Genomic DNA, 53,934 nt, shown 5'->3' with positions numbered 1-53,934 from the left:
GCGATGCCCATGCCGACCATGCCGTAGAGATTGCCCTGGCGGGACGTCGTCGGGTGCGACAGGCCCCGCAGGGCCATGATGAAGAGGACGCCGGCGACGACGTAGAGAAGGGCGGAGAGGTTCGCGGCCATCGGCGCTCAGCCCTTCTTCTTGTACATGGACAACATCCGCTCGGTGACGAGGAAGCCGCCGAAGATGTTGACCGAGGCGAGGACCAGCGCGAGGAAGCCGAAGATCTTGGCCCAGACCGGGCCGTCGCCCAGCGCAGGCGCCGCCTCGACGCCGACCGCGAGCAGCGCGCCGACGACGATGACCGAGGAGATCGCGTTGGTGACCGACATCAGCGGGGTGTGCAGCGCCGGGGTCACCGACCAGACGACGTAGTAGCCGACGAAGACGGCGAGCACGAAGATCGCCAGGCGGAACACCGTGGGATCGACGAAGCCGCCCGTCGCGGCGCTGGCGCCGGCCGCGAGGCTGTCGGCATGCTGGGCGGCGAGATCGGCGGCCTGCCTAGCCGCCGCGGCGACGGAGCGGGCCTGCTCGAGGGCCTGTTCGGGTGTCGGATTAGCCATTGGTGACGCTCCCCTCGACGGCCGGCACGGGCTCTGGTTCTGGCTTGGGCGCGGGCTTGGCCGCGAAATTCGGGTGGATCACGGCGCCGTCGCGGGTCAGGGCGGTGGCCTTGACCAGCTCGTCGTCCCAGTTCACCGCGACCTTCTTCTCGGCCTTGTCGATCAGCGTCTCGACGAAGGCGAGCAGGTTCTTGGCGTAGAGCTGCGAGGCGGTGGCCGGCAGGCGGCCGGGCACGTTGAGGTGGCCGACGATCTTGACGCCGTTGGGCGTCACCACGACCTCGCCCGGCTTGGCGAGTTCGCAGTTGCCGCCGCGCTCGACCGCGAGATCGACGATCACGGAGCCGGCCTTCATGCTCCCGACCATGGCGGCCGAGATCAGCTTCGGCGCGGGGCGGCCGGGGATCAGCGCGGTGGTGATGACGATGTCCTGCTTGGCGATGTGGCTCGCCGTCAGCTCGGCCTGCTTGGCCTGATATTCCTTGGACATTTCCTTGGCGTAGCCGCCGGCCGTCTGCGCCTGCTTGAACTCCTCGTCCTCGACGGCGAGGAACTTGGCGCCGAGCGATTCGACCTGTTCCTTGGTGGCGGGGCGCACGTCGGTGGCGGTGACGATGGCGCCGAGGCGCCGCGCGGTCGCGATCGCCTGCAGGCCGGCGACGCCGACGCCCATGATGAAGATGCGCGCGGCCGGCACGGTGCCCGCCGCCGTCATCATCATCGGCAGGGCGCGGCCATATTCGGCGGCGCCGTCGATGACGGCGCGGTAGCCGGCGAGGTTGGCCTGCGAGGACAGCACGTCCATCACCTGCGCGCGGGTGATGCGGGGCATGAATTCCATCGCGAAGGCGGAAACCTTGGCCTTGGCGAGCGCCGCGAGCGCGGCCTCGTTGCCATAGGGATCCATCGTCGCGACGACCAGCGCACCGGCGGGCAGGCCCTTGATCTCGCTCTCGGCGGGGCGACGGACCTTCAGCACGATGGCGGCGCCTGCCAGCGCGGCGGCGGCCGTGGCGGCGATCGACGCGCCCGCGGCCTCATAATCGGCGTCCGAGATGCCCGATGCGAGGCCGGCTCCGGTCTCGACGACGACCTCGGCCCCGAGGCCCTTGAACTTGCGGACGGTCTCCGGCGTCACGGCGACGCGGGTCTCGGCCCCTTGCGTTTCGGCAGGCACGGCGATGCGCATGGCGGCGGAACCTCTCGGGCGCGGGTGCGGGGGGTCAGTGCGAGGCGGGCAGGAGCAGCAGCGCCAGCATCAGCAGCCCGAAGGGAACCGCCGGCGCGCGCCAGCCGATCGACTTCGAGGCGATGCCCACGGCCGTGCCGACCAGCGTCAGCAGCGTGCCGATGATGGCGAAGCCCCAGGCGTGCTTGGTGCCGCCGACCGCGAGGGCCGCGACGATGGCGAGGCAGGCGACCGTCCCGACCTCGGCGAAATGCACGAAGCCCTGATAGGTCCGCTCATGCTCGCGGTAGTCCATCTGCGGGATGTCGGAGGCGGGGTGTCCGTGATCGGCCATGGTCTGATCCCAAGAAAACGCTCGTCGCATGCCTGTAGCGCACCTGCGGGAGGTCGGCAACGGAGGGCCGATCGAGCCCTGCCGCAGCGACAGGGCTCCTGTCGGCGCGGCCCGGCTCTAATGGGACGGAGCGGGCATGTAAATCGATTTAAATCGATTGACGGGCGCTTGCCGAGCGGCTCAGGCGATGATGTCGGGGGTCAGCGCGTCCTCGATCTGCGAGATCCGGTCCTTCAGGTAGAGCTTGCGCTTCTTCAGCCGCTGGACCTGGACCTGGTTGATCGCGCCGACGCGCTCCAGCGCATCGATCGCGCTGTCGAGGTCGCGATGCTCCTCGCGCAGGCGGGCCAGTTCGGTGGTGAAGGCCTCGACCTCTTCCGGGCTCAGTTCAAATCCCATGGCCGTCCCATCATCGCCGCGATTGGCGGCGACTATGGTCAGACGCCGGGCGCCCCGCAAGAGCGAGGGCGGCCGGCGCCTTCGCGGCCTGTGGCATTCATGACGTAGCGGAAAGGCGTTGGTGACGATCACAGAATGTCATGCGTGCCCAGCACGAAACCGCCGCAGACGCGAAGCCGGCTCTATGTCACACTGATTCTGTCAACCGCTCATCAGGAGGATCCAGATGTCGCTGCAGACCCATCTCGTCGAACTCGAACGCAAGCATCGTCAGCTCGAGGAAGCCATCGCCCAGGCCGTGGCCCGCCCCTCTTCCGACGCTCTCACCGTGGTCGAGATGAAGCGAAAGAAGCTGCTGCTGAAGGAGGAGATCGAGCGCGTGCGGCAGACCATGCCGGACCGAACGCTGCATTGAGCGCCGGTCGAGCCCGCGGGCTCGGTCGAGGTTGTGTCGAGATCGTCGCCGGCCCTCGCGGGCCGGCTTTTTTTGTGGCCGCGCCCGGCGGGCGTCATCGGGCCGGAACTTCTGCCGGCCGCCCTTGTTGGGGCTGTACCACAGGCAGGATGACGAGACGATGCGGCCAAACCCCGATGCGCAGTCGCCCGGGCCCTGCGAAGCCGCTCCGGCGCGGAAGGGTGGCGAACGACCGTCGCGCCGGCTGCTGCTCGGGCTCCTGGGCTCGACGGGCATGCTGGCGGCGCTGCCGGCCGCGGGACAGGCGCCGACCAGCGCCCCCAAGGCGAGCTTCGGCTATGCCGATGTGGTGGAGCGCGCGCGCCAGCTCGGCGAGAGGCCCTTCGACGCGGATGCGGCCAGGATCCCCGAATCACTGTCGCAACTGAGCTATGACAGCTACCGCGAGATCCGCTTGCGTCGCGACAAGGCCTTCTGGCGCGACGGTGGATCGGATTTCCGGCTGCTGCCCTTCCATCTCGGCTTCCTGCACGACAAGCCGGTGCAGCTCCACAGCGTCGCCAATGGCGTGGCGCTGCCGATCCCCTTCACCACGGCGCTGTTCGAATACGGCAAGGTGCCGGTGCCGAAGGGGCTCTCGCCCTCGCTGGGCTTCGCCGGCTTCGCCGTCACGACGACCCTCAACCATCCGACGGTGCAGGACGAGGTGATCTCCTTCCTCGGAGCGAGCTATTTCCGGCTGATCGGTCGCGGCCAGCGCTACGGCCTGTCGGCCCGCTCGCTCGCCCTCGACATCGGCGGTGCGTATCCGGAGGAATTTCCGTTCATGCGGGCGCTCTGGCTCGAGGAGCCCGCGCCCGATGCGACCGAACTGGTGATCTACGCGCTGCTCGATTCGCCCTCCGTCGCCGGCGCCTATCGCTATGTCGTCCGCCCCGGGCCAACGACGCATGTCGACGTCACCGCCACGATCGTTCCGCGCAAGGTGATCGAGCGGATCGGCATCGCGCCGCTGACCTCGATGTTCCAGGCGGGGGAGGGCGACCTCGCCCAGCGCAGCGACTTCCGGCCCGAGATCCATGATTCCGACGGGCTGATGATGCAGGCCGGCAGCGGCGAATGGATCTGGCGCCCGCTGCGCAACCCGAGATCGCTGCGCATCGCGAGCTTCGTCGACGAGAATCCGCGCGGCTTCGGCCTGATGCAGCGGGACCGGGACTTCGGCAACTACCAGGACCTCGAAGCGCATTACCATGCCCGGCCGGGCTACTGGGTCGAGCCGCAGGGCGAGTGGGGCAAGGGCCGGATCGAGCTCATCGAGATCCCGACCGACAACGAGGCCTTCGACAACATCGGCGCCTGCTGGACGCCGGAGGCGCCACTTCCCGTCGGCGAGGCCTCGGAATTCCGCTACAGCCTCTCGGCGCTTTCGACGACGGGGCCTCTGCACCCTTATGCGCAGACGCAGCACAGCTTCGCCGGCTCCGACCTCGAGGACGGGCATGCGCAGGGGCAGGGCAGCAAGCGTTTCATCGTCGATTTCGCCGGTGGCGACCTCGCCTATCATCTCGGCGACCCGGCCCGCGTCGAACTCGCCGTCTCCGTCACGGCAGGCTCGGTCATGACGCGGATCCTGCAGCCCAATCCGGCTGCGGGCGGGTTCCGCGCCATCGTCGACGCCAGCCTGCCCGACGGGCAGACGGGAGAAATGCGGATCTTCCTGCGGGCGCGGGGCCGGACGCTGTCCGAAACCTGGACGAGCAGCTGGACCGCGCCCGCCGCGGCTGCCCCGCCTCAGCCGAGCGAGTGAGACCGAAGGCCAGCGCTCAGAGCGCCTTCGCCATCTCGCGCAGGCGGAACTTCTGGATCTTGCCGGTCGAGGTCTTCGGGACCTCGGTGAAGACCACCGTCTTCGGGCATTTGAATGCGGCGAGGTGCTGGCGGCACCAGGCGATGATCTCGGCTTCCGTCGCGGTCTTCCCCGGCTTCAGCTCGACGAAGGCGCAAGGCGTCTCGCCCCATTTCTCGTCGGGCCGCGCGACGACGGCGGCGGCCTGGATCGCCGGGTGCTTGTAGAGCGCGTCCTCGACCTCGATCGAGGAGATGTTCTCGCCGCCGGAGATGATGATGTCCTTCGAGCGATCCTTGAGCTGGATGTAGCCGTCGGGGTAGCGCACGCCGAGATCGCCGGTGTGGAACCAGCCGCCCGCGAAGGCGGCCTGCGTCGACTTCGCGTTCTTGAGATAGCCCTTCATCACGACATTGCCGCGCATCATCACCTCGCCCATCGTCGCGCCGTCGCGCGGGACGGGCTGCATCGTCTCGGGGTCGAGCACGTCGAGCCCTTCCAGCGCGGGATAGCGCACGCCCTGGCGCGCCTTCAGCGCCGCCTGCTCGGGCGCCGGCAGCGCGTCCCAGGCGTGGTTCCAGTCGTTGACGACGGCCGGGCCATAAACTTCCGTCAGCCCGTAGAGATGCGTCACCTCGAAGCCGGCCTGCTTCATGCCGGCGAGCACGGCCTCCGGCGGCGGGGCGGCGGCGGTGAAGAAGGAGACCGTCTGCGGGAAGTCGCGGCGCTCCTCGGCGGGCGCGTTGAGCAGGGCCGACATCACGATCGGCGCGCCGCAGAGATGAGTCACGCCATGGTCGGCGAGCGCGTCGTACATCGCCTTGGCGCGGACCTGGCGCAGGCAGACATGGGTGCCGGCGACGAGCGAGATCGACCAGGGGAAGCACCAGCCGTTGCAGTGAAACATCGGCAGTGTCCAGAGATAGACCGGATGGCGGCCCATCTGCCCGGTGAGGATGTTCGAGGTCGCCAGCAGATTGGCGCCGCGATGGTGGTAGACCACGCCCTTGGGGTCCCCGGTGGTGCCGGAGGTGTAGTTCAGCGCGATCGCGTCCCATTCGTCGGCGGGCATCGCCCAGTCGAAATCGGGGTCGCCGGCGGCGATGAAATCCTCGTAGTCGACCGTTCCGAGCCGCTCGCCGGGGCCGTCATAGACCGGGTCGTCATAGTCGATGACCAGGGGCTTGGCCTTGCACAGCGTCAGCGCTTCCTTGATCGTCTTCGCGAACTCCCGGTCGGTGATCAGGACCTTGGCCTCGCCATGATCCAGCGAAAACGCGATGATTGCGGCGTCCAGGCGGGTGTTGAGCGTATTGAGCACAGCGCCGCACATCGGCACGCCGTAATGGCATTCCAGCATGGCGGGCGTGTTGGGCAGCATGGCGGCCACCGTGTCGTTCTTGCCGATGCCGTGGCGGGCCAGCGCCGAGGCGAGGCGGCGCGAGCGGGCGTAGAATTCGGCGTAACAGCGCCGCAGCGGGCCGTGGATGATCGCGATGTGGTCGGGGAAGACCGAGGCCGCGCGCTCGAGGAATGGCAGGGGCGTCAGCGGCTGGTGGTTGGCCGGGTTGCGGTCGAGATCGGTGTCGTAGGCGGATGTCGTCATGCGGTGTCCCCTCCCGTTCGGCTTAGCCTCTGCGGGCCTTGTCCGTAATCCATCCCTTCGGCCGAGATCGCGCAAGGGGGCACGGGCGCATCACGTCAGAGCCAGTGCAGCCCCTTCAGCCCGTCATAGGTCAGCTTCAGGCCGACCAGCAGGAGCAGGCTGTAGATGATCCGGTAGAAGCGCTTCACCGGCACCTTCCGGACCAGCCAGACGCCCGCCACCGTCGAGACGATGGCGACCGGCAGCAGCGCCAGCGACGCCGTGAGGTTGGCGGTCGTGAACTGGCCGAGCGCGATGTAGGGGAAGACCTTGATGACGTTGATCAGCGCGAAGAAGATCGCGCCGGTGCCGACGAAGACGGCCGGCGGCAGCCGCAGCGGCATGGTGTAGATCTGGTAGGGCGGCCCGCCGGCATGGGCGATCATGCTGGTGAAGCCCGAGAGCGCGCCCCAGAACGTGCCCTGCGGATAATTCGACCGTGTCGGCGGCCGCTCCGCCTGGCCGCCGGAGACGAGATTGCGCAGCGCGAAGACGACCGAGATCAGCCCGACCGCAAGAACGACGGCGCCGTCCGCCACCCGCGCGGCCAGGAGATAGCCCGCGAAGATGCCGAGTGCGGCACCGGGCAGCAGCGTCGCCAGCGTGCGGCGGTCGAAATCGCGCCGGTAGGACCAGACGGTGACGACATCCTGAGACATCAGCACCGGCAGCATGATCGCGGCGGCCGTCACCGGCGAGACGACCTGCGCCATCAGCGGCAGCGACAGCAGGCCGAGCCCCGAGAAGCCGCCCTTCGACAGTCCCATCAGGATGACCGCCGGCACCATGGCGGCGAAGAAGGCGGGGTCGAGCAGCATGATCGGGAGGGGTCCGAAAGGCGAAGGGCGGCGCTTGCGCCAGATCAACCGTGGCATCTCCCGAAGCGCGGTAGAAGATCAAGGGCGCAGGGGCGCCATGTGCGAAAGTCGCTCTCGACGGCGCGCCGCGCCTCTGTGAAGGGATGGCGACAACAAAAAGCAAGGGAGGGTGCCATGACGGAGCAGGGCCGCTACGGCGAGGTCTATGGGCGCTGGCAGGCTGATCCGGAGGGGTTCTGGGCGGAGGCCGCCCGGGCGATCGACTGGATCTCGCCGCCGCAGCGCATCTTCGACGCCGCCCAGGGTGCTTATGGCCGCTGGTTCCCCGACGCGACCTGCAACACCTGCTTCAACGCGCTCGACCGGCATGTGCGCGACGGGCGCGGCGAGCAGCCGGCGCTGATCCATGACAGCCCGGTCACCGGCACCAAGAGCGTCTTCACCTATGCGCAGATGCTCGACGAGGTCGGGGCGCTCGCGGCGGTGCTGCAGGATCTCGGCGTCGGCAAGGGCGACCGTGTCGTTCTCTACATGCCGATGGTGCCGGAGGCGGCCTTCGCCATGCTCGCCTGCGCCCGCATCGGCGCGGTGCATTCGGTCGTGTTCGGCGGCTTCGCGGCCAAGGAACTGGCGACGCGCATCGAGGATGCGACGCCCAAGGTCATCCTGGCCGCGACCTGCGGCATCGAGCCCAGCCGCGTCGTCGAATACAAGCCGCTGCTCGACCAGGCGATCGAGCTCTCCGCGCACAAGCCGCAGACCTGCCTGATCCTGCAGCGGCCGCAGGTCGAGGCGTCGATGCACGCCACCCGCGACAAGAACTGGCGCATGCTGGTGGCTGCCGCCAAGGCGCAGGGGCGACGGGCCGAATGTGTCCCCGTCGCGGCGACCGACCCGCTCTACATCCTCTACACCTCCGGCACCACGGGTAAGCCCAAGGGCGTGGTGCGCGACAATGGCGGCCACATGGTCGCGCTGAAGTGGACGATGGACAATCTCTACGGCGTGAAGCCGGGCGAGGTGATGATCACGGCGTCGGATGTCGGCTGGGTCGTCGGCCACAGCTACATCGTCTACGCGCCGCTGATCCAGGGCGCGACCTCGGTGCTCTACGAGGGCAAGCCGGTGGGCACGCCCGATGCCGGCGCCTTCTGGCGGCTGATCGCCGAGCACAAGGCGGTCGTGCTGTTCACGGCGCCCACCGCCTTCCGCGCGATCCGCAAGGAGGATCCGCAGGCGACGCTGCTGCCGGCCTATGACCTTTCGCGGTTCCGGGCGCTATTCCTGGCCGGCGAGCGGGCCGACCCCGACACGCTGGTCTGGGCGCAGGACATCCTGAAGGTGCCGGTGATCGACCATTGGTGGCAGACCGAGACCGGCTCGCCGATCGTCGGCAATCCGATCGGGCTGGAACTGCTGCCGGTGAAGCCGGGTTCCCCCACGGTGCCGATGCCGGGCTACGACGTGCAATGCGTCGACGAGGGCGGGCGGCCGGTGCCGGCGGGCACGATGGGCGCGATCGTGATCAAGCTGCCGCTGCCGCCCTGCGCGCTGCCGACGCTGTGGCAGGCCGAGGAGCGCTTCGTCGAATCCTATCTCGCGGCCTTCCCGGGCTTCTACAACACCTCGGATGCCGGCTTCATCGACGCCGACGGCTACGTCTTCATCATGGGGCGCACCGACGACATCATCAACGTCGCCGGCCATCGCCTCTCGACGGGCGGCATGGAGGAGGTGCTGGCCTCGCATCCGGCGGTGGCGGAATGCGCCGTCGTCGGCATCCGCGACACGATCAAGGGCGAGCAGCCCTGCGGCTTCGTGGTGCTGAAATCCGGCATCACCCAGAGCCCCGACGCGGTCGAGCGTGAACTGGTGGCGCTGGTGCGCGAGAAGATCGGCCCGGTTGCCGCCTTCCGGCTGGCGCTGACGGTCGGGCGGCTGCCCAAGACGCGCTCCGGCAAGATCCTGCGCGCGACGATGAAGAAGATCGCCGATGGCGAGGACTACGCCATGCCGGCGACGATCGAGGACCCCGCCGTGCTGGACGAGATCGGGCTGGCGCTGAAGGCGAAGGGGCTGGGGTAGGGCGCGGGCGCGGATCGCCGGGCTAGAAGCCGATGGTCGCGCCGTTCCACCGGAGCAGGCGCTGCGGCCACTCCAGCCGCATCAGATCCTCGCCGATGATCAGCGGCCCGGCATAGCCGCTCGCCCGAATCTCTTCAGCGACCAGCGCCGTATCGGCCGCGGGCGGCACGATGTGCGTGATCGCCAGGGCCCTGGCACCGCTCCTGCGCGCCAGGTCGCCCACCACCTGCGGCGTCATATGGTAGCTCTTCACGGCTGCGACGGTGGCGGCCGTGCGGATGCCGGCGACGACGGGCATCTGGCTCTCGACATAGACCTCGCTGACGAGCAGATCGCAATGCTCGGCGGCCTGCTCGAGGGTCGGGGTGAGGCGGGTGTCCCCGGAGAAAACGATCCGGCTCGTGCCGTCGCTCAACGTCAGCCCGAAGGCCGGCTCCACCGGCTTGTGGTCCACCAGGAATGCCGTCACGGAGAGGCCCTGGAGGCCGGCGACCGGCCCCTCCTGCAGTTCCTCGAAGACGACGTCGAGGCCGCTGGCATCGGGACGCTGCTCGAAGGCGATGCGCAGGCGGCGCTCGCGCGCGAAGGCCTCGTACTGGTCCCGCAGATTGGCCAGTGCGGGGGCGGGCGCCAGCACGCGCCAGGGGCGGTTTCGGCCCTGGTGCCAGGAGGAGATGACGAGCTGATAGAAATCGACCAGATGGTCGGAATGCTCGTGGGTGACGATGAGCAGGTCGATGTCGGCGCCGCGATGGCCGGCCGCGACAAGCCGCTGGCTGACACCCGAGCCGCAATCGATCAGCAGCTTGCAGCCGCCGGCCTCGACGAGATGAGAGGGACCGGCACGCCGCAGGCTGACAGGCGGCGCGCCGGTTCCCAGAAAGGTGAAGGCTAGTCCGGCACTCATTCCGGCACGGTGTCAGGGCGAGCCGTCATCGGCAAGCCGCCTCAGGCCTCGTCGTCCTCGTCGACCGGACGCTTCATCTGCTTGAGCTTGGCGAAGACGGAGTCGACGTCGATGGCCGCCTCTTCCTCGCGCTTGGGCTTGCCCATGTCGGCGAAGGTCTGGCTCAGCGGCGCGGGCTCCGGCGCCGTGGTCTCCTCGGCCGGTAGCAGGGTCGAGCCGATCTCGGCGACCATGGCCGGGCGGTCCTTGGCGGCGCGGCCGACTTCGAAGTCGAGGTCGATCTGCGAGCACAGGCCGAGGCTGACCGGATCGATCGGCGAGAGCGTCTGGGCGTTCCAGTGGGTGCGGTCGCGGATCTGCGCGATCGTCGACTTGGTCGTGCCGATCAGGCGGATGACCTGCGCGTCCTTGAGCTCGGGGTGGTTGCGCAGCAGCCAGAGGATGGCGTTGGGCCGGTCCTGCCGCTTCGAGACGGGGGTGTAGCGCGGGCCCTTCGTCTTCTTCATCTCGGGCACCTTCACCTTGCGCTCGGCGAGCTTGAGGTGATGGGCGGGGTTGGCGGCAGCGCGCTCGAGCTCCTCGCGGGTCAGCTGCCCGGAGTTGATCGGGTCCATCCCCTTGATGCCGGCCGCGACCTCGCCATCGGCGATGCCGCGCACCTCGAGCGGGTGGAGTTTGCAGAACTCGGCGATCTGCTCGAAGGTCAGGGACGTGTTCTCGACCAGCCAGACCGCGGTGGCCTTCGGCATCAGCGGGGGTAACGACACGGGCTGTCTCCTGGAATCTCGGAATCCGGCGCTCGGCCGGGGCAACGTCGCGGACAATAGCTCTCGGGCGCCGACCGGCCTCTTCGGCCGGCCATCCAAATCATCGACGATGAACAGGATGGCCGGCTTATAGGGGAGGCGGGGGCTTCTGTCCAAGAAAAAGAGCCGGCGAGACGCCTCGCCGCGGCGGTGGCGCGGGTCGCCCGCGGGGCGTAATCTGCCGTGATCGCCACGCGGGCGATCGTGGAGAGGAGGCGCCGATGTCGCTGTTTTCCGATGATGATCGGCCCAAGCCGAAGCCCGTTCACGAAATCGGGCAGGATCTGTCGATGCTGTCCCTGGCCGAGATCGACCTGCGGGTGGCGGCGCTCCAGGCCGAGATCGAGCGGCTGGCGGAGGCGCGGGTGAAGAAGGCCGCCTCGCGCAGCGCCGCCGACGCCTTCTTCCGGAAAACCGATTGAAAACGCGGCAGCCGGCCGCGCCGTTAAGGGGCTCTTAACGATTCCAAAGTATGAATCGCATCATCCAGTTTGTCTGGATGCGAGTGGCTCCTGCCCGCTCTGTTTGACGCCTCCCTGTTGACCTTCGAGCCGCCTCCGGGCGGCTCTTTTTTATGGTCTGTACCCGCGTTAAGGTTAACCACACCTTACCGGCGCGGCGCCTGCCCATCGGCGCTATCCTTGCGACATCGGCGGCATGAGCCGTGACGCGTGCCAAGCGGACACGGTGTTGTGCCGATGGGAGACAAGGCCATGAACGACCTGCTGATCCGCGAGCCCGCCAACGCAGACGGCGCGATCTCCTTCGCGCGGGGCTTCGTGAAGTCCGATGCCTTCATGGTGCTGTTCCGCGAGGGGATGGGGCTGGTCGAGAACACCGCCGCCTATCTCGACGGCGAGGGCCGCACCCAGTCCGCGGCGCTGCCGCGCGAGGTCGCGCTCAGCTATGCGACCGAGAGCATGCGCCTGACGACGCGGCTGATGCAGATCGCCTCCTGGCTGCTGGTCCAGCGCGCCGTCGCCGAGGGCGAGATGACCGCCGAGCAGGCGCGCGCCGAGAACGCCAAGGTCCGCATTCCCGAGACCGGCGTGTCGGGCACGCCCGCCGAGCTGGAGCGCCTGCCGCAGGGCCTGAGCGACCTCATCGCCCATTCCTTCCGGCTGCAGGCCCGCATCCGCCATCTCGAGGGCCAGATGAACGCGCCCGCTCCCGCCGAGAAGGCCAATCCGGTCCAGGACCAGCTCGCCAGCCTGCACGCCCGCCTCGGCCTCGCGCTCTGATTTCGCCGCGCGGCTGATCGCCGCGCCGGGACGCGCTCCAAAACGAAACGGCCCGGTCGAAAGACCGGGCCGTTCTTGATTCAGATCAGCGCGGGCGGGCGCACCCGCCGGCAGATCACTTCTTGCCGAGCGAGCCGATCGCGGAGAAGCGCGAGTTGAAGCGCGAAACGCGGCCGCCACGGTCGAGCATCTGCTGCGAGCCGCCGGTCCAGGCCGGGTGCGTCGTCGGGTCGATGTCGAGGTTCAGCGTGTCGCCCTCCTTGCCGAGCGTCGAACGCGTGAAGTATTCCGTGCCATTGGTCATGACGACCTTGATGGTGTGGTAGTCGGGGTGGATGCCGGTCTTGGCCATGGCTAAATCCTCAAACGTCGAAAACGGGCGTGGTCGACAAGCAGGCAAGCCTGCCCGGCCCGTCGAAAAATTCGTATGAGCCTGTCGTGAAGTCGCGTGCACATATCTCAGCCGGGCCGACAGCGCAAGCAGAACAGGACAAAGACGCGTGCCCGCAGCCGAAAAAGACAACACCAAAGCACGGCCCGACTTCCGCTCCCTGGCGTCCTTCTGGCCCTATGCGCTGAGATATCGCAAGCGGATCGCGCTCGCGCTGCTGGCCCTCGTCATCGCCTCGGCGGCGACGCTGGCGCTGCCGGTGGCGGTGCGGCGGGTGATCGATGTCGGCTTCTCCGGCGGCGAGCAGCAGCTCGCCAACAGCTATTTCGTCCTGCTGATCGGCGTGGTCGCGGTGCTGGCGCTGGCGAGCTCGGCGCGGTTCTACCTCGTCATGACGGTGGGCGAGCGCATCGTCGCCGATCTGCGCGCCGACGTCTTCGCGCATCTGACGCGGCTGGAGCCCGCCTTCTTCGATTCGAGCCGGGCGGGCGACCTGGTCTCGCGGCTGACCGCCGACACGACGCAGATCAAGTCGACCTTCGGCTCGACGGCCTCGATTGCGCTGCGCAACGTGATCATGACGATCGGCGCGCTCTCGCTGATGATCGCGACCAGTCCGCAGCTCGCGGCCATCGTGATCGGCGCGATCCCGCTCATCGTGCTGCCGCTGGTGTTTTCCGGGCGCTCGGTGCGCCGGCGCGCCCGGGCGGCGCAGGACCGGCTCGCCGACGCCTCCGCCTTCGCCTCGGAAGCGGTCGGCGCGATCCGCACCATGCAGTCCTTTGGGGCGGCGCGGCAGACGGCGGCCCGCTTTGGTCAGGCCTCGGACGAGGCCTATGGCGCCTCGCGCGCCGCGACCGCCTCGCGCGCGCTGCTCTCGGGCGTGGCGATCTTCCTGGTCAGCGCCAGCGTGGTCTGGGTGCTGTGGACGGGCGCGACGGAGGTCTTCGAGGGGCGGATGAGCGGCGGGCGGCTGTCGCAGTTCCTGCTCTATGCCGTGCTGGCGGCGAGTTCGCTCGGCCAGCTCTCGGAGGTTTATGGCGACGTCTCGGCGGCGGCCGGCGCCGCCGGGCGGCTGGGCGAGATCCTCGCCCTCAAGCCGGCCATCGCCGCCCCGCCGAACCCGGCGCCGATGCCGGAGCCGGCGCGCGGCGAACTCGCTTTCGAGGGCGTCTCCTTCAGCTATCCCGGCCGCAGCGTCCAGGCGCTGTCGGACCTCACCTTCTCGGTGCGGGCCGGCGAGCGGGTGGCGCTGGTCGGGCCCTCGGGCGCCGGCAAGAGCACCGTGCTGCAGCTGGCACTGCGCTTCTACGATCCGGCCGCCGGGCGCGTCGTGGTCGACGGCATGGCCGGGCCGCAGGTAGACCCTGAGGCCTGGCGCCAGCGCTTCGCGCTGGTGCCGCAGGAGCCGACCGTCTTCGGCGTCTCGGTGCGCGACAACATCGCCTATGGCCGTCCCGAGGCGACGCTGGCCGAGGTCGAGGAGGCGGCGCGGCTGGCGGCGGCCGACGGCTTCATCCGGGAGCTGCCACAGGGCTACGACACGGTCGTCGGCGAGCGCGGCGTGACGCTGTCGGGCGGGCAGCGGCAGCGGCTGGCGATCGCGCGCGCGGTGCTGAAGGACGCGCCGATCCTGCTGCTCGACGAGGCCACGAGCGCGCTCGATTCCGAGAGCGAGCGGGCGGTTCAGGATGCGCTCGACGCGCTGATGAAGGGCCGCACCACGCTGGTCGTGGCGCACCGCCTCGCCACCATCCTCTCTGCCGACCGCATCCTGGTGATGGAGGACGGCCGCGTCGTCGAGGAGGGGACGCATGCCGAGCTGAAGGCGCGCGGCGGGCTCTATGCGCGGCTGGCGGCGCTGCAGTTCGGGCTGGAGGCGGCGTAGAGGCGGGAGGGGCAGCGGTTCACAGTGGCCGGCTCAGACCGCGTCCGCAGGCTGCGTTGCCGAAACAGGCCATGACGGCAGCGTCGAGTTGGGACGAGCGCTGTCCGTCGAGGACCACATCGGGCATCCCATTGTGGCGCAGGAAGATCTGAAGCCGGAGAATCGCCCTGATGCCGCCCTTGTCGAGGACATAAGCGACGTCCTTCATCGCATCCTCCCCGCGGCCTGCGGACGCCAGCAACATCGCCCGCTGATAGGTCAGCCGTCCGAAGTCCTGATACTCCACGGGCATTCGGTAGGGCCCGCCCGGCGGGCCGATCAGCTTGTCGAGGTCAGCGAGTGCCTCGTCGGTCTTGCCGGCGCCGATCTTCGCAAGGACGCGGATGGTCAGCGTGGTCGGGTCTTCGGGGCGTGCCCGCTGAACGCGGTCGGCATCCGCGACCGCGGCTTCCAGGCGGTTTTGCCGGAGATGCAGAGCGGCCCGGGTTTCCCGTGCTCTGACATTGCCGGCGTCGCGGACGGCGACATCGAGATCCGCGATCGCCTTGTCGCTCTGGCCGAGGGCGATCAGGATCGAGGCACGAATCCAGCGGGCGTCCGGATCGTCGGGCATCGCCGCCAAGGTGGTTTCGATCTCGCGCAGTGCCTCCGGCAAGCGCCGCATCTGCAGATGCAGATAGGCGAGCGAACTCCTGACCAGGGCGTTGTCGGGGGCGGCCTTGATGGCCGCGTCCAGATCCTGCTGCGCGCCCTTGGGATCGCCCATGCTGAGCCGAAGGCGGGCGCGGAAATGCAGCGCTTCGACGGCGGTCGGCTCGGCCGCGATCGCCTTGCCGAGTTCTTCCTTGGCCGCATCCAGCCGCACGAGCGCGAGCAGCTTGCGCGCGCGCTCGAAACGGGCGGCCGCCGCCGTCGCGGCTGGAAGGCCGGTCGTGTCCAGAGCGGGCGGATCGCAGGCGCCCTGGTGCTGGGCGAGGCCGCCAGCGTCGCAGGTCGCTCCGCCCATCATGCGGAACGGTCCGGACAAGCCTGCATCGTTTGCCGCAGCGCAGGGCAAGGCGGCCGATATGAGAAACAGCGACAGAAGGGCAAGGCGCTTCATGACGGTCACCGCTCCCGGCACGCAGGATCGAGCGAGCAGGCCTTGAGTGCGTCCCGGAGCAGGGGCGTCATCTCCGTTGGAGGCTGTCGACTGGGGAAGTAGCCGGCCATCTGGAGGCGGTCGAGATGCTTTGGAATGAGCGACGGGTCGCGATCCAGGGCCGTGGTGAAATCGGCGAAGGCTTCGTCGAAGCGCCCGAGTTGCGTCAGCGCGTTCCCACGGATTTCGTAGGCTACCCCCTCGCTGTCGTCGATGATGATGGCTCGCTCCGAGGCTTCCAGGGCATCTGTCGATCGCTTGAGGCGAAGCAACAATTCGGCTCGGGCTGAATGGAACCAGGCTCGATGCGATTGGGTGTCGACCAGCCTGTCAAAGTCGCGCAGCGCATCGGTTTCACGGCCAACCTTGCCGAAGAGAAAGGTACCCCGGGCAAGATAAGATTGAGGCCCCTCCTTGTAGGCGACGGCCGCGTTCAGATCCGCCTCCGCTTCGGCGGTTTGGCGGCGGGCATTGAAGAGTTTCGCCCGCTCTTCCAGAGCCACGATGTGGAAATCTTCGGGCAGGCCGTCGCGGCCGCGGTAGCTGGCGCGGTTGAGGCTCTTGCGCGGCAAGGCCACCAGCGCGTCGGCATCTTTGAAGGCCTCCTGCCAGCGACCGAGTTCCGCATAGGCTCGCAGCCGGAAAAGCAGCCCGAAAGGTTGCTTCGGGTCTATCCTGAGGGCCTTGTCGAGCAGCTTGAGCCCATCGGGCTGGCCGGACTCGATCATCAGATTCCCGATGCTGACCAAGGCACGCGTATTCCGTTCGTCGAGTTGGAGCGCGGTTTGCAGATCGGCGACGCCGCCTTCGAAATCGGTACGGTTGAAACGGGCGCTGGCCCTGCTGGCATAGAGGTCGCCGTTCTTCGGCTGCAGCACGATTGCGGCCTCGTAATCTCGAAGAGCGAGTTGTGCCGCGCCGGTACGGTCGCGCCCCTTTCCACGGATGTGCAGGGCTTCGGCCCGCGCTTTGGGGCTGAGCTTGGCGGTGTCGAGGCGTGCGCTGCAGGGGGCCTCCACCGAGGCCGGATCGGTCTCCATCCGCTCGACCGTGCAGAGATTTGGGCCGCGCGCCCAGGCAGGCGCGGCCATGACGCCCAGCAGACCTGCCAACAACATGGGAATGGAAAGCGGCAGAGCCATCGCCGGAGGTCTCCCTGGGGTCGATGCCCTCCTTAGGCGATGTCGCTCTAATGCCAGGTCAAGGTGAACGCTAAAGGCGATGTCGCGCGGTTTACGAAGCCGCAATGATCGGCAATTGAGGCATTCTCCGACCGCTTCCTTGCACCGGCATCCTGGTGATGGAGGACGGCCGCGTCGTCGAGGAGGGGACGCATGCCGAGTTCAAGGCCCGCGGCGGGCTCTCTACGCGGCGGGCGGCGCTGCAGTCGGGCTGGAGGCGGCGTAGCCAGGATCGTGCTGGCGGGCATCGTCCGCTGGAGCAATTATATCCGCGCATCATCCGAATAAATGGCGTCGCGTCACTCAGATAAGGATCGGATACTACGGCGTAGAGCTGCGATCTGAAGGCGGGAGATTTTGCCGTGGGTATGCGATCTGTTGATTCCTTCTTCACCGATCCGAAGGAAAAGGAGCTTGCCCTTCTTGTCTGGGAAAAGGGAAAGCACGAGCTCGCCAAAGGATGGACAGCAACGCCTGTCACCAATGCCTTTCTGGCGGTCGAGAAAACGCCGAACGTTCGCATCCTCGTCACTGCCAGCGATTGGATCAGCCAGACGCGTGCCGAAGGACAGGATTGGGCGATCGAAGACGTCAACCTCAAACTCGGCAAGCCGGACGGCTATTTCAACCGTGATGCCTGCGCCAATGTCGAGCACGTCTACCGCGCCGCCTATCTCTCCGTGGTGCTGACCCCCGCAGCAAGCTTCTTGGCCGCGGGTGCCTATGAAATGGTATTTGATCCGTTCATCAAAGAGCCTCTCATGCGTGCCAAGCGGGCATACGACACGAACAATGGTTCCGACGCGTTTTTGGCCGTGTGGCGGCAGCTCTCGGCCTTCGGCATTGCCTCGCGCCTCCCCGATTCATTCAAGCGCAATGGCAGCCAGTTTCTCTACATCGATCTCAAGGGCTGGATGATGGCGGCGGAGTATTGGGACGCTCTCGCGACAGATCCGTCCAACTACGGCGAGCATGCACCGGAATTTGATGCCAAAGCGCAAATTCGCAAGCTCAAGCTCGGCATTGAAGCGGTAAAGGCGAGCTTCGACGCACAGAAGGCGCGCAAGCCGCCACCGGAAGCGGTGACGAACCCTGCGGATTTCATGGCGAACACGCCGCCGACTAAGGCCGGAGTCATGCTCTCCCAGATTTCGAAGGAGCGATACGGCACATTCGAGCTATGGCCGCTGATCTGGAAGTACAATTACAAGGCAATTGGAAACAATCCGAATCGCGTTCCAGTCGGGACGGTGCTAAAGATCAAGAAGAAAGAGAAATATACGTCCGAAGAGTTGAAATTCGCTCGGGAGAATTGGAGGAGTTGGGCGGCGTGGAAATGAAGCAAACACGGTGCCTCGTTGTTGATCGCGCGCCATCACCGCGAGCCGACTTCGTTGGGGGACGGGTCGGCGGCGGCGTCAGCGACGGCGCTGTTCTTGTACTGAGACTTTCGGGTCTGCGCTTCGCTTAGTCCGATAATGGCGCTGGATGATGGGCTTGATCAGCCCGCCACCCCATGCGTGCGCGGATAGGCGCTGGGTTGCGGCGAGGCCCAGCCCGCCAGAAGGCCCGGCTCGGTGCGGAAGATCTCGACCTTGAGCGGGTAGCAGGCGGCGACGTCGCTGGAATGGGTCGTGCTGCAATCGCCACCCGGGCAGGCCGAGAGCGCGCCGAGCAGGTCGATCTCGGCGAAGAACTCGAGGAAGTCGCCCGGGCGTACCGGGCTCGCCTTCATGAAATACTGATGCGTGTCGCGGGTGAAGCCGGTGCACATGAAGACGTTGAGCACGTCGTGGACATGCATCTCGGCCTCCTTCACCGGCAGCCCCGTCGCCTTCGCCAGAGCGCGCGTCAGGTTGGAATGGCAGCAATGGTCGTAGTCGCCGCCCGAGAGCAGGCGGTTGGTGTAGGGGTCGCAGCGCGTGCCGATGACGTCATGGATGCCGCCGCCATCCTCGTCCCAGCCATACCAGGCCAGCGTGTCATGGGTGATCGTGGCCATGGGCCGCAGGCAAGGCATGCTGCTCCAGAGCCGGTCGCCGGTCGAGACATGGGTGGCGTGGAGCTGGCGGGTCTTGCCGCTGAAGAACCGCTCCGTGAGGTCATGCGCATTCCAGAGGTTGAGATCGCCGACCTGCGGGCCGTCGACGCCGATGATCCGGAAGAAGTGGCCGGCGGGGACCTGGAAGGCCTCGGCATCGCGGGGGGCGACGAGAACCTCGTCGATCTTCGTCAGATGCTGCCGGGCGCGCGCCATCATCGCCATGTCGGGCTTCGGCAGGCTCTCGACGGGGTAGCAGACGGTCAGGGGTCTGGCGCGGCGCTGCGCGGCGTCGGCGGGCTCGGCGATTGCTTCGACATGTGGCATCGGCGTGTCCTCTCGCAGTATTGTCAGGCCGTTTCCGCGAAGGCGCGGATCGTCATGGCGGCCGCACCAACGGCCTTGATCGGCACGCAGAAGAAGCGAAACCCCGTTGCCGGCAGTCGGCCAAGATCACACAGATTCTCGACGATCAGAATATCCTGCCCGAGCAGGACCGTGTGCGCCGGCCGCGACAGTTCGCTGCGGCTGTCGGCATTGGGTGTGTCCACGCCGAGCAGTTTCGCGCCTCGATCACGCAGCGCCGCGATGACGTCGGCGTCGATGAACGGATAATGGTCATAAGCCGGCGTGGCCCAGTGGATGTCCCAGCCGAAACGGATCAGGACGGCCTTGCCCGCAAGGTCTTCCGGCAGATCGAGCCGTGACAGGCCGATCCGCTCGTCGGGCCGGGCATCGGCAACGGTGACGCAGAGACCCGGCAGGATGACCTCGTCGAGCGTCAACCCGGCGATGTCGCGTCGATCCGGCCAGCGATGCCGGGGCGAGTCGAGATAGGTTCCGATCGAGGTCTGGAAACTGATCTCCGTGATCTCGAAGCTCGCCTGCCCGTCATAGAACGGCGCCGAATCCCGATGGGTGACGAAGGGCCGGATCGAGGCGGTGAACTGGCGGACCTCGCCCTCCCGCCGCAGCGAGAAGCCCGGCATGCCGTCGGCGAAATCGTGGCTGAGGTCGATGAAGGACATGGCAGGCGGCTGCTCCAGATCGGCGATGAGGCCTCAATTTCACGATGCTGCATCGCCCGCAACATGGCATTTATTGCTCTGAGACTAAGCCTGACTTAGTCTTTCGCCATGAGATACCCGCCCGCAAACGGCTTGCGCGCTTTCGAGGCCGCAGCGCGCCATGAGAGCTTTTCCGCCGCCGCCGCCGAGATGAGGATCACGGCCGCGGCGGTGAGCCAGCATGTCCGCGGGCTGGAGACCTGGCTGGGCACGGCGCTCTTCCTGCGCCACGCGCGCGGCGTCACGCTGACAGCCGCCGGGCGGGAGTTCGGAACGGCCGTCTCCCATGGCCTCGGCCATATCGCGCTGGCCGCCGAACGGCTTGTGGCGGGGACACGCACGAGGCCGGTCGCACTGGCCTGTCTGGCTTCGGTGACGACGCGCTGGTTGATCCCGCGGCTCACCCTGTTTCGCGCGGCTCATCCGGAGATCCGCCTGGCCATTCTCTACGCGCTCGATGCGAAGACGCCCGAGGAGGCCGGTGCGGATCTGCTGATCCAGCATGGTGTCAGGCCGAATCGACCGGCCTTGCCGATCATCAACGCCGCCACGCGCCCGACCTGTTCACCCGATTATCGGGACCGTCACGGGCCGTTTGCAACGCCGCCATCGCTTCTCGGCGCGGAGCTTCTGCATGACGAGACGACGGCAGCCTGGTCGCGCTGGTTCACGGGTGCCGGAGTCAGTGCCGGGCCGGAAGCCGGTCCGATCTTCGCCGATTTCAATCTCTTGGTCGGCGCAGTGCTGGCCGGGCAGGGCGTCGGGCTGTGTCCGACGGCGCTGATTGGCCCGGAGATCGAGAGCGGCCGGCTGATCTGCCTGTTCGATCAGCCTTCCGATACCGACAAGCAATACTGGCTGCTCGAAGCGCAAGGGTTGTCGCCCGAGGCGCTGGTGCTGCGCGACTGGCTCGTTGCCATGAGCGCGGACGAGTCCTGACGATCCAGGCTCCGCTCAGCGCGGCGGCAGCGCCGCGTAATAGGCGGCGAGCGCCGCGATCTCCTCGACGCTCATGTGGCGGGCCATGTAGCGCATCTCCTTGTGGACGCGCTTGCCGGTCCGGAAGGCCATCATCTGGTTGAACAGATAGCGCTCGTTCTGGCCGGCGAGATGGGGCACCTCGGTGTCGCGCGCGATGCCGTCCAGGCCATGGCAGGCGGCGCAGTCCTCGACCGCGGAGCGGCGCGGCTCGGCCAGGGCGGGGGCGGCGGCCGCAGCAAGTGCGAGCAGGATGGCGAGCCCCCTGGCCGTCGTTTGCCTGTGAGACACCCGCCTCACCGCTCGGTGATCTTGAATTCGATGCGGCGGTTGCGGCGCCAGGCGTCGTCGGTGTTGGCGACGTCGAGCGGCTGGAACTCGCCGAAGCCGGTGGCGGCGATGCGGTCGGCCGAAATCCCCTTGGTGACGAGATACTCGACGACCGCGATGGCGCGGGCCGCCGAGAGGTGCCAGTTCGAGGGGAATTGCGGCGAGCGGATCGGCCGGTTGTCGGTGTGCCCGTCGACGCGCAGGATCCAGGGCAGGTCCGGCGGCATTTCGCGGCCGAGATCGGCGATGATCGCGCCGAGCTTGTCGAGTTCGCCGCGGCCTTCGGGCTTGAGCACGGCCTGGCCGGCGTCGAAGAACACCTCGGACTGGAAGACGAAGCGGTCGCCGACGACGCGGATGTCGGGCCGCGTGCCGAGCACCTGGCGCAGGCGGCCGAAGAAGTCGGAGCGGTAGCGCGCCAGCTCCTGGACGCGCTGGGCCAGCGCGACATTGAGCCGCGAGCCGAGCTCGGAGATGCGGGCCTGGGCTTCCTTGTCCTTCGCCTCGGAGGCGCCGAGCGCCTCCTCCAGCGCGGCGAGCTGGCGGCGCATGGCCTGGATCTGCTGGTTGACCAGCTCGACGGTGGCCTGGGCGCGGGCGGAGAGCTGCTTCTCGGCCTCCAGCGCCTTCTGCGCCTCGCCCAGCTGGGCGGCCTGGTTGCCGGGCTGGGCATTCAGCAGGTCCTGGATGCGGCCGCGCTCGCTCTGCTCGCGGGTCAGCGACGACTGCAGCAGCTGCAGGTTCTCCTGCGCCTGGCGGTTGGAGGAACGCTCCAGCGCCAGCAGGTCGGTCAGTTCCGAGATCTGGCGGTTGAGCCGGTCGAGCGCGGTGTCCTTGCCGGTCAGCTCCTGCGAGAGGAAGAACTGCCCGAGCACGAAGACGGAGAGCAGGAAGACGATGCCGATCAGCATCGTCGAGAGCGCATCGACGAAGCCCGGCCAGAAATTGACCTCGTCGCGGCGGTGGGAGCGGGAGAGCGCCATCGCCGTCAGGGCTCCATCACATTGTCGGCGGTGAGGCGTTCGAGCAGGCGCTTCATGTCCTTCTCGCGGGCGGCCTGGGCCTCGACCCAGTCGCGGATCAGCTGCTGCTCGGAGCGCATGTGCTGCACGAGACCCTGGATGCCCTCGGCCAGACTGGCGAGTGCCTGCGTCGCGGCGCGGTTGTTGGCGCCGCTCTCGGCCATGGCGGCGCCGAGCCGGTCGAGCCGGTCACCGAGCGGATCGCCGGCCAGCGGCTGGAGGCCCGGCAGGCTCGCGCTGCCGGTGCGGGTGCCGAGCCAGCTTTCCATCTCGTTGCGGAAGCGCCTCTGCGCCTGGGCCACCTGCAGCTCGAGGAAGCCGAGGATCAGCGAGCCGGCGATGCCGAAGAGCGAGGAGGAGAAGGACAGGCCCATGCCCGCCAGCGGCGCGGCGAGGCCGGCCTTGAGCTCGTCGAACAGCACGCCGGCCTCGGCGCCGGTGCGCAGGCTCTTGATGACGTTGCCGACCGAGGACACCGTGTCGAGCAGGCCCCAGAAGGTGCCGAGCAGGCCGAGGAAGACGAGCAGGCCGGCGAGATAGCGCAGCACCTCGCGGCCGTCGTCGAGCCGCACCGCGACCGATTCGAGCACGGTCGCCGCCTGGGCGGGCGCGAGGCTGCGGCTGTCGAGCGCGGGCAGGACGGGGCCGAGCGGCGCGATGACCTGGCCGCGGCGGATCTGCGCCGCACCGGGGTCGGCCGCGAGGCGGGTGGCGGCGCGGGCCTCGGAGTGGAGGCGCCAGAGCTCGCGCAGCGCGATCAGCACGCCGACGAAGAGCGCGCCGAGGATCAGGCCGTTCAGGCCCGGATTGGTCATGAAGGCGGTGACGAGCCCGGCCTGCAGGATGAAGCCGAGGAATCCGATCAGGGCGAGAAAGACGAGGGCGCGGACGACATAGCGCAACGGCCGCGAGAAGCGCGTCTCGTCCCGCGGGGGCGCGGCGACGTCCCGTTCGGCTGCCAGATCCTCAGTCGCCATGCTTAATCTTCCGTTCGCCACCGTGACGGGAGGGACTGTCGCTTCCCGTGCCGCGATGATCAAGCGCGAAAGATCAAGGACATATGACCAAAGCCTGGGCTGTTGCCGCGAGGCTGCGCGGTTCAGGCCGCCTTGAGCGCCGCGCGCAGGGCCTGCTCGCCGATCTCGTTGCCGCAGATGATGTCGCGCGCCATGGTGGGCTGCTTGCCGTCGAGCGTGCCGAAGGTGCCGCCCGCCTCGCGGATCATCACGGCGCCGGCCGCGAAGTCCCAGGTGTTGAGGTCGCGCTCCCACCAGGCGTCGAAGCGGCCGGCCGCGACATAGGCGATGTCGAGCGCCGCGCAGCCCATGCGACGGACATTGGAGAAGCGGGTCATCACCGCGCCGAGCTCGCGCAGGAAGAGCGGGTGGCCGCCCTTGCCGATATGGGGCACGCCCATGCCGACGAGCATCTCGGTCGGCTCGCGACGGCCCGAGACGCGCATGCGGCGGTTGTTGACATAGGCGCCCTTGCCCTTCTCGGCGATGAAGAGCTCGTCCTTGGCGGCGTCGTAGATCACGCCCGCGACGAACTGGTTGTCGCGCTCCAGCGCCACCGAGATGTTCCAGTGCGGGATGCCGCGCAGGAAGTTGTGGGTGCCGTCGAGCGGGTCGATGTGCCAGCGGTTGCTCTCGTCGGTGCCGGCGACGCTGCCGGCCTCCTCCATGACGAAGCCGTAGCCGGGGCGGGCCTTCTCCAGCGAGGCGCGGATGATCTCCTCGGCCTTGGTGTCGGCCTTGGAGACGAAGTCGCCCGGGCCCTTGGCCAGCACCTGCAGGTTCTCGACCTCGCCGAAATCGCGCTTGAGGGAGCGGGACGCCTTCATCACGGCGTCGGTCATCACGGTCATCAGGGGTGAGCGGATCATCGGTAACCTCGTTCGCGCCGTTTCGGCGCAGCAGGCGGATCTCGGCAGGCGAGCATCCGGTTCAGACAGCGGGCCCGGGGTCCGAGGCGCGGGGCGCGCTCGGGGGGAGGGCTTGAGAAAACTCGTCCGTCCCTTGCTCGCCTGTCAGGGCGACGTCAAGGCCGCGCCCTCGATCCGGTCGGCGGCGAGGCGGGCGGCGCGCCCCTGCTGCTCGGGGTTGAGCCGGTCGAACAGCTGGGCCAGCGCGGGATCGTCGAGGCCGCGCGCCCGGGCTGCGAGATGCCAGGCGGCGGCCTCGATCGAGTCCGGGGGAATGCCCCGCCCGCTCTGGTAGAGCCGCGCGATCCGGTTCTGCGCGATCGGGTTGCCCTTGCCGGCGGCGCGCAGGAAGAGCTTGGCGGCGGCGGTTTCGTCGCGGGCGACGCCGGTGCCGTTGAACAGCATGATCGCGTATTCGATCTCGGCGGGCAGGTGGCCGGCGGCGGCGGCCTGGGCCATCCAGCGCGCGGCCTGTTCGTCGCTGCGGGGCATGCCGCGGCCCTGCCGCGCCAGGGTCGCCAGCGCATGCAGCGCGTCCGGAATGCCGCCCTTGGCCGCGATCTCGAGGCTCTTGATCGCACGGGCCTCGTCATCGGGCTGGCCGGTGGCGAGCCAGGCGAGGGCGAGGTTGTAGTTCGCGGCCGGGTGCCCGGCCTCGGCCGCGCGGCGCATCAGGACGGCGGCGCGGTCCGGATCGCGCCGCGGGCCGGTCGTGTCGAGCAGGGCGATGGCGAGCGCATAGGCGGCGTTGATGTCGCCGCGCTCGGCGGCGCGCTCGTACCATTCGGTCGCCACCGTCTGGTCCGGCCGGACGCCGAGGCCCTGGCGGTAGATCTCGCCGACCAGCGTCATCGCGGCGGCATCCTTGCTGTCGGCCTCGATGCGCTTCAGCGATTCGGAGAGGGCGCGGCGGTAATGCCCGGTCTGGTAGGCGGCATAGGCGACGTCGCGCTCGGCCGCCGCCACGGGGGCTGCGAGCGGCAGGCCGGCCAGCAACAGGCCGGCGAGGGCCCGGCGGCAGCGCCTCATCGCACCGCGGCCCTGCGGAGAGCGCAGGCGGCGATGGCCTCGTTGGCCTCGCCGACGATGGCGCGGATGTCGCTGCCCTCCGCGAAGGCCCAGTCGCCCAGCGCGATGAATTCCGCCCCCGTCTCGGCGAGCGCGGCGACCGAGTCGGCGTCGGGCGCATAGGCGACGCAGGGCGTCTGGAAGATCTCGGCCCACCAGCCGGCGCGCTCGATCACGGCCGGCAGCGGCGGCATCGAGCCGTCCGGGCGGGGCTCGCCGAAGAGAACGTAGTCGACGCCGGCCTCGCCGACATCCATGGCGTCGTGGCGGGCGCGCAGGCCGCCGGCGCCGATGATGCGCTCGCCCTTGAGGCTGGAGCGCGCCTCGGCGATCGCATCCGGCCCGCCGGTCAGGTGGACGCCATCGGCTCCGCCGCGCGTCGCGACGAGGGCGCTGTCCTCGACGACGAGCGCGACATTGGCGGCCTGGACCGGGCCTGAGAGGCGTTTCACGCGCTCGATGCGGCTGCGCTCGTCGCCGGGCGCGAGTCGAAGCAGCACGGCCGCGAGGTCGCCGCCGGCCTGGGCCTGCATGAGCCTGAAGGCCATCGCGTCGGCATCCGCCACGAGCGGGGTGACGAGCATCAGGCGGGTGGGGGGAGAGGTCGTGGTCATGATCTTGCGCGCAAACGGCCCGCGATGGCGTCCAATGTCAAGACTCCAAGGCCGGCAACGAGGCTCCAGAAGGCCGAGCCGACGCCGAACAGAGTCAGGCTCGAGGCCGCGACAGCGAAGGTGACGACCGCGGCGAAGCGATGCCCGTCGGAGGAGGTCGCCTGCGTCAGGGCGCCGGTCAGCGAGCCGACGAGGCCGAGGCCGGCGACCGCGACGATCAGCGCCTTGGGCATGGCGAGGATGAGGGCGAGCAGCAGCCCCGCGGTCGCGGTGATGGAGAGCCAGGCGAGGCCGTAGACGATCCCGGCCTTCCAGCGTTGCGCGGGATCGGGATGGGTGTCGGGCCCGGTGCAGATCGAGGCTGATATCGCGGCCATGTTGACCATATGGGCGCCGAAGGGGGCGGTGAGGGCGGAGGCCAGGCCCGTGGCGAAGAGGCAGGCGGGAACGGGGGGCTGGTAGCCGGCGGCGCGCAGAACGGCGAAGCCGGGCAGGTTCTGCGCCGCCATGGTGACGAGATAGAGCGGGATGCCGATGCCGAGCATGGCGGCGGTATCGAAGCGCGGTGTGACGAATTCGAGGCCGGAGAGGGCAAGCCCGCCCGCCGGCCATGCCGCCAGCCCGCCGGCGAAGCTGAGGACGATGCCGGCCGCGAGCGCGGCGATGACCCCGAGGAAGGGATTGACCAGCCGCGCCAGCAGGAAGACCGCCAGCAGCGGCAGGACGAGGCCGGGCGAGACCCGCATCTCGTCGAAGACCGCGACGACGAAGCGGAAGATCACGCCCGCGAGCATGGCGGCGGCGATCGGCATCGGGATCTTCTCGATCAGCGCGCCGAGCGGTCGGAAGGCGGCGGTCAGCATCATCAGCACGGCCGCGAGGAGGAAGGCGCCGACGGCGGCGGCCATGTCGAGCCCGCTGCTGGCGGCGATGAGCGCGGCGCCCGGCGTCGACCAGGCGCAGATGATCGGCAGGCGGTGGCGCCAGGACAGCCACAGGCTGGCGGCGCCCTTAGCGAGCGCGAGCCCCGCGACCCAGGACACGGTCTGGGCGGGCGTCGCGCCGAGCGACTCCGCCGCCGCCAGCACGACTGCGACCGAGGCGGTGAAGCCGACGAAGACCGCGACGAAGGCTGAGAAGACGAGGGACATGCGGGTCCTGCGCGGCGGAAGGGCGCTCCTTCAACCAGAAAGAGCCTTCGACCGGAAGGGGCTGCGCGGGCGATGGGCATGTCCGGCGTGCGTTGCCGGAAGGCTGCCGTCACCGCCGCGTCACGGCGACAGTCTATCGCTGGAGTTCGTCCAATGCCAATCTGATCCTTCGCCAGGACAACAGCCATGACCGACGAAACGCCCTACGAATCGACCTTCGGCGCCAGCCTGCTCGAGCATGAGGATGCCGAGCCTCAGAACCTCAGCGACAACGCCACGATGGGCGAGCTGATCTCTGCCCGCTTCTCGCGCCGCGGGCTGCTGAAGGGGGCGCTGGCGGTGTCCGCGATCTCCGCGACCGTCGGCACGGTGGCGCTGGCCACTGCCGATGCGGCGAGAGCCCAGGCCGGCGGCTCGGCCTTCGCCTTCAAGGAGGTCGAGGCCGGCGTCGATGCCGACCATCACGTCGCCGAGGGCTATGACGCGCAGGTCCTGCTGCGCTGGGGCGACCCGATCACGGCTGGCGCGCCCGCCTTCGACCCGGCGAAACAGACGCCGGAGGCTCAGGGACAGCAGTTCGGCTACAACAACGACTTCGTTGGCTATCTGCCGATGCCCGGCGCGGCCAACCCGTCCGCCCATGGCGTGCTCTTCGTCAATCACGAATACACCAACCCGCATCTGATGTTCCCCGGCGTCGTCGAGATGAAGGACGGCAAGCCGGTCCTGAAGAGCGCGACGCCCGAGCGCTACCGCATCGAGGCGATGGCGCATGGCGCCACCGTTGCGGAGATCCGCCGCACCGATGGACAATGGGCGCTGGTGACGGATTCCAAGCTCAACCGGCGGATCACCGCCGCCACCGAGATGCAGCTCTCGGGCCCCGTCGCGGGAACCGACCGGGTGAAGACCGGGGCGGATGCCACGGGCCGCAAGGTGCTGGGCACCCTCAACAACTGCGCCGGCGCGATGACGCCCTGGGGCACCTTCGTCTCGGGCGAGGAGAACTTCCACGGCTATTTCTCCGGCAAGCTGCCGGAGGGCCATCGCGAGGAGGTCAACTACAAGCGCCTGGCGATCCCGTCCTCGCCTTACGCCTGGGGCCGCTTCGAGGAGCGCTTCGACCTGGCGAAGGAGCCCAACGAGGCGAACCGCTTCGGCTGGGTGATCGAGGTCGACCCGTTCGATCCGACCTCCGTGCCGAAGAAGCGCACGGCGCTCGGCCGCTTCAAGCATGAGGGCGCCGACATGATCGTGGCGAAAGACGGCCGCGTCGTCGCCTATCTCGGCGACGACGAGCGCTTCGACTACGTCTACAAATTCGTCACGGCGGGCCGCTTCGACGCCGCCAACCGCGCCGCCAACATGGACCTGCTCGATTCCGGCACGCTGTACGTCGCCAAATTCGCGGCGGACGGCACGGTGGCGTGGCTGCCGCTCGTGTTCGGGCAAGGGCCACTGACGGCGGCCAACGGCTTCCAGAGCCAGGCCGACGTGCTGATCGAATCCCGCCGCGCCGGCGACCTGCTCGGCGCCACCAAGATGGACCGACCCGAGGACATCACGCCTAACCCGGTGACGGGCAAGGTCTATGTCATGCTGACCAATAACACGCGCCGCACCGAGGCGCAGGTCGACGGCGCGAATCCGCGCGCCAAGAACGCCTTCGGGCATATCATCGAGATCATCGAGGCGGATGGCGACCACGCCGCTCCCACGGGCCGCTGGGAAATCCTGCTGAAATGCGGCGATCCGTCCGTGGCGGCCGTCGGCGCGACCTTCTCGACCGATACGACCAGGAGCGGCTGGTTCGGGATGCCCGACAATGCTGTGGTCGATTCCGCCGGGCGGCTCTGGGTCGGAACCGACGGAAACGGGCCCGACGTCACAGGGCGCACCGACGGGCTCTGGGCGGTCGACACCGATGGCGGCGCGCGCCGGACCTCGAAGCTGTTCTACCGCGTGCCGCACGGCGCCGAGCTCTGCGGCCCCTGCTTCACGCCCGACGACACCACCGCTTTTGTGGCTGTGCAGCACCCCGGCGACGACGGTCCGGACTGGCCGGCCTTCGGCCGCCGTTCCTATTACGAAGATCTCTCGACCCGCTGGCCGGACTTCAAGCCGGACATGCCGGTGCGGCCGTCGGTGGTGGCGATCACCAAGAAGGGTGGCGGCAAGATCGGGGTTTGAGCTGACGTTGCTCTACGCTGCCCTGGACGATCGAGCGCGGGGAACCCTCTCCCGTAGGGAGAGGGCAGGGTCAGGGGTCGGCATTTGACGCTGCGGCCGTGACCTAACAGCGCTCTTCTGAAGGCTGCGCGCTCAACTGGTTCAGGGGCCAGCACCTCTCCCCTGCCCCTCTCCTTACAGGAGAGGGGTTCCCGCACCTTTCCTTGAGGTATTGAACTCAGCCCGCCTTGCCGAAGGTGGGATCGAGCTCGCCCTTGGCGTAGCGCTTGGCCATGTCGGCGGTGGTGAGCACGCGCTTGATCTTGCTGGCCTGGCCGGCGGTGTTGAACTCCTGCAGGCGCTGCTTGCAGAGCTTGGTCATCGCCTCCATGGCGGGCTTCAGGTATTTGCGCGGGTCGAACTCGCCGGGATGCTCGGAGAGGATCTTCCGGATCTGGCCGGTCATCGCCATGCGGTTGTCGGTGTCGATGTTGATCTTGCGGACGCCATGCTTGATGCCGCGCTGGATCTCCTCGACCGGCACGCCCCAGGTCTGGGGCATCTTGCCGCCATACTGGTTGATGATGTCCTGGAGGTCCTGCGGCACGCTGGACGAGCCATGCATGACGAGGTGCATGCTCGGCAGCTTCTTGTGGATCTCCTCGATGACGTTCATCGCCAGGATCGCGCCGTCGGGCTTGCGGGTGAACTTGTAGGCGCCGTGCGAGGTGCCCATGGCGATGGCGAGCGCATCGACCTTGGTCTCGGCGACGAACTTCACGGCCTCTTCCGGGTTGGTGAGGAGCTGGTCATGGGAGAGCTTGCCCTCGAAGCCGTGGCCGTCCTCCTTCTCGCCCTCGCCGGATTCCAGCGAGCCGAGCACGCCGAGCTCGCCCTCGACGGAGATGCCGCCGAGATGGGCCATCTCGGTGACGGTCCGGGTGACGCCGACATTGTAGTCCCAGTCGCCGGGGGTCTTGCCGTCGGCCTTGAGCGAGCCGTCCATCATCACCGAGGTGAAGCCGGCCTGTATCGCGGTCATGCAGGTGGCCGGCTCATTGCCGTGGTCGAGATGCACGCAGACGGGGATGTGCGGGTAGATCTCGGTGACCGCGTCCATCATGTGCTTGAGCATGATGTCGTTGGCGTAGCTGCGGGCGCCGCGCGAGGCCTGGATGATGACGGGCGCGTCGGTGGCGTCCGCGGCCGCCATGATCGCCAGCGCCTGCTCCATGTTGTTGATGTTGAAGGCGGGCACGCCGTAGTCGTTCTCGGCGGCATGGTCGAGCAGTTGGCGAAGCGTGATACGGGCCACGTTGGCACTCCCCTTGAGGCAATGGATATGGGGAGCGTTTAAAAGCCAACTGCGACAAAGGTAAAGCGAAAGCGGGCGAAGCGCTTAAGATCAGCGGCCGCGGGCTTCCAGCACGCGCACACGCTCCTCGACGGCGGCGAGGTCCTCGGCGAACTGCCCGGTCGTGGCCTTGGCCATCACCAGAAGGCCGGCGGTGTCGCGGCGCTGTTTGCGTACGAGGTCGCCGATCTCGTCGAAGCGCTTTTCGGAGGCTTCGAAACGAGCGTTCACTTCAGCTCGAAATGACGACAATTCGGCCTGAATCCTCTTGAGGATCTCAAACATCGCTGTCTGAACGTTCTCGCTCATCGCCGCTCTCTCCGAAAAGCGACGAGAACATAGCATAAACAAGCCCTGCTGCAAACGGCAGGGCCGTTCAGCCTGTCCGCAGCGCCTCGACGCCCGGCAGAGGCTTGCCTTCCATCCACTCCAGGAAAGCGCCGCCGGCGGTGGAGACGTAAGTCAGGTCGTCCGCCACACCGGCATGGTTCATCGCCGAGACGGTGTCGCCGCCGCCGGCGACCGCGACGAGCTTGCCCGCCTTGACGCGCGCGGCAGCGGCCCTGGCGACGGTGACGGTCGCGGTATCGAAGGGCGGCAGCTCGAAGGCGCCGAAGGGGCCGTTCCAGACCAGCGTCCTGACCGTGTCGAGCTTGAGCACGACTGCGGCGACGCTCATCGGGCCTGCGTCGAGGATCATCTCATCGGCCGCGACCTCGCCGACCGGCACGACGCGGTGGCCGGGGTTGGCCTTGAACTCGCGCGCGACCAGCGCATCGACCGGCAGCAGGATCTCGCAGCCGGCGGCTTTCGCCTTGTGCTCGATCTCGCGGGCGGTGGCGACGAGGTCATGCTCGCAGAGCGACTTGCCGACATCGATGCCGCGGGCGGCGAGGAAGGTGTTGGCCATGCCGCCGCCGATGGCGAGGACATCGACCTTCTTCACGAGATTGCCGAGCAGGTCGAGCTTGGTCGAGACCTTGGCGCCGCCGACGATCGCCATGACCGGGCGGGCGGGGTTGTCGAGGCCGGCGGAGAGCGCCTCCAGCTCCGCCTGCATGGTGCGGCCGGCATAGGCCGGCAGGACATGGGCGAGCCCTTCCGTCGAGGCGTGGGCGCGGTGCGCGGCCGAGAAGGCATCATTGACATAGAGATCGCCGTTGGCGGCGAGTGCCCTGACGAAAGCGGGGTCGTTCTTTTCGTCGCCGGCGTGGAACCGGGTGTTCTCCAGCAGCAGGACATCGCCGTTCTTCGCGGCCGCGAGAGCCTTTGCGACGTCGTCGCCGATGCAGTCGTCCACGAAGGTCACGGGGGACCCCAGCGCATGGGCCAGCGCCGGTACGACCTGTTTCAGGCTGTTCTTGGCATCCGGCCCCTTGGGGCGGCCGAAATGGGCGAGCAGAATGACCTTGGCGCCCTTCTGCGACATCTCGCGGATGGTCGGCAGGATGCGGTCGATGCGGGTGGTGTCGGTGACCTTGCCGTCCTCCATCGGGACGTTGAGGTCGACGCGCACCAGCGCGCGCTGGCCGGCGAGGTCGGCGTCGTCGAGGGTCTTGAAGGCGGTCACGGCAGCGCTCATGGCAGCAGCTTGGGCATCAGGCCGGGCACGCCGAAGCGCAGCACGAGAATGGTCAGGACGACGGTGAGGATCGCGGTGACGATGGCCGTGGTGAAGAGCGTGGCGGCACGCGGCGTCGCATCGACGCGGTCGCGCAGCGCGGCGATCTCGCCGCGGATGGCGGCGAAATCCATCGTGCCGGCGGCGGCGTCGACCTTGTGGGCGCTGCGCTCGAGCGAGGCCTCGGCGCGGGTCAGCACGGCCTCGTAGCGGGCGAACTTCTCCTCGATGCGGGCCGCCTTCTCCTCGATGCGGGAGAGCTGGTCGAGCTGGCGCGGCTCCGTCATCGGGGCGGCCTCGGTGCCGCCGACGATCGCCGGTGTCCCATAGCCCGCTGCGGCGGTGACGGTCGTCGGCATCGCGGTGTCGGCAGGCGATGCGACGGTCGGCTCGATCTTGGCCATGGTCGTTCCGTTCGATTCGAGACAGGAGCGAGGCCGCGCCGGTGCGGCGCGGCCTCGGAAGGGCGTGCGATCAGAGCAGCTTGCCCATGGCGACGGCGGTGTCGCTCATGCGGTTCGAGAAGCCCCATTCGTTGTCGTACCAGGCGACGATGCTGACGAACTTGTCATCCATGACCTTGGTCTGGTCGAGCGCGAAGGTCGACGAGGCTGGGTCGTGGTTGAAGTCGATCGAGACGTTGGGCTGGTCGGTGACGGCGAGGATGCCCTTGAGCGGGCCGCGCTTGCTCGCCTTGAGGATCGCGTCGTTGATCTTCTCGACGGTGGTCTTGCGCTTGGCGAGGAACTTGAAGTCCACCATCGAGACGTTGGGCGTCGGCACGCGCACGGAGGAGCCGTCGAGACGGCCCTTCAGCTCGGGGATGACGAGGCCGATCGCCTTGGCGGCGCCGGTCGAGGTCGGGATCATCGAGAGCGCGGCGGCGCGGCCGCGGTAGAGGTCCTTGTGCATCGTGTCCAGCGTCGGCTGGTCGCCGGTATAGGCGTGGACGGTGGTCATGAAGCCCTTGTCGATGCCCACCGCGTCATGGAGCACGCGCACGACCGGCGCGAGGCAGTTCGTGGTGCAGGACGCATTCGAGACGACGACATGGTCGCTGGTGAGCTGGCCGTTGTTGACGCCGAAGACGACCGTCAGGTCGGCGCCGTCGCAGGGCGCCGAGACCAGAACGCGCTTGGCGCCGGCGGCGAGATGGGCCGAGGCCTTTTCCTTGGTGGTGAAGATGCCCGTGCATTCCAGCGCGATGTCGACGCCCAGCGCCTTGTGCGGCAGATCCTTGGGGTCGCGCACGGCGGTGACCTTGATCGGGCCGCGGCCGACGTCGATCGTGTCGCCGGAGACGGTCACCGTGCCGGGGAAGCGGCCATGGACGCTGTCGAAGCGGAAGAGATGGGCGTTCGTCTCGACCGGGCCGAGATCGTTGATCGCGACGACCTCGATGTCCTTGCGCTTCGACTCGATGATCGCACGCAGCACGTTGCGCCCGATGCGGCCGAAGCCGTTGATCGCCACCTTGACCGTCATCTCGAACCTCTCCTTCGCCGAACTCCGGCGCTTGCGCGCCATTCACGCGGGCAATTCGGCCAAAGCGTGACCGAAAGCAAGTGTTTGCGTGAGAGAAAGCCGGGCCCACACCCGCTTTCTCTCCGTTGTCGCCGGCCTCAGCCGTTGTGCCGCTTCATCGCGGCGTCGACGACCGCCTCCGGCGTGATGCCGAAATGCTGGTAGACCTCCTTGTAGGGGCCGCTCGCGCCGAAGGAGGACATGCCGACGAAGGTGCCGTCATGGCCGATGATGGCATCCCAGCCGAAGCGAACGCCTGCTTCGACGGCGATCTTGATCGGGGCGGAGCCGATGATCGCGGCTTGGGTGGCCTCGTCCTGCGCCAGCAGCAACTCGAGCGACGGGACCGAGACGACACGGGCGCGCACGCCCTTCTCGGCCAGGAGCTTGCGGGCCGCGACGGCGAGCTCGACCTCGGAGCCCGAGGCGAAGAGCGAGACCTGGGCCTTGCCGCCCTCGGCCGCCAGCAGCTCGTAGCCGCCCTTGGCCGACCGATTTGTGGCGGTGGCGTCGGTGCGCAGCTGCGGCAGGTTCTGGCGCGAGAGGGCCAGCACCGTCGGGCCCTTGGTGTTCTCGAGCGCGAACTGCCAGGCTTCCGCCGTCTCGATCGCGTCCGCGGGGCGGAAGACATGCATGTTCGGCATGCAGCGCAGCGAGGCGATCTGCTCGACCGGCTGGTGGGTCGGCCCGTCCTCGCCCAGCCCGATCGAGTCATGGGTCATGACGTAGACGACCGGCAGACCCATCAGCGCAGCGAGGCGCATCGAGGGGCGGGCATAATCGGCGAAGACCAGGAAGGTGCCGCCGCCGGTGCGGAAGCCGCCATGCAGGGTGATGCCGTTCATCGCGGCGGCCATGCCGTGCTCGCGGATGCCATAGCGGACATAGCGGCCCTTGGGGGTCTTGGGCGTGAAGTCCTGCGCCGCCTTGGTGCGGGTGTTGTTCGAGGGCGTGAGGTCGGCCGAGCCCATCACCAGCTCCGGCATCACCGGGGTGATGGCCTCCAGCGCCAGCTCCGAGGCCTTGCGGGTGGCCACGGTCTGCGGCGCGGCGATGAGGGCTTTCTTGTGGGCCAGGATCGCCTTGCCGAGCCTGACCGGCACGCCATGGGCGAGGCGGCGCTCGAACTCGGCGCGCTTGCGCTCGGAGAGCAGGCCGAAGCGGCTGCGCCAGTTGGCATGCTCGTTGGCGCCGGCCTTGCCGGCCTCGCGCCAGGCCTTCAGCACGTCGGCCGCGACCTCGAAGGCGCTGCCGGTGATGCCGAGGTTCGTCTTGGCGGCGGCGAGTTCCTCGGCACCGAGCGGCTCGCCATGGGCCTTGGAGGTGCCCGCCTTCTTGGGCGCGCCGAAGCCGATCACCGTCTTGCAGGCGATCATCGTCGGCTTGCCGGACTTCTGGGCGCGACGGATCGCGGCCTCGATCGCGTCGGGATCATGGCCGTCGACCCGCTCGGCGCGCCAGCCGCAGGCCTTGAAGCGCGCGACCTGGTCGACATTGTCGGTGATCGAGAGCGGCCCGTCGATCGAGATGCCGTTGTCGTCCCACAGCACGATCAGCTTGTTGAGCTTCTGGTGGCCGGCCAGCGCGATCGCCTCGTGGCTGATGCCCTCCATCAGGTCGCCGTCGGAGGCGAGCACATAGGTGTGGTGATCGACGACCTTCCTGCCGAACTCGGCGGCGAGCATGCGCTCGGCCATCGCCATGCCGACGGCGGTTGCGAGGCCCTGGCCGAGCGGGCCGGTCGTCGTCTCGACGCCGAGCGTCATGAAGTTCTCGGGGTGACCCGGGGTCTTCGATTCGAGCTGGCGGAACTTCTTGAGATCGTCGAGCTCCATCCCCGGCGTGCCGGTGAGATAGAGCAGCGCATAGAGCAGCATCGAGCCGTGGCCGGCCGAGAGCACGAAACGGTCGCGGTCGGGCCAGCGCGGATCGGCCGCGTCATACTTCATCACGCGGGTGAAGAGCACGGTGGCGACGTCGGCGGCGCCCATCGGCAGGCCGGGATGGCCGGATTTGGCCTTCTCGACGCCGTCCATGGCGAGGCCGCGGATGGCATTGGCGAGCTTGTCGTGCCGCGCACGGTCGATCGTGGTCATGGTGATTTCTGGCTCCGTCTGGCGGGGGGACGAGGCCGCGGCCAAATCCTGCGCATGCGGCAGGCCGGGACGGTCCGATTTGCGATCGCTCTGTCGTTTCGACTGGTGGAGCGGATTAGGCCGCGGGCTCGGTGGGAGTCAATTCGACCGGGTGGACGATCGACTGGTTTCGCTGCGCCGCAGCGGGCCCACGCTGCAAGCGCGAACGAACAATGCGGCCCAAGCCCTTGGCATCGGTGGGGATATCGGGCCGGTGCGATTCACGTTTTTCGGCGAGTTGGTCTAGGGTCCCGAATCGTGTGAGCCGGCTTCGATCTGAAGGGGGAGCGAAAATGGCGAGCCTGATGCTGGACAATGCTCTGGCGCGCCTCGACGGGGCGCTGGCCCAACTCGAGGCCGCGGCGCGGCGACGGGTCGAGGCGGAGCGCGGCCGGGCCAATCTGGAGACCGAGCTCGCGCTGATGCAGGACGACCGGGCGCGGCTGGCGGCCGAGCTCGACGGCGCCACCGCGCGTCTCGGCGATGTCGAGACCGCCGCCGCCGATGTCGATCAGCGTCTCGAGCGCGCCATGACCGTCATCGGCGCCGTGATCGCGCGGGCGGAGGCCGAGGCCGGGCCGGGGCCCGTATCGGTTCCGGGCAGCGAAGACGGCGAGGAGGACGAAGGCGAGCCGGCCACGGCCAGCCTCGCCCGGGAGCATTGAGCGGAGAGCGCCATGCCGCAAGTCAACGTCACCATCGCCGGCAAGGCCTACCGCATGGCCTGCGGGGAGGGCGAGGAGCCGCATCTGGAGGGGCTCGCCCGCGTCTATGACGGCAAGATCCAGGAGATGCGCCAGGCCTTCGGGGAGATCGGCGACATGCGCCTGCACGTGATGGCGGCGCTGATGGTGGCCGACGAAGCCTCCGAGCTGCAGCGGCGCGTGGAGCGGCTGGAAGCCGAGCTTTCGGCGCTGCAGGGCGATGCGGGAGCGGCCGACCGGCGCCTCGGCGAGGTCGAGGACCGGGCGGCCGAGGCGCTGGTGAGCGCCGCCGAGCGGATCGAGGGCATCGCCCGCAGCCTGATCCCGAGTGCCGTGGGGTAGGGTTATCGTCGCGCGGCCACTGGCGCTTTGCCGGCGTCTTGCCTACATAGGTGTGGCGGGGCTGTCTGGTGCGTGAGAGTATGTATTTCCGGGCCCATACGACTCCCTAGGGAGCTGTCCCTGCTTGGGTCCCTGGACCCGAGCACACGGCGCCCACCTACTTTGTAGGTGTCCCGGGATCGAAACTCCACGGCCGAGGTGGCTCCGCACTTTCCCATGTCCGACAGGCCTTCCCCCGACGACCCCGCGCTCCGCAAGGCGGCGCTGCGCGCACAGGCGCTGGCCCGGCGCGACGCGCTCGAGATCGACGATCGTCTGATCTGGGACGAGGCGATCACCGAGCGCGCCCTGGCGCTGCCGGTGTTCGAGGCGGCTGCCGGCCCCGTCTCCGCCTATTGGCCGATGCGATCCGAGTCCGATCCGCGGCCGGTCCTGGAAGCCCTGCAGGCCCAAGGCCTGCCGCTCTGCCTGCCCGCCATCGTCGCCAAGCGGATGATCTTCCGGCGCTGGGCGCCCTATGAGCCGATCGTGCCCGGCGGCTTCGGTACGCTGGTGCCGGACCCGGCCCAGCCCGAGAGCGTGCCCGCCATCCTGATCGTGCCGCTCGCGGCCTTCGACCGACGCGGCTACCGCATCGGCTACGGCAAGGGCCATTACGATGCGAAACTCGCCGAGCTCGGTCCCGTCACCAGCATCGGCATCGCCTATGCCGCGCAGGAAATCGACGCTGTGCCCGAGGAGCCGCATGACCGGCGCCTCGACTGGATCGTCACCGAGCGCGAAACCATCCGCTGCGGGTGAACCGGGGTCCGTCAGGCGACGGCGCCGGTTGATTCCCGCCCGCTTTCGCGCGACGGAGGAGCGTCTTCCGCCTTCGGACCCTTCCCATGCGTTTTCTCTTCCTCGGTGATGTCGTCGGCCGCCCCGGGCGGGTCGCGGTGCAGGAGCGCCTGCCGCGGCTGCGCGAGCAGTGGAAGCTCGACTGCGTCGTCATCAATGGCGAGAACGCCGCCGGCGGCTTCGGCATCACCGAGGCGATCTGCGACGAGCTGCTGGCGGCGGGTGCCGATGCGGTGACGCTCGGCAACCATTCCTGGGATCAGCGCGAGGCGCTCGTCTTCATCGAGCGGCAGGACCGGCTGGTGCGGCCGGCCAATTATCCCAAGGGCACGCCCGGGCGCGGGGCGGCGGTGATCGAGGCGCGCAACGGCGCGCGGGTGCTCGTCGTCAACGTCATGGGCCGCATCTACATGGAGGCGCTCGACGACCCCTTCCAGGCGCTCGAGCGGGAGTTGTCCGCCTGCCCGCTGGGCGAGGTCGCCGATGCGGTGATCGTCGACTTTCACGCGGAAGCGACCAGCGAGAAGCAGGCGGCGGGCTATTTCCTCGACGGACGCGCGAGCCTCGTGGTCGGCACGCACACCCATGTGCCCACCGCCGATGCGCGCATCCTGCCGGGCGGCACGGCCTATCTCTCCGATGCCGGCATGTGCGGCGACTATGATTCCGTGCTCGGCATGCAGAAGGACGAGCCGATCCGGCGCTTCCTGCAGAAGACGCCGGGCGCCCGGCTGGAGGCAGCCGGCGGGGTGGGGACGCTGTCGGGCATCGCGGTCGAGATCGACGATGCAACGGGGCTCGCCAGGGCGGTGTTTCCGGTCCGGATCGGGCCGCATCTGGCGCCGTCGGCGCCGCCCTGGGACGAGGCCTGAGGCCTCTCGTCCGCCGCCGCCTCAGGCGGCGTTGGCGCGCTGCACCAGGCTCTCGAAGGCGGCCGCGAGCGACGCGGCCTCCTCGGCCAGCGTGCCGGCGAGACCGAGCACTTCGCCGACGCTGCCGCCGGCCGCCGCGGCCAGTTCGCTGACGCCGCAGACCGTCTGCGCGACCTCCTGCGTCCCCACCGCCGCGAGGTCGACGCTGCGGGCGATCTCCTGCGTGGCGCAGCGCTGCTGCTCGAGCGCGCCGGCCACGGTGGCGGTGGTGTCGTGCATCTGGCGCACGAAGGCGACGATGCTGCCGATCGCCTGCACCGCCTCATGCGTCGCCGCCTGCATGGCGGGCACCTGGGCCGCGATCTCGTCGGTGGCCTGCGCCGTACGGGCGGACAATTGCTTGACCTCGGTCGCCACCACGGCAAAGCCGCGGCCGGCCTCGCCGGCGCGCGCGGCCTCGATCGTGGCGTTGAGGGCGAGCAGATTGGTCTGCGCCGCGATGTCGCGGATCATCTCGACGATGGAGCCGATGGTCTGCGCCGAGGTCGCGAGGCTCTTGACGATGACGTCCGTCTTGAGCGCCGCCGCATTGGCGCTGTGGGCCATGCTGGCGGCCTGCTGGACCTCGAGGGCGACATGGTCGAGCGAGACGGTCAGCTCGCCGGTCGCGCTGGCGACGCTCTGGACGTTGTCCGAGGCGTCGTCGGAGGCCCGCGCCGCGATGATGGCCTGCGCGCCGGTGTCCTTGACGATGGCGTTCATCGTCGCCGCCAGGGTCTCGACCCGGCGGGCGCCGCTGCTGACGGTGTCGACGACCCGGCGGACCCTGGCCTGGAAGCCGTCGATCTCGGTGCGGGTCAGCTCATGCGCCTCGCGCTGGATGCGGGCATAGGTCTCCAGCAGCAGTTCGAGATCGAGCGCGGCACTCTTGTTGAGGGCCGAGCGGGCGGCGATGCGCCGGTTGCGCTCCTTGCTCTTCCACCAGCCGAGCGCCTGCAGCGCCAGCCGGTCGAGCCCGAGCTCGGTGCCGATGCGGTGGGTCACCAGCGCGTGGTCGATGGCGATGCCGTAGGCCGGCACCTCGAGCCGATGGAAGGCGGAGGCGAGACGATGGGCCGATTCGAGAAAGCCGTCCCGGAGCTGGCCGGAGGCGAGCCGCGTCCAATGCGCGAGCCGCAGCGTCCTGACCTCGGGATTCTCGAAGGCGCGGGCGGTCTCGGGCCAGGGCGCGAGCGCGCCCTGCATGTCGTCCAGCAGGGCCGGCAACCGGGAACGGGCCATGTCGCCGTAAGGGCGCAAGGCGGCGATGTCCGCCTCGTCGATCTGGAAGGCGCGAAACCGCGCCTCCTGCTCTGCGACGAGCTTGCTGGAATCGGTGGTCATCGGTGTCCGAAGAACAGGCTGGGGGCGAACCGAAGCGGGTTCGCCGCGACCCCCGTTATGGCGCGCCATGACTTAACGTCGGGTTGCTGTGGTCCTGCAAATCCCCTTGCATTCCGGACGAACCGCGGACGGCCTCGCTTGCGCGGCGGCGAAGGCGGCGCCTATAAGGCCGGTCTGCCCGCCGGGGACGCTCGAGGCCCCGCCGGCGGCGCCGAAAACACGAGAAGGCAGCAGAGGTTCGGGTTCCATGGCCGGTCATTCCCAGTTCAAGAACATCATGCATCGCAAGGGCAAGCAGGATGCCGTGCGGGCCAAGCTGTTCTCGAAGCTCGGGCGCGAGATCACCGTCGCCGCCAAGATGGGCATGCCCGACCCGGCGATGAACCCGCGCCTGCGTATGGCGGTGCTCGCCGCACGCGCCGAGAACATGCCCAAGGACAACATTCAGCGCGCCATCAACAAGGCCGCCGGCGGCGAGGGCGATAACTATGACGAGGTCCGTTACGAGGGCTACGGGCCGGGCGGGGCGGCCGTCATCGTCGAGGCGCTGACCGACAACCGCAACCGCACCGCATCGGCCGTGCGCTCCTACTTCACCAAGGCGGGCGGGGCGATGGGCGAGAGCAACTCGGTCTCGTTCATGTTCAACCGCGTCGGCGAGATCGCCTATCCGCTCGCAGCCGGCGACGCCGACAAGCTGATGGAAGCGGCGATCGAGGCCGGGGCCGACGACGTCATCTCCGACGAGACCGGCCACACCATCCTGTGCGCCTTCGATGCGCTGAACGAGGTCTCGAAGGCGCTGGAAGCGGCGCTCGGCGCGCCGGCCTCAGCCAAGCCGGTCTGGCGGCCGACGACCTCGGCCCCGCTCGACGAGGAGAAGGCCGCGTCGATGATGCGGCTGATGGAAGCGCTCGACAATGACGACGACGTCCAGAACGTCTTCGCCAACTACGAGATCTCCGACGAGGTGATGGCGAAGCTGGGCTGAGGATTGCGCCTCACCCGTCATTGCGAGCGCAGCGAAGCAATCCAGACGGATTGCGTGTTGCCCCTGGATTGCTTCGCTGCACTCGCAATGACGGGTGAGGTGCCTCCTACCGCCCCACGAACCCGTCCCACAGCGGCAGGCTGACCAGCGCGCTGAGGAAGATCACCGCATAGGCGATGCGGCGGAAGGTTCCCTCGTTCGCGAGGCGGAAGCCATGCGTGCCGGCCCACATGCCGGCGCCATAGGCGGCGAAGAGCGGCAGCGCCATCAGCAGGGCGGGCAGCGTCAGGATGCCCTTCCACCACAGCACCGTGCCGCTGATCAGCGTCGAGCAGCCAAAGAAGGTCTGCAGATTGGCGCGGGTCTTGTGGCGATCGTTGCGCTGGGCGCCGAGCCAGAACACGGCGAGCGGCATCCCGCCGATCGAGGCCATGCCGTTGAACAGCCCCGAGAGAACGCCGACGCCGAGCGAGAGCGGCACGCCCGGCCGGCCGTGATAGCGCCAGCCCGAGGCCATCAGCGCGACCGCGGCGAAGATCAGCCCGGCGAGGATCCAGCGCATCGTCTCGCGGTCGAGCCAGATCAGGAGCCAGATGCCGGCGGGCAGAGCCAGCGTCGCGGTCAGCAGCAGCGGCGCCACCTCGCGCCATTCCGCCTGCCGGGCGTTGCGCAGCGCGATCGGCAGGGCAAAGGGCGCGTCGATGCACCAGATCAGCCCGAGCGCCGCGACCGGGCCGATCACCATCGAGGCCAGCGGCATGAACACCATGGCGAAGCCGAAGCCGGTGAAGCCGCGCACGAGCCCGCCGAGCAGCGTCGCCAGGATGAGGACGACAAGCCCGCTCGGCGAGACGGCGGGAAACAGGAAGGCGAGGAGATCGGTCATGCCGTCCGGGGGAGAGCGCAGGGCTTTGCGAGGAGTGATGCCTCGCACCAACAGCCAAGCGACGCCCGCGACAACCCCCGTCCGCGTGATGCGACCGATGCACGCCGCTCATCGACGGGGACGCGAGGAAGGAATCCTTAGGACGCCGCATGGAACAAAGCGTGTCCAAGGTCTAGGCTATCAGCGACATGAACCCACCGATTCGCATTCTCGGCATCGACCCCGGCCTCCGGAAGACGGGCTGGGGCGTCATCGTCTCGGAGGGGAGCAAGATCGGCTTCGTCGCCTGCGGCTGCGTCGAGAGCGAGGCCGGTCTTTCGCTGGCGGAGCGGCTGCGCCAGCTTCATGACGGGCTCAGCCGCGTCGTGCACGCCCATGCGCCCGACGAGGTCGCGGTCGAGGAGACGTTCGTCAACCGCGATCCGCAATCGGCGTTGAAGCTCGGCCAGGCGCGTGGCGTCGCGCTGGTGGTGCCGGCGCTGGCGGGCCTCGATGTGGCGGAGTATGCCGCCAATCTCGTCAAGAAGACGGTGGTCGGCGTCGGCCATGCGGACAAGAAACAGGTCCAGATGATGATCCGCGTGCTGCTGCCCAAGGCGGAGACGCGCTCGGCCGATGCGGCCGATGCGCTGGCGGTGGCGATCTGCCACGCCCAGCATCGCGGCATGCGCGCGCTGGTCGCGCAGATGCGGGCGGGGTGATGACACAGTCGATCATTTCACCCACAGCCCTCATCCTGAGGAGCGGGCGCAGCCCGCGTCTCGAAGGATGTTTCAGTGCGCACTGGAGCATCCTTCGAGACGCCGCTTCGCGGCTCCTCAGGATGAGGGCTGGTGGGTCCGAGAGCGGAGCTGGCGCGGAAGGCGGGGCGAGACGATGATCGGGAAGCTCAAGGGCATCGTCGATTCCTATGGCGAGGACCACGTCATCCTCGACGTGCAGGGCGTCGGCTATGTCGTGCAGTGCTCGTCGCGGACGCTGCAGCGGCTGGCGAAGCCTGGCGAGGCGGCGGTGCTCTCGATCGAGACGCATGTGCGCGAGGATGCGATCCGGCTCTACGGCTTCCTCTCCGACAATGAGCGGGACTGGTTCCGGCTGATGCAGGTGGTCCAGGGCGTCGGCGCCAAGGTCGCGCTCGCCATCCTCTCGACCTTCGAGCCCGGTGCGCTGGCGACTGCGATCGCGACCGGCGACAAGGCCGCGGTGGCGCGCGCGCCGGGCGTCGGGCCCAAGCTGGCGCAGCGCCTCTGCGCCGAGCTGAAGGACAAGGCGCCGGCCTTCGGCCATGTCGACCCGGGCGTCGCGCAACTCGCCGGCGCGCTCGCCGATAGGAAACTGCCGCAGCCGGTGGCGGACGCCGTCTCGGCGCTGAGCAATCTCGGCTATCCGCAGGCGCAGGCCGTGGCGGCTGTCGCGGCCGCCGCGCGTGAGGCGGGCGAAGGGGCGGGGACGGCGCAGCTGATCAAGCTCGGCCTGCGGGAGCTGGCGAAGTGAGCGACACCAAACGCCCCGGCCTGCTCTCCGCCGAGAAGCGCGACGACGACGCCGAATCCTCGTTGCGGCCGCTGTCGCTGTCGGATTTCACCGGCCAGGCGGCGGCGCGGGCGAACCTCCAGGTCTTCATCGAGGCTGCCAAGAGCCGCGGCGATGCGCTCGACCATGTGCTCTTCGTCGGCCCGCCCGGGCTCGGCAAAACGACACTGGCGCAGATCGTGGCGCGGGAACTCGGCGTCAATTTCCGCTCGACCTCGGGGCCGGTCATCGCCAAGGCCGGCGACCTCGCGGCGCAGCTGACCAATCTCGAAGAGCGCGACGTGCTCTTCATCGACGAGATCCACCGGCTCAACCCGGCGGTGGAGGAAATCCTCTATCCGGCGATGGAGGACTACCAGCTCGACCTGATCATCGGCGAGGGGCCGGCCGCCCGCTCGGTCAAGATCGACCTGCCGAAGTTCACCCTGGTGGGCGCCACGACCCGCGCCGGCCTGCTGACGACGCCGCTGCGCGACCGTTTCGGCATCCCGATCCGGCTGCAGTTCTACACCGTCGAGGAGCTGCAGGGCATCGTGGCGCGCGGGGCCCGCGTGCTCGGGGTGCCGATGTCGGACGATGGCGCCAACGAGATCGCCAAGCGCTCGCGCGGGACGCCGCGCATTGCCGGGCGGCTGCTGCGACGGGTGCGCGATTTCGCCATCGTCGACGGCGACGCGATCGTGACGCGCAAGGTCGCCGACAAGGCGCTGCAGCTGCTCGATGTCGACGCCATCGGCCTCGACCAGATGGACCGGCGCTACCTGACGACGGTCGCGATCAATTTCAGCGGCGGGCCGGTCGGGATCGAGACGATCGCGGCCTCGCTCTCGGAACCGCGCGATGCGATCGAGGAGATCATCGAGCCCTTCCTCCTCCAGCAGGGCTTCATCCAGCGCACGCCCCGTGGCCGCATCCTGACGCCGCACGCCTTCCGGCATCTCGGAATGCCCGAGCCCAGCCGCGAGGCGGCGCAGTTCGGGCTGTTCGGGGACGGGGAGGCGTGAGTTGGCGGACGATCTCCTCGATCGGATGCGGAGCAACCCGGCCGGCGACTGGACGATCGGCGACATCGAGCGGCTGTGCCGGTCATATGGGATCGATTGCAAACCACCTCCCGGTGGCGGGTCGCATGACAAGGTTGCCCATGACGCGGTTGCCGACATCCTGACGATCCCGGCTCGTCGGCCGATCAAACCGAAATACATCCGCCTTCTCGTCAGCTTCGCGAGGCTCGTGATAACGTCGGGCGTCAGGAGGCAGACATGAGCCCACTCGCCTATCGTGTCGTCATCGAGCCGCTCTCTCTCGCCGATGGCGGCGGATATTTCGCGACGGTGCCTGATCTGCCGGGTTGCATGTCGGATGGCGAGACGGCGGAGGAGGCGCTTCTCAACGTGCAGGACGCAATCGTGTGCTGGATCGAGGCCGCCAACGAGATGGGGCGCACCGTTCCACAACCGACCCGCACCCTGACGGCCGCCGAGTGACTCCGCTGACGAGACGTGGTCTGGCGGCGTTGGTGCCAGCGCTCGCGATCGCCGCCTGCGGCGCGGCCCTTGCCGCCCCCGCCGGTCCCGAAACGCCGGTGCGCGAAGCCTATGCCATCACCAGCCGGCAGCTCGCCGGCTCCGGCGGCAAGCCCGTCGCGGCGCCTTGGCAGAAGCCGCATCGCGACCGGCTGATGAGCCGCGCGCTCGCCGGTATGTTCGCGCGCGACGAGCTCTACCAGGATGAGGCCGGCGAGATGGGCCATCTCGGCGCCGACCCCTTCCTCAGCGGTCAGGATGGCGAGATCAAGAATCTGAAGGTCAGCGTCACTTCGCCTCCCGCCGGGGGAAAGGCGCAGGTCACGGCCTCCTTCCGCAGCTTCAAGCAGCCGGTCAGCGTGCGCTTCCGCATGGTGGAGGAGGGCGGGGCCTGGAAGATCGACGACATCGTCAACCGCGTCGAGGGGCAGGATTACGCCGTGCGCGATCTGCTGTCGCAGCCCTATGAGTGCGGCTCCTTCATGAAGAAGCCCTGCAAGCGTTAGCACCTGCAGGGCTTCTGGTTCGGCCTTCGCGCGATCAGCGCGCGAACTTGGACCGGTGCATGGCCGAGCGCTGGCCGGCGTGGTCGAGGGCTCCGGACTTGGCCGTTTTGCGGTTGACGATCGGCTTCATGCCCTCGTCGCCCGTGCGGCTGAGCGGGCGCGCCAGCGCCTGCTTGCGCATCTTCATCGCCAGCGCCTTGCGGGCGAGGGAACGCTGGCTCGGCTGACGCTGCTTTTCGGTGCGGCGGGTCTGCTCGGCGCCGACGCGCTTGAGGGCGACGGTGAGCGCATCGGCCTTGGTCTTGGTGCCGGTGTTGTCCGAAGCGGCGGCGGCGCCCTGTGGCGCGGCCTTGCCGCGAAACTCGCGGCGCTGCCGGCGGGCGACATCGCGGGCTTTGTCGCGGCGGTCGCGCAGGTTCTTGGCGAGATCGCGGAGGTCGTCGTCCGGCACGGTGCCGATCGCATGGCTGCGGGTGCGGGCGACGAGGTCCCATTCGTCCTTGTCGAGAACGCGTTCGAGTTGCTTGGTCGAGAGCGACATGCGGACTGTCCTTTTCTTGTGGTTGCGGTCTCCCTGGGTCAACATCCTCCGGGCCTGCGAGTTCCCCGGCGCGGCGGTCTGCCCCAGACCACTATGCTGCCGCCCGCCTGCGCTTTAAAGCTCCGCCTCCCGTCGCTGTTTCCCGTTCGAAGCCATGACCGCCTCCCACAGCCTTTCCGTCCGCGTCTATTACGAGGACACGGATTTCTCCGGCGTCGTCTACCACGCCTCCTATCTGCGCTTCATGGAGCGCGGCCGCACCGAGCTGATCCGGTCCCTCGGGGTCGGGCAGCGGGAGCTGTTCGACGGCGAAACGGCGCTGGGCTTCGCGGTTCGCCGCATGACGATCGATTTCCTCAAGCCCGCTGTGATGGACGATCTGCTGACGGTCGAGACCGTTTCGGTCGCGGCGCGGGGCGCGACGATGGATGTCGAGCAGCGCGTGCTGCGCGGCGAGGAGGTTCTCGTCACGGCTCAGGTCAAGGTCGCCTGCGTCGGCGGCGGCCGGGCGCGGCGCATTCCCGATGGCCTGCGGCGGCGCCTGGGGATCGAGGATTGAGGGCTGATCGACGCGCCCGCCGCGCCATGTTAGCGCTCGTCACATGAGCTGGAAACGCGACAAGCCGGAGGCGCCGCCGCGCGGCTACCATCACGGCAATCTCAAGGAGGAGCTGGTGCGCGCCGCGCTGGGCCTGATCCGCGAGAAGGGGGCCAACGGCTTCACCTTCGCGGAAGCAGCCCGCCTCGCCGGCGTCAGCCCGGCCGCGCCCTACCGGCATTTCCGCGATCGCGACGAGCTTCTGGCGGATGTCGCGACGCGCGGCTTCGTTCTGTTCGAGGCCGCGCTGACGCGGGCCTGGGACCAGGGCCGGCCCGATCCGCAGGCCGCCTTTCACCGGCTGGGGCTGGCCTATCTCGCCTTCGCCCATGACGAGCCGGCCTATTACGCGGCGATGTTCGAGGCCGGCGTGCCGCTCGATGCCAGCCCGGAGCTGCGCGCGGCGGCCGACCGGGCCTTCCAGGGGCTGCGCGCGGCCTCGGAGGCACTGATCGCGCTGCTGCCCGCCGGCAAGCGACCGCCGGCGCTGATGATGGCGCTGCATGTCTGGTCGATGTCGCATGGCGTCGCCGCCCTGTTCGGCCGGGCCGATGGCGGGCGGCGGCCACTGCCGATGTCGGCGGCCGAGCTGCTGGAAGCCGGCATGCTGATCTATCTGCAGGGGCTGGGGATCAATTCCGACAAGGATCCGAGGCCATGACTGAAGTCACGGATTCTCAGATCGACGAAGCGATTCTCTCGGAGCTCGGGCCGCGTTCACTTAAAACTGCCCGGATTGTCGTTAGGGTCGGTGAGCGATTTGACGAAGCGGATCGGGCCTTTTTCGACAGGGTCGAGGCGCGCATCGGCGTGTTGATCGAAGCAGGGCGAGTGCGCTTGTTGGGGCGTCTGGCGGATTGGCGCTTTAGCGAGCTCGCCTTGATGCCGCCCGACGCGTGATTGCCCTTCGCGCGTGGCGCTCGTCGAAGCGCTTATGATTGTCCAGCCCTCCGAATGCTCGATCTTGACAAGCGGAGCGCCGTCCCCCATTTATGTAAATGTGATTTACATTCACGCTTTGTCAGGGTGAGGGACCAATGCCGATCGTCGAGAAGCTCGATGAATATGGGAAGGGAGCCTGGATCGCCTTCGCGGTTCTCGGCTTCGTCGTGTTCTGGCCTCTGGGTCTGGCGACCCTGGCCTTTCTGTTCTGGAGTGGACGCATGGGTTGCGGAATGAGCGGTGCCGACCGCTACGAACACAGGATGAACCGTCTGCAGAGCAAGATGGAGCGCCTGAAGGAACGCATGGGCGGCCGTCACGGCGGCTTCGGCGGCGGCTGGGGCGGCGGGCCGTCCAGCGGCAACCGCGCCTTCGACGAATACCGCGCCGAGACGCTGCGCCGTCTCGAGGAGGAGCAGAAGGAGTTCCAGGATTTCCTGGGCCGGCTGCGCATGGCCCGCGACAAGGCCGAGTTCGACCAGTTCATGGCCGCCCGTCGCGGCGAGAACCCCGAGCCGCAGGCCAGCGCCGGCTGACGCGCCTCCGCATCGTTACGAATCGAAGCGCCCGTCCCGGGAGACCGGGGCGGGCGTTTTCGTGTCCGGAGACCGTTCGGCGGCGCCTCGCGGGTCCCGCGTATACCCGGCATTAACCTTGCTGGAGGCTTAACTCGGTCGCGCGCATGCGTTTCGGATGAAACCCCCTTTGCGCCCATCTTTCGCCGGATTCAAAGGCGATTGAGGGGCCACGGCATTTCCCCGGATCGCAAATCGGGCGGCGTCGCGGGGAGGCTCGCGGCGCGTGTGGCGGGGCGTTGGCCGGGCGACCGGCCGGACCCGCCCGTGCAAGAGGATGACAGGATGAACCCCGCCGACGTCGCGCAGGCCGCGCCGCAGATCGACATGTCGTTCTGGACCCTGTTCTGGCACGCCCACATCGTCGTCAAGCTCGTGATGCTGGGCCTGATCGGCGCGTCGATCTGGTGCTGGTCGATCATCATCGACAAGACGCTGCTCTACCGCCGCACCCGCAAGGAGATGGACGCCTTCGAGGAGGTGTTCTGGTCCGGCCGCTCGCTGGAGGAGCTCTATCGCGAGCTCGCCGCCAAGCCGGTCTCCGACATGTCGGCCGTGTTCGTCGCGGCGATGCGGGAGTGGAAGCGCTCCTTCGAGAATGGCGGGCGCTCCGTCGCCAGCCTGTCGCAGCGCATCGACAAGGTGCTCGACGTCACCATCCAGCGCGAGACCGAGCGGCTCGAATCGAAGCTTCTGGTGCTGTCGACGATCGCGTCGGCCGCGCCGTTCATCGGCCTGTTCGGCACGGTCTGGGGCATCATGCACTCCTTCACCGCCATCGCCGTCTCCAAGAACTCGTCGCTCGCCGTCGTGGCGCCGGGCATCGCCGAGGCGCTGTTTGCCACCGCGATCGGCCTGTTCGCCGCGATTCCCGCGCTGATGGCCTACAACAAGCTGCAGGCCGAGGTGGCCAAGGCCTCGAGCCGGCTGGAAGCCTTCGCCGACGAGTTCTCCGCGATCCTGTCGCGGCAGATCGACGAGCGGCTGGCGGCGTGAGGGGCTGAAACCATGGGCATGTCCGCAGCATCCGGGGCGAAGTCCGGCGGTCGGCGCGGCCGTCGCAGCCGCAGGCACGGCGCCATCGCCGAGATCAACATGACGCCGTTCATCGACGTGATGCTCGTGCTGCTGATCATCTTCATGGTCGCGGCGCCACTGATCGCGACGGGCGTTCCGCTCGACCTGCCGCAGACCGGCGCCAAGCCGATCAATGTCGACCAGAAGCCGATCACCATCGCCATCGACGGCAAGGGCCAGATCTTCCTGCAGGACCAGCCGACGCTGGAGCCCGACCTCGTCACCAAGCTGCAGGGCCTGGCGAAGCAGGGCTTCGACGAGCGCATCTATGTTCGCGGCGACCGGATGGTGGATTACGGCCGGGTCGCCTCGGTGATGTCGACGATCACCTCGGCGGGCTTCAAGCGGGTCGCGCTCGTCACCGAGCCGGCCCGCTGATCAGGATGGAATCGAGGATTCGGACGCGGTGAAGCTCTCCTCCGAACCGGGCATGGTGGTGTCGGCGCTCGGCCACGCGACGTTTCTCGTCGCGGGGCTGCTGGCGTTCTCGTCGGCTGCGCCGCTGCCGGACAATGTGGAGGCGATCGCCGTCGAGATGGTCGATGCGAGCGCGCTGAACCAGGTCACCCGCGGCGAGCGCAAGGCCGAGAAGGTGCAGGAGCAGCCGCTGCAGCGCGCCGAGCGCAAGGCCGAGATCGTCGAGCGCAAGGAGGAGGGCGAGGCCAAGCAGGATGCGCCGGCCCCGCCGAGCCGCCCGGCCGAACTCAAGACCGCCGACGACAACGCCGCCGCGCCGCTGCCGCCCTCGCGGGCCGCCAACCTGCCCAAGCCCGAGGTGAAGCCGCCGGAGCCGGTCAAGCAACCGCAGAAGGCTGGCCCCAGCGCCGCCGAAGTGGCCGAGCAGAAGCGCGAGGAGCTGGCGAAGCTGGCCGAGGAGGCCGAACTCGCGTCCAAGGCCAAGCAGGCTGAAGAAGCCGCGAAGGCTGCCGCCAAGGCGAAGTCGGAAGCGGAGGCCAAGGCGAGGGCCGAAGCGGCCGCCAAGGCGAAGGCCGAGGCGCTGGCCAAGGCCGAGGCCGAGGAGGCTGCCAAGGAGAAGGCGGAGGCCGCCGCCAAGGCGAAGGCCGAAGCCGAGGCCAAGGCCAAGATCGCTGCCGCCGCCAAGGCCAAGCAGGAGGCCGAGGCCAAGGCCCGGCGCGAGATGGAGATCGCCAAGAACTTCAATCCCAGCGACATCTCCAAGCTGCTGCAGTCCAAGGAGCAGGCGCAGTCGACCGGCTCGGCAGCGCCCCAGGTCAACCGGACGGCGTCGCTGGGGACCGAGCGCGGCGCCTCGCAGAAGCTCAGCCCCTCGCTGCGCGGCCAGCTCATCGGCATCATCCAGGACCAGCTGATGAAGTGCTGGAACGTGCCGATCGCGCTCGCCAATGCGCGCGGCGCGGTGGTGCCGCAGGTGCGCATGAAACTCGCCGCCGACGGCTCCCTGCTCGGGCAGCCGGGCGTGGTGAACTCCTCCTCCGACCCGCTTTTCGCGGTCGCGGCCAGCTCGGCCCTGACCGCCACCCGCCGCTGCGCGCCTTTGCGCATCCCGGCTCAATTCGCCGCCTATTATGACGACTGGCGCGACGTCGTCGTCAATTTCGACGCAAGGGACGTGCTGTGACCCTGATCGACCGCAATCCTCTCCCGCTCCTGCCGGCCGCGCCCTCGCGGCGCCGGCTGCTCGCGCTCGCCGGCGCCTCACTGCTGGTGCCTGCGGCAGTGTCTTTCAAGCCTGCGGCAGCTCGGGCCGAACTCGTCATCGACCTGCGCGGCGGCACCTTCCAGCCGCTCCCGATCGCGATCGCCGATTTCGGCGGCGAGGGCGGGGTGCTGGTCTCGGGGGTGATCAGCAACAATCTCAAGCGCTGCGGCTATTTCGCGCCGATCGACAGGGCGCGCCATCCCGACAAGAACCCGCCCTTCGACGCGGTGCCCGAGTTCGGCTCGTGGAAGGCGGCGGGCGTGCAGGCGCTGGTGACGGGGCGCGTCTCGCGCGACGGCTCGGGGCGGATCAAGGCCGAGTTCCGGCTCTGGGACGTGACGACCGGCACGCAGACCGACGGCCAGCAGTATTTCACCGATCCCAACAACGCCCGGCGCGTCGGCCACATCATCTCGGATGCGATCTACACCAAGATCACCGGCGTCGGCGGCTTCTTCGACACCCGCGTCGTCTTCGTCGACGAGTCCGGCCCGAAGGAGAACCGCCGCAAGCGCCTGGCGATCATGGACCAGGACGGCGCCAATGTGCGCTTTCTCACCGATGGCTCGATCTCGGTGGTGACGCCGCGCTATTCGCCGGTGTCGCAGGAGGTGACCTACATGTCGCAGCGGCTGGGCGAGCAGCCGCGCGTGCATGTGCTCAACATCGAGACCGGCCAGCGCCAGATCGTCGGCAACTTCCCCGACATGACCTCGAGCCCCCGGTTCTCGCCCAATGGCGCGCGCATCGCGCTCAGCCTGCAGCAGGGCGGCAACGCCAATCTCTATTCGATCGACATCGGCTCGCGCACGACCATGCGGCTGACCTCGACGGGGGCGATCGACACCTCGCCCTCCTATTCGCCCGATGGCACGCAGATCGTCTTCGAGAGCGACCGCGGCGGCTCGCAGCAGCTCTATCTGATGGGCGCCGGGGGCGGGGAGGGCAAGCGGCTCTCCTTCGGCCAGGGCTCCTACTCGCAGCCGAGCTGGTCGCCGCGGGGCGACCTGATCGCCTTCACCAAGCGCGGCGGCGGTGGTTTCGCCATCGGCGTGATGCGCCCGGACGGCTCGGGCGAGCGGCTTTTGACCGAGGGCTTCCACAACGAGGCGCCGAACTGGGCGCCCAACGGCCAGTACATCATGTTCTTCCGCGACCCCGGCGGGCAGTCCGGCGGCAAGCTCTACATGGTGGACATCACCGGCCGCGTCGAAGTGCCGGTGCCGACACCCGCCTTCGCCTCCGATCCGACCTGGTCGCCGCTGCTGACGGCGGCGCGCTGAGGCGCGACGCCGGTTCGTTGCCGCCCGCCGGAGCGCGGGGCGGTGACGCGGCGCGGCTCAGCCCGCCGCTTCCCCGGATACGAGGGTGAAACCCTCGTCGATCCAGCCGGTGATGCCGCCGGCCATGATCTTGACCGGGCGGCCCAGCTCCGCCAGCCGCAAGGCGGCCTTGGCGGCGCCGTTGCAGTGCGGACCGGCGCAATAGGTCACGAAGAGCGTGTCCAGCGGCCAGTCCTCGAGCTTCGATCTGATGATCTTGCCCACCGGCAGGTTGAGCGCGCCCGCGACGTGGCCGCGGGCGAAGAGCGTGGGGCTGCGGACGTCCAGCAGCACGAAGTCGGGCTGCTTCGACAGCGCGTCGTGAACATCCCAGCAATCGGTCTCGAAGGTGAACTCGGCCGCGAAATGCGCGCGGGCGAGATCGCTGGGGGCGGCGGGGACGGCGGTCACGGCGGTGGTGGTCATGGCGGGCTCCTGTTCGACCCGCTCATCTCGCAAACCGCGCGGCCCGCTTGCAATTGGCGTGAATGACAGAGTACGGGCATATAATGCCAAACACGACCGGCCCCCTCGTCGTCGCGCTGCTCTATGACGGACTCTGCACCTTCGAGTTCGGCATCGTCGCTGAGATCTTCGGACTCCCGCGCCCGGAAATGGGCGAGGACTGGTACCGTTTCGCCAGCTGCGCGATCGAGGACGGGCCGTTGCGGGCGCATGGCGGTTTCGTGCTGACGCCGCAGCACGGCCCGGAGCTGATCGACGAGGCCGATCTCATCGTCGTGCCCGGCTGGAAGGGCCCAAGTGGGCCGGTGCCGGAAGCCCTGTGCCAGCGCCTGCGGCAGGCCCATGCCCGCGGTGCCCGGCTCGCCTCGATCTGCTCGGGCGCCTTCGTGCTCGCGGCGACGGGTCTTCTGGACGGCGGGGTGGCGACGACGCATTGGCGTTATGCCGAGGCCCTGCGCGCCGGGCATCCGGAGATCGACGTCGACCATGCCTCGCTCTACCGCGCGCAGGGGCGCATCTTCACCTCGGCCGGGAGCGCCGCCGGCATCGATCTGCTGATCGAGATCGTCAGGCGGGATTTCGGAGCCGATGCGGCCAACTCGGTGGCGCGCCGCCTCGTGATGCCCGCCCACCGCACGGGCGGGCAGGCGCAGTTCCTGGAGCGGCCCGTGCCCCGGCACCGCCACGCCGAGGTGGCGCCCCTGCTCGATCGGCTGCGCTCGCAGCTTCAGCTGTCCTGGACGGTCGAGGACATGGCCCTCGAGTGCCGCATGAGCCTGCGCACCTTCCTGCGCCGCTTCAGGGACGCCACCGGCTCGGCGCCGGGCGACTGGCTGATCGGCGAGCGCGTGGAGGAGGCCAAGCGCCTCCTGGTGGCCGGCAAGCTGGGGACGCAGGAGATCGCGCTGGCCGTCGGCCTCGGCACGCCCGATACGCTGCGGCACCATTTCCGCAGACGCGTCGGCATCAGCCCGCGCGAATACCAGGCCCGCTTCGCCTCAGGAGCCTCCGAGAACGAGGCGATGGCGCCCGAGCCACCGCGGGCTGTGCCCCTCGTGCCACAACCGGGCCGCGAATCCCGGATTGCAAGCTTTGATTAACCATATGCCGCAATGCCGCCACTTCGCCTTGTTCTGGCAAGGTCTCGTTTAGGTTGACGCTTCATTGATGCGATGAAGTGCATTCCAGCCCCGTGATTCATCCGTCCGTGAGACGCGCCTCGCACAGACCGAACGCCCCGGAGTCTCCCATGTTCGCCACTCTCTTCGCCGGCGGCCGCGCCGTCCGC

At 68.6% G+C, this 53,934-nt stretch carries 60 protein-coding genes and 1 other RNA gene (2 of these 61 only partly in view); 30 read left to right on the top strand and 31 right to left on the bottom strand.

The window, feature by feature from the left end; translation table 11 throughout:
* The 5 genes from BSY19_RS24255 to BSY19_RS24235 all read right to left on the bottom strand — a co-directional run.
* Nucleotides 1–131, bottom strand: the beginning of a protein-coding gene (locus BSY19_RS24255; RefSeq protein ID WP_069056403.1) for an NAD(P)(+) transhydrogenase (Re/Si-specific) subunit beta. The gene continues 1,276 nt to the left of window position 1, outside the view; the window shows 131 of its 1,407 coding nt (coding positions 1–131); its start codon is at nucleotides 129–131; its stop codon lies beyond the left edge, outside the window.
* 6 nt (nucleotides 132–137) lie between these two features.
* On the bottom strand, nucleotides 138–575 hold the full coding sequence (locus BSY19_RS24250; RefSeq protein WP_069056402.1) for an NAD(P) transhydrogenase subunit alpha part 2: 438 nt from the start codon (nucleotides 573–575) through the stop codon (nucleotides 138–140).
* Complete coding sequence (locus tag BSY19_RS24245) at nucleotides 568–1,764, bottom strand: Re/Si-specific NAD(P)(+) transhydrogenase subunit alpha (RefSeq protein WP_069056401.1); 1,197 nt, start codon at nucleotides 1,762–1,764, stop codon at nucleotides 568–570. Before BSY19_RS24245 ends, BSY19_RS24250 begins: the two co-directional genes overlap by 8 nt.
* A gap of 34 nt (nucleotides 1,765–1,798) precedes the next feature.
* A complete protein-coding gene (locus BSY19_RS24240) occupies nucleotides 1,799–2,098 on the bottom strand; it encodes an aa3-type cytochrome c oxidase subunit IV (protein WP_069056400.1) in 300 nt (99 codons plus the stop codon).
* Nucleotides 2,099–2,278: 180 nt separating this feature from the next.
* A complete protein-coding gene (locus tag BSY19_RS24235; RefSeq protein WP_069056399.1) occupies nucleotides 2,279–2,497 on the bottom strand; it encodes a YdcH family protein in 219 nt (72 codons plus the stop codon).
* A gap of 226 nt (nucleotides 2,498–2,723) precedes the next feature.
* Between BSY19_RS24235 and BSY19_RS24230 the strand changes: the two genes are divergently transcribed.
* Nucleotides 2,724–2,912, top strand: coding sequence for a YdcH family protein (locus BSY19_RS24230; protein ID WP_069056398.1), 189 nt, complete (start codon nucleotides 2,724–2,726; stop codon nucleotides 2,910–2,912).
* A gap of 160 nt (nucleotides 2,913–3,072) precedes the next feature.
* A complete protein-coding gene (locus BSY19_RS24225) occupies nucleotides 3,073–4,722 on the top strand; it encodes an OpgD/OpgG family glucan biosynthesis protein (RefSeq protein ID WP_069056397.1) in 1,650 nt (549 codons plus the stop codon).
* A 16-nt stretch (nucleotides 4,723–4,738) separates the two neighbouring features.
* Here BSY19_RS24225 and BSY19_RS24220 read toward each other — a convergent pair whose 3' ends face one another.
* A complete protein-coding gene (locus BSY19_RS24220) occupies nucleotides 4,739–6,367 on the bottom strand; it encodes an acyl-CoA synthetase (RefSeq protein WP_069056396.1) in 1,629 nt (542 codons plus the stop codon).
* A gap of 95 nt (nucleotides 6,368–6,462) precedes the next feature.
* Nucleotides 6,463–7,224 (bottom strand): sulfite exporter TauE/SafE family protein, encoded by a 762-nt coding sequence (locus tag BSY19_RS24215; protein WP_069057360.1) that lies wholly within the window; start codon nucleotides 7,222–7,224, stop codon nucleotides 6,463–6,465.
* Between the two features lie 174 nt (nucleotides 7,225–7,398).
* On the opposite strand from BSY19_RS24215, the gene BSY19_RS24210 reads away from it, so the two are divergent.
* A complete protein-coding gene (locus BSY19_RS24210) occupies nucleotides 7,399–9,309 on the top strand; it encodes a propionyl-CoA synthetase (RefSeq protein WP_069056395.1) in 1,911 nt (636 codons plus the stop codon).
* Nucleotides 9,310–9,331: 22 nt separating this feature from the next.
* Here the strand turns inward: BSY19_RS24210 and BSY19_RS24205 are convergent, their stop codons facing one another.
* Nucleotides 9,332–10,216, bottom strand: coding sequence for an MBL fold metallo-hydrolase (locus tag BSY19_RS24205; RefSeq protein WP_069056394.1), 885 nt, complete (start codon nucleotides 10,214–10,216; stop codon nucleotides 9,332–9,334).
* 41 nt (nucleotides 10,217–10,257) lie between these two features.
* Complete coding sequence (locus BSY19_RS24200) at nucleotides 10,258–10,983, bottom strand: DUF1013 domain-containing protein (protein WP_069056393.1); 726 nt, start codon at nucleotides 10,981–10,983, stop codon at nucleotides 10,258–10,260.
* Nucleotides 10,984–11,243: 260 nt separating this feature from the next.
* Between BSY19_RS24200 and BSY19_RS24195 the strand changes: the two genes are divergently transcribed.
* Both BSY19_RS24195 and rcdA read left to right on the top strand, forming a co-directional pair.
* Nucleotides 11,244–11,444, top strand: a complete 201-nt coding sequence (locus BSY19_RS24195) for a DUF1192 domain-containing protein (RefSeq protein ID WP_069056392.1) — start codon at nucleotides 11,244–11,246, stop codon at nucleotides 11,442–11,444.
* A 291-nt stretch (nucleotides 11,445–11,735) separates the two neighbouring features.
* A complete protein-coding gene (gene rcdA / locus BSY19_RS24190) occupies nucleotides 11,736–12,263 on the top strand; it encodes a protease adaptor protein RcdA (protein ID WP_069057359.1) in 528 nt (175 codons plus the stop codon).
* A 115-nt stretch (nucleotides 12,264–12,378) separates the two neighbouring features.
* Here the strand turns inward: rcdA and rpmE are convergent, their stop codons facing one another.
* Entirely contained in the window at nucleotides 12,379–12,615 is a 237-nt protein-coding gene (gene rpmE, locus BSY19_RS24185) for a 50S ribosomal protein L31 (protein WP_069056391.1), read from the bottom strand.
* 148 nt (nucleotides 12,616–12,763) lie between these two features.
* On the opposite strand from rpmE, the gene BSY19_RS24180 reads away from it, so the two are divergent.
* Entirely contained in the window at nucleotides 12,764–14,542 is a 1,779-nt protein-coding gene (locus tag BSY19_RS24180) for an ABC transporter transmembrane domain-containing protein (RefSeq protein WP_069056390.1), read from the top strand.
* 19 nt (nucleotides 14,543–14,561) lie between these two features.
* Here BSY19_RS24180 and BSY19_RS24175 read toward each other — a convergent pair whose 3' ends face one another.
* A complete protein-coding gene (locus tag BSY19_RS24175; protein WP_171905200.1) occupies nucleotides 14,562–15,569 on the bottom strand; it encodes a tetratricopeptide repeat protein in 1,008 nt (335 codons plus the stop codon).
* 80 nt (nucleotides 15,570–15,649) lie between these two features.
* Nucleotides 15,650–16,825: a tetratricopeptide repeat protein gene (locus tag BSY19_RS24170; protein ID WP_069056388.1), complete on the bottom strand. Its 1,176-nt coding sequence runs from the start codon at nucleotides 16,823–16,825 to the stop codon at nucleotides 15,650–15,652.
* A gap of 401 nt (nucleotides 16,826–17,226) precedes the next feature.
* On the opposite strand from BSY19_RS24170, the gene BSY19_RS24165 reads away from it, so the two are divergent.
* Nucleotides 17,227–18,204 (top strand): LysM peptidoglycan-binding domain-containing protein, encoded by a 978-nt coding sequence (locus tag BSY19_RS24165; protein WP_150129715.1) that lies wholly within the window; start codon nucleotides 17,227–17,229, stop codon nucleotides 18,202–18,204.
* Between the two features lie 161 nt (nucleotides 18,205–18,365).
* On the opposite strand, the gene BSY19_RS24160 is transcribed toward BSY19_RS24165, so the two are convergent.
* The gene (locus BSY19_RS24160; RefSeq protein ID WP_069056386.1) at nucleotides 18,366–19,232 is read right to left on the bottom strand and encodes an urea carboxylase-associated family protein; all 867 of its coding nucleotides are present in this window, start codon (nucleotides 19,230–19,232) and stop codon (nucleotides 18,366–18,368) included.
* Between the two features lie 23 nt (nucleotides 19,233–19,255).
* Nucleotides 19,256–19,933 (bottom strand): cyclase family protein, encoded by a 678-nt coding sequence (locus BSY19_RS24155; protein ID WP_069056385.1) that lies wholly within the window; start codon nucleotides 19,931–19,933, stop codon nucleotides 19,256–19,258.
* Nucleotides 19,934–20,041: 108 nt separating this feature from the next.
* Between BSY19_RS24155 and BSY19_RS24150 the strand changes: the two genes are divergently transcribed.
* The gene (locus tag BSY19_RS24150) at nucleotides 20,042–20,911 is read left to right on the top strand and encodes a LysR family transcriptional regulator (RefSeq protein WP_069056384.1); all 870 of its coding nucleotides are present in this window, start codon (nucleotides 20,042–20,044) and stop codon (nucleotides 20,909–20,911) included.
* A 15-nt stretch (nucleotides 20,912–20,926) separates the two neighbouring features.
* Here BSY19_RS24150 and BSY19_RS24145 read toward each other — a convergent pair whose 3' ends face one another.
* From BSY19_RS24145 to BSY19_RS24115, 7 genes are all read right to left on the bottom strand, one after another.
* Entirely contained in the window at nucleotides 20,927–21,241 is a 315-nt protein-coding gene (locus BSY19_RS24145) for a c-type cytochrome (RefSeq protein WP_069056383.1), read from the bottom strand.
* A 5-nt stretch (nucleotides 21,242–21,246) separates the two neighbouring features.
* A complete protein-coding gene (locus BSY19_RS24140; protein ID WP_069056382.1) occupies nucleotides 21,247–22,263 on the bottom strand; it encodes a peptidoglycan -binding protein in 1,017 nt (338 codons plus the stop codon).
* Between the two features lie 5 nt (nucleotides 22,264–22,268).
* Complete coding sequence (locus BSY19_RS24135) at nucleotides 22,269–23,279, bottom strand: flagellar motor protein MotA (protein WP_236840443.1); 1,011 nt, start codon at nucleotides 23,277–23,279, stop codon at nucleotides 22,269–22,271.
* 122 nt (nucleotides 23,280–23,401) lie between these two features.
* A complete protein-coding gene (locus BSY19_RS24130; protein WP_069056381.1) occupies nucleotides 23,402–24,187 on the bottom strand; it encodes an inositol monophosphatase family protein in 786 nt (261 codons plus the stop codon).
* A 144-nt stretch (nucleotides 24,188–24,331) separates the two neighbouring features.
* Nucleotides 24,332–25,255 carry a tetratricopeptide repeat protein gene (locus BSY19_RS24125; RefSeq protein ID WP_069056380.1) on the bottom strand — a complete coding sequence of 308 codons (924 nt, stop codon included), beginning with the start codon at nucleotides 25,253–25,255 and terminating at the stop codon, nucleotides 24,332–24,334.
* Nucleotides 25,252–25,908 (bottom strand): thiamine phosphate synthase, encoded by a 657-nt coding sequence (locus BSY19_RS24120; protein WP_069056379.1) that lies wholly within the window; start codon nucleotides 25,906–25,908, stop codon nucleotides 25,252–25,254. The genes BSY19_RS24125 and BSY19_RS24120 overlap by 4 nt, the downstream gene beginning before the upstream one ends.
* On the bottom strand, nucleotides 25,905–27,059 hold the full coding sequence (locus BSY19_RS24115) for a benzoate/H(+) symporter BenE family transporter (protein ID WP_069056378.1): 1,155 nt from the start codon (nucleotides 27,057–27,059) through the stop codon (nucleotides 25,905–25,907). Before BSY19_RS24115 ends, BSY19_RS24120 begins: the two co-directional genes overlap by 4 nt.
* A 186-nt stretch (nucleotides 27,060–27,245) precedes the next feature.
* On the opposite strand from BSY19_RS24115, the gene BSY19_RS24110 reads away from it, so the two are divergent.
* Nucleotides 27,246–29,249 (top strand): PhoX family protein, encoded by a 2,004-nt coding sequence (locus BSY19_RS24110; RefSeq protein WP_069056377.1) that lies wholly within the window; start codon nucleotides 27,246–27,248, stop codon nucleotides 29,247–29,249.
* A 217-nt stretch (nucleotides 29,250–29,466) separates the two neighbouring features.
* Here BSY19_RS24110 and fba read toward each other — a convergent pair whose 3' ends face one another.
* The 6 genes from fba to tkt all read right to left on the bottom strand — a co-directional run bounded on the left by fba (nucleotide 29,467) and on the right by tkt (nucleotide 35,823).
* Nucleotides 29,467–30,543, bottom strand: coding sequence for a class II fructose-bisphosphate aldolase (gene fba / locus BSY19_RS24105; RefSeq protein WP_069056376.1), 1,077 nt, complete (start codon nucleotides 30,541–30,543; stop codon nucleotides 29,467–29,469).
* 90 nt (nucleotides 30,544–30,633) lie between these two features.
* Nucleotides 30,634–30,891, bottom strand: coding sequence for a hypothetical protein (locus BSY19_RS24100; RefSeq protein WP_069056375.1), 258 nt, complete (start codon nucleotides 30,889–30,891; stop codon nucleotides 30,634–30,636).
* 67 nt (nucleotides 30,892–30,958) lie between these two features.
* On the bottom strand, nucleotides 30,959–32,164 hold the full coding sequence (locus BSY19_RS24095; protein ID WP_069056374.1) for a phosphoglycerate kinase: 1,206 nt from the start codon (nucleotides 32,162–32,164) through the stop codon (nucleotides 30,959–30,961).
* The gene (locus tag BSY19_RS24090; protein ID WP_083247807.1) at nucleotides 32,161–32,607 is read right to left on the bottom strand and encodes a hypothetical protein; all 447 of its coding nucleotides are present in this window, start codon (nucleotides 32,605–32,607) and stop codon (nucleotides 32,161–32,163) included. Before BSY19_RS24090 ends, BSY19_RS24095 begins: the two co-directional genes overlap by 4 nt.
* 70 nt (nucleotides 32,608–32,677) lie before the next feature.
* Nucleotides 32,678–33,688 (bottom strand): type I glyceraldehyde-3-phosphate dehydrogenase, encoded by a 1,011-nt coding sequence (gap, locus tag BSY19_RS24085; RefSeq protein WP_069057356.1) that lies wholly within the window; start codon nucleotides 33,686–33,688, stop codon nucleotides 32,678–32,680.
* A 137-nt stretch (nucleotides 33,689–33,825) separates the two neighbouring features.
* Entirely contained in the window at nucleotides 33,826–35,823 is a 1,998-nt protein-coding gene (gene tkt, locus BSY19_RS24080; RefSeq protein WP_069056373.1) for a transketolase, read from the bottom strand.
* A 332-nt stretch (nucleotides 35,824–36,155) separates the two neighbouring features.
* Between tkt and BSY19_RS24075 the strand changes: the two genes are divergently transcribed.
* The 5 genes from BSY19_RS24075 to BSY19_RS24055 all read left to right on the top strand — a co-directional run bounded on the left by BSY19_RS24075 (nucleotide 36,156) and on the right by BSY19_RS24055 (nucleotide 38,620).
* The gene (locus BSY19_RS24075; RefSeq protein WP_069056372.1) at nucleotides 36,156–36,527 is read left to right on the top strand and encodes a DUF4164 domain-containing protein; all 372 of its coding nucleotides are present in this window, start codon (nucleotides 36,156–36,158) and stop codon (nucleotides 36,525–36,527) included.
* A gap of 12 nt (nucleotides 36,528–36,539) precedes the next feature.
* Complete coding sequence (locus tag BSY19_RS24070) at nucleotides 36,540–36,908, top strand: cell division protein ZapA (RefSeq protein WP_069056371.1); 369 nt, start codon at nucleotides 36,540–36,542, stop codon at nucleotides 36,906–36,908.
* 55 nt (nucleotides 36,909–36,963) lie between these two features.
* Nucleotides 36,964–37,117, top strand: a non-coding RNA gene (ssrS, locus tag BSY19_RS24065) — 6S RNA.
* A gap of 7 nt (nucleotides 37,118–37,124) precedes the next feature.
* A complete protein-coding gene (locus tag BSY19_RS24060) occupies nucleotides 37,125–37,709 on the top strand; it encodes a 5-formyltetrahydrofolate cyclo-ligase (protein ID WP_069056370.1) in 585 nt (194 codons plus the stop codon).
* A gap of 86 nt (nucleotides 37,710–37,795) precedes the next feature.
* On the top strand, nucleotides 37,796–38,620 hold the full coding sequence (locus BSY19_RS24055) for a TIGR00282 family metallophosphoesterase (RefSeq protein WP_069056369.1): 825 nt from the start codon (nucleotides 37,796–37,798) through the stop codon (nucleotides 38,618–38,620).
* Between the two features lie 21 nt (nucleotides 38,621–38,641).
* On the opposite strand, the gene BSY19_RS24050 is transcribed toward BSY19_RS24055, so the two are convergent.
* Nucleotides 38,642–40,003, bottom strand: coding sequence for a globin-coupled sensor protein (locus BSY19_RS24050; RefSeq protein ID WP_069056368.1), 1,362 nt, complete (start codon nucleotides 40,001–40,003; stop codon nucleotides 38,642–38,644).
* A 247-nt stretch (nucleotides 40,004–40,250) separates the two neighbouring features.
* Between BSY19_RS24050 and BSY19_RS24045 the strand changes: the two genes are divergently transcribed.
* Nucleotides 40,251–40,994, top strand: a complete 744-nt coding sequence (locus tag BSY19_RS24045) for a YebC/PmpR family DNA-binding transcriptional regulator (RefSeq protein WP_069056367.1) — start codon at nucleotides 40,251–40,253, stop codon at nucleotides 40,992–40,994.
* A 106-nt stretch (nucleotides 40,995–41,100) separates the two neighbouring features.
* Here BSY19_RS24045 and BSY19_RS24040 read toward each other — a convergent pair whose 3' ends face one another.
* Nucleotides 41,101–41,880 carry a sulfite exporter TauE/SafE family protein gene (locus BSY19_RS24040; RefSeq protein ID WP_069056366.1) on the bottom strand — a complete coding sequence of 260 codons (780 nt, stop codon included), beginning with the start codon at nucleotides 41,878–41,880 and terminating at the stop codon, nucleotides 41,101–41,103.
* A gap of 188 nt (nucleotides 41,881–42,068) precedes the next feature.
* On the opposite strand from BSY19_RS24040, the gene ruvC reads away from it, so the two are divergent.
* The 5 genes from ruvC to BSY19_RS24010 all read left to right on the top strand — a co-directional run bounded on the left by ruvC (nucleotide 42,069) and on the right by BSY19_RS24010 (nucleotide 45,445).
* Entirely contained in the window at nucleotides 42,069–42,581 is a 513-nt protein-coding gene (gene ruvC / locus BSY19_RS24035) for a crossover junction endodeoxyribonuclease RuvC (RefSeq protein ID WP_069056365.1), read from the top strand.
* 175 nt (nucleotides 42,582–42,756) lie between these two features.
* Nucleotides 42,757–43,374 carry a Holliday junction branch migration protein RuvA gene (ruvA, locus tag BSY19_RS24030; RefSeq protein ID WP_069056364.1) on the top strand — a complete coding sequence of 206 codons (618 nt, stop codon included), beginning with the start codon at nucleotides 42,757–42,759 and terminating at the stop codon, nucleotides 43,372–43,374.
* Nucleotides 43,371–44,417, top strand: a complete 1,047-nt coding sequence (gene ruvB / locus BSY19_RS24025) for a Holliday junction branch migration DNA helicase RuvB (RefSeq protein WP_069056363.1) — start codon at nucleotides 43,371–43,373, stop codon at nucleotides 44,415–44,417. The genes ruvA and ruvB overlap by 4 nt, the downstream gene beginning before the upstream one ends.
* Before the next feature lie 258 nt (nucleotides 44,418–44,675).
* Nucleotides 44,676–44,900: a type II toxin-antitoxin system HicB family antitoxin gene (locus BSY19_RS24015; RefSeq protein WP_069056362.1), complete on the top strand. Its 225-nt coding sequence runs from the start codon at nucleotides 44,676–44,678 to the stop codon at nucleotides 44,898–44,900.
* Between the two features lie 32 nt (nucleotides 44,901–44,932).
* The gene (locus BSY19_RS24010) at nucleotides 44,933–45,445 is read left to right on the top strand and encodes a DUF3828 domain-containing protein (RefSeq protein ID WP_150129714.1); all 513 of its coding nucleotides are present in this window, start codon (nucleotides 44,933–44,935) and stop codon (nucleotides 45,443–45,445) included.
* A gap of 34 nt (nucleotides 45,446–45,479) precedes the next feature.
* Here BSY19_RS24010 and BSY19_RS24005 read toward each other — a convergent pair whose 3' ends face one another.
* A complete protein-coding gene (locus BSY19_RS24005) occupies nucleotides 45,480–45,986 on the bottom strand; it encodes a hypothetical protein (RefSeq protein WP_069056360.1) in 507 nt (168 codons plus the stop codon).
* A 154-nt stretch (nucleotides 45,987–46,140) separates the two neighbouring features.
* Between BSY19_RS24005 and ybgC the strand changes: the two genes are divergently transcribed.
* The 8 genes from ybgC (at nucleotide 46,141) to tolB (ending at nucleotide 52,142) form a co-directional block, all read left to right on the top strand.
* Entirely contained in the window at nucleotides 46,141–46,545 is a 405-nt protein-coding gene (gene ybgC, locus BSY19_RS24000) for a tol-pal system-associated acyl-CoA thioesterase (protein WP_069056359.1), read from the top strand.
* Nucleotides 46,546–46,588: 43 nt separating this feature from the next.
* On the top strand, nucleotides 46,589–47,245 hold the full coding sequence (locus BSY19_RS23995) for a TetR/AcrR family transcriptional regulator (protein WP_069056358.1): 657 nt from the start codon (nucleotides 46,589–46,591) through the stop codon (nucleotides 47,243–47,245).
* Nucleotides 47,242–47,484, top strand: a complete 243-nt coding sequence (locus tag BSY19_RS23990; RefSeq protein ID WP_069056357.1) for a hypothetical protein — start codon at nucleotides 47,242–47,244, stop codon at nucleotides 47,482–47,484. Before BSY19_RS23995 ends, BSY19_RS23990 begins: the two co-directional genes overlap by 4 nt.
* A gap of 137 nt (nucleotides 47,485–47,621) precedes the next feature.
* Complete coding sequence (locus tag BSY19_RS23985; RefSeq protein WP_066726283.1) at nucleotides 47,622–48,062, top strand: DUF2852 domain-containing protein; 441 nt, start codon at nucleotides 47,622–47,624, stop codon at nucleotides 48,060–48,062.
* A gap of 324 nt (nucleotides 48,063–48,386) precedes the next feature.
* The gene (gene tolQ / locus BSY19_RS23980) at nucleotides 48,387–49,097 is read left to right on the top strand and encodes a protein TolQ (protein WP_069056356.1); all 711 of its coding nucleotides are present in this window, start codon (nucleotides 48,387–48,389) and stop codon (nucleotides 49,095–49,097) included.
* Nucleotides 49,098–49,109: 12 nt separating this feature from the next.
* Nucleotides 49,110–49,556 (top strand): ExbD/TolR family protein, encoded by a 447-nt coding sequence (locus BSY19_RS23975; RefSeq protein WP_069056355.1) that lies wholly within the window; start codon nucleotides 49,110–49,112, stop codon nucleotides 49,554–49,556.
* Nucleotides 49,557–49,584: 28 nt separating this feature from the next.
* Nucleotides 49,585–50,778, top strand: a complete 1,194-nt coding sequence (gene tolA / locus BSY19_RS23970) for a cell envelope integrity protein TolA (protein ID WP_236840442.1) — start codon at nucleotides 49,585–49,587, stop codon at nucleotides 50,776–50,778.
* Between the two features lie 2 nt (nucleotides 50,779–50,780).
* Entirely contained in the window at nucleotides 50,781–52,142 is a 1,362-nt protein-coding gene (gene tolB / locus BSY19_RS23965) for a Tol-Pal system beta propeller repeat protein TolB (RefSeq protein ID WP_150129822.1), read from the top strand.
* A gap of 57 nt (nucleotides 52,143–52,199) precedes the next feature.
* Here tolB and BSY19_RS23960 read toward each other — a convergent pair whose 3' ends face one another.
* Entirely contained in the window at nucleotides 52,200–52,607 is a 408-nt protein-coding gene (locus BSY19_RS23960; protein ID WP_069056354.1) for a rhodanese-like domain-containing protein, read from the bottom strand.
* Nucleotides 52,608–52,690: 83 nt separating this feature from the next.
* On the opposite strand from BSY19_RS23960, the gene ftrA reads away from it, so the two are divergent.
* A complete protein-coding gene (gene ftrA, locus BSY19_RS23955; protein WP_150129713.1) occupies nucleotides 52,691–53,746 on the top strand; it encodes a transcriptional regulator FtrA in 1,056 nt (351 codons plus the stop codon).
* A gap of 149 nt (nucleotides 53,747–53,895) precedes the next feature.
* On the top strand, nucleotides 53,896–53,934 hold the 5' portion of the coding sequence (pal, locus tag BSY19_RS23950) for a peptidoglycan-associated lipoprotein Pal (protein ID WP_069056353.1). Its footprint extends 468 nt past the window's final position; 39 of the gene's 507 nt are visible here — the first part of the coding sequence; the start codon lies at nucleotides 53,896–53,898; the stop codon falls past the right edge of the window.

It is taken from the genome of Bosea sp. RAC05 (assembly GCF_001713455.1).
GTDB lineage: Bacteria > Pseudomonadota > Alphaproteobacteria > Rhizobiales > Beijerinckiaceae > Allobosea.
Note: the sequence above shows the minus strand (reverse complement) of the source record. Positions and strands in the feature narration are given on the sequence as shown.

Coding starts and splice junctions, on each gene's coding strand:
- BSY19_RS24155 (WP_069056385.1), bottom strand. CDS start 19,933: ATGTCCTTCATCGACCTCAGCCACGATTTCGCCGACGGCATGCCGGGC.
- BSY19_RS24250 (WP_069056402.1), bottom strand. CDS start 575: ATGGCTAATCCGACACCCGAACAGGCCCTCGAGCAGGCCCGCTCCGTC.
- BSY19_RS24245 (WP_069056401.1), bottom strand. CDS start 1,764: ATGCGCATCGCCGTGCCTGCCGAAACGCAAGGGGCCGAGACCCGCGTC.
- BSY19_RS24045 (WP_069056367.1), top strand. CDS start 40,251: ATGGCCGGTCATTCCCAGTTCAAGAACATCATGCATCGCAAGGGCAAG.
- BSY19_RS24015 (WP_069056362.1), top strand. CDS start 44,676: ATGAGCCCACTCGCCTATCGTGTCGTCATCGAGCCGCTCTCTCTCGCC.
- BSY19_RS24070 (WP_069056371.1), top strand. CDS start 36,540: ATGCCGCAAGTCAACGTCACCATCGCCGGCAAGGCCTACCGCATGGCC.
- BSY19_RS24110 (WP_069056377.1), top strand. CDS start 27,246: ATGACCGACGAAACGCCCTACGAATCGACCTTCGGCGCCAGCCTGCTC.
- BSY19_RS24220 (WP_069056396.1), bottom strand. CDS start 6,367: ATGACGACATCCGCCTACGACACCGATCTCGACCGCAACCCGGCCAAC.
- BSY19_RS24090 (WP_083247807.1), bottom strand. CDS start 32,607: ATGGCCAAGATCGAGCCGACCGTCGCATCGCCTGCCGACACCGCGATG.
- BSY19_RS24095 (WP_069056374.1), bottom strand. CDS start 32,164: ATGAGCGCTGCCGTGACCGCCTTCAAGACCCTCGACGACGCCGACCTC.
- BSY19_RS23995 (WP_069056358.1), top strand. CDS start 46,589: ATGAGCTGGAAACGCGACAAGCCGGAGGCGCCGCCGCGCGGCTACCAT.
- BSY19_RS23985 (WP_066726283.1), top strand. CDS start 47,622: ATGCCGATCGTCGAGAAGCTCGATGAATATGGGAAGGGAGCCTGGATC.
- BSY19_RS23975 (WP_069056355.1), top strand. CDS start 49,110: ATGGGCATGTCCGCAGCATCCGGGGCGAAGTCCGGCGGTCGGCGCGGC.
- BSY19_RS24075 (WP_069056372.1), top strand. CDS start 36,156: ATGGCGAGCCTGATGCTGGACAATGCTCTGGCGCGCCTCGACGGGGCG.
- BSY19_RS24055 (WP_069056369.1), top strand. CDS start 37,796: ATGCGTTTTCTCTTCCTCGGTGATGTCGTCGGCCGCCCCGGGCGGGTC.
- BSY19_RS24120 (WP_069056379.1), bottom strand. CDS start 25,908: ATGACCACGACCTCTCCCCCCACCCGCCTGATGCTCGTCACCCCGCTC.
- ruvA (WP_069056364.1), top strand. CDS start 42,757: ATGATCGGGAAGCTCAAGGGCATCGTCGATTCCTATGGCGAGGACCAC.
- BSY19_RS24160 (WP_069056386.1), bottom strand. CDS start 19,232: ATGCCACATGTCGAAGCAATCGCCGAGCCCGCCGACGCCGCGCAGCGC.
- BSY19_RS24050 (WP_069056368.1), bottom strand. CDS start 40,003: ATGACCACCGATTCCAGCAAGCTCGTCGCAGAGCAGGAGGCGCGGTTT.
- BSY19_RS24060 (WP_069056370.1), top strand. CDS start 37,125: ATGTCCGACAGGCCTTCCCCCGACGACCCCGCGCTCCGCAAGGCGGCG.
- BSY19_RS24170 (WP_069056388.1), bottom strand. CDS start 16,825: ATGGCTCTGCCGCTTTCCATTCCCATGTTGTTGGCAGGTCTGCTGGGC.
- BSY19_RS24140 (WP_069056382.1), bottom strand. CDS start 22,263: ATGGCGCTCTCCCGCTCCCACCGCCGCGACGAGGTCAATTTCTGGCCG.
- gap (WP_069057356.1), bottom strand. CDS start 33,688: ATGACGGTCAAGGTGGCGATCAACGGCTTCGGCCGCATCGGGCGCAAC.
- BSY19_RS24225 (WP_069056397.1), top strand. CDS start 3,073: ATGCGGCCAAACCCCGATGCGCAGTCGCCCGGGCCCTGCGAAGCCGCT.
- rpmE (WP_069056391.1), bottom strand. CDS start 12,615: ATGGCCAAGACCGGCATCCACCCCGACTACCACACCATCAAGGTCGTC.
- BSY19_RS24100 (WP_069056375.1), bottom strand. CDS start 30,891: ATGAGCGAGAACGTTCAGACAGCGATGTTTGAGATCCTCAAGAGGATT.
- ybgC (WP_069056359.1), top strand. CDS start 46,141: ATGACCGCCTCCCACAGCCTTTCCGTCCGCGTCTATTACGAGGACACG.
- BSY19_RS24195 (WP_069056392.1), top strand. CDS start 11,244: ATGTCGCTGTTTTCCGATGATGATCGGCCCAAGCCGAAGCCCGTTCAC.
- BSY19_RS24205 (WP_069056394.1), bottom strand. CDS start 10,216: ATGAGTGCCGGACTAGCCTTCACCTTTCTGGGAACCGGCGCGCCGCCT.
- BSY19_RS23990 (WP_069056357.1), top strand. CDS start 47,242: ATGACTGAAGTCACGGATTCTCAGATCGACGAAGCGATTCTCTCGGAG.
- ftrA (WP_150129713.1), top strand. CDS start 52,691: ATGCCAAACACGACCGGCCCCCTCGTCGTCGCGCTGCTCTATGACGGA.
- rcdA (WP_069057359.1), top strand. CDS start 11,736: ATGAACGACCTGCTGATCCGCGAGCCCGCCAACGCAGACGGCGCGATC.
- tkt (WP_069056373.1), bottom strand. CDS start 35,823: ATGACCACGATCGACCGTGCGCGGCACGACAAGCTCGCCAATGCCATC.
- BSY19_RS24150 (WP_069056384.1), top strand. CDS start 20,042: ATGAGATACCCGCCCGCAAACGGCTTGCGCGCTTTCGAGGCCGCAGCG.
- BSY19_RS24240 (WP_069056400.1), bottom strand. CDS start 2,098: ATGGCCGATCACGGACACCCCGCCTCCGACATCCCGCAGATGGACTAC.
- BSY19_RS24235 (WP_069056399.1), bottom strand. CDS start 2,497: ATGGGATTTGAACTGAGCCCGGAAGAGGTCGAGGCCTTCACCACCGAA.
- BSY19_RS24005 (WP_069056360.1), bottom strand. CDS start 45,986: ATGTCGCTCTCGACCAAGCAACTCGAACGCGTTCTCGACAAGGACGAA.
- BSY19_RS24135 (WP_236840443.1), bottom strand. CDS start 23,279: ATGGCGACTGAGGATCTGGCAGCCGAACGGGACGTCGCCGCGCCCCCG.
- ruvC (WP_069056365.1), top strand. CDS start 42,069: ATGAACCCACCGATTCGCATTCTCGGCATCGACCCCGGCCTCCGGAAG.
- BSY19_RS24115 (WP_069056378.1), bottom strand. CDS start 27,059: ATGTCCCTCGTCTTCTCAGCCTTCGTCGCGGTCTTCGTCGGCTTCACC.
- BSY19_RS24210 (WP_069056395.1), top strand. CDS start 7,399: ATGACGGAGCAGGGCCGCTACGGCGAGGTCTATGGGCGCTGGCAGGCT.
- BSY19_RS24130 (WP_069056381.1), bottom strand. CDS start 24,187: ATGATCCGCTCACCCCTGATGACCGTGATGACCGACGCCGTGATGAAG.
- BSY19_RS24125 (WP_069056380.1), bottom strand. CDS start 25,255: ATGAGGCGCTGCCGCCGGGCCCTCGCCGGCCTGTTGCTGGCCGGCCTG.
- BSY19_RS24215 (WP_069057360.1), bottom strand. CDS start 7,224: ATGCTGCTCGACCCCGCCTTCTTCGCCGCCATGGTGCCGGCGGTCATC.
- tolQ (WP_069056356.1), top strand. CDS start 48,387: ATGAACCCCGCCGACGTCGCGCAGGCCGCGCCGCAGATCGACATGTCG.
- BSY19_RS23960 (WP_069056354.1), bottom strand. CDS start 52,607: ATGACCACCACCGCCGTGACCGCCGTCCCCGCCGCCCCCAGCGATCTC.
- BSY19_RS24230 (WP_069056398.1), top strand. CDS start 2,724: ATGTCGCTGCAGACCCATCTCGTCGAACTCGAACGCAAGCATCGTCAG.
- BSY19_RS24040 (WP_069056366.1), bottom strand. CDS start 41,880: ATGACCGATCTCCTCGCCTTCCTGTTTCCCGCCGTCTCGCCGAGCGGG.